We start from the raw sequence: 53628 nt of genomic DNA on the forward strand, positions 1-53628 counted from the left end.
ATGATCGAAGACGTATCGCTGCGGGTGACGGGGGATTCCGGCGCGCCGCTGCCGGTGCCGGCCTGGCGCATCGACGGCGGCCGGCCGGGGCCGCGGGTGCACCTGCAGGCCGGGGTGCACGCCGACGAGATCGCCGGCATGCTGGTACTGCACCAGCTGCTGCCGCGGCTGCGCCAGGCGGTGGAGCAGGGCCGGCTCAACGGCAGCGTGACCCTGGTGCCCCAGGCCAACCCCTTCGGCAGCGGCCAGTTCCGCCAGGGGCGCATCCTCGGCCGCCATCACGAAGCGACGGCGCGCAACTTCAACCGCGGCTTCCCGGCCTCGGCGAAAGCCACGGGCACTGTGGATAACCTCACCGACTGGCAACGCCAGCTGGCCGCCCTGGCGGCGCCGGCGGACATAGTGCTGGACCTGCACACCGACGACGAGGCGCTGCAGTACCTCTACGTCCACGAGCGCCTGTGGCCGGCGGCACGGGACCTGGCCGCGGCGCTGCGCGCCGAGCTGGCGATCATCTGGGAAGGCGACAGCGACGGCGCCTTCGAGGAAGTGGTGATCGAACCCTGGCTGGCCGAGGGCCGCCTCGACGGGCGCCTGGTGACCACGGTGGAGCTACGCGGGCAGGGCGACGTCAGCGATGCGCTGGCGCAGCAGGATGCCGATGGGCTGTGGGCCTTCCTCTGTGGGCGTGGGGTGATCGACGACGCGGTGGCGTTGCCGGCCTGGAAGGGCGTTGCAGTGCCCATGGGCTTCATGGAAACGGTGTTCGCCCCGGTGGCCGGGGTACTGGTGTTCGAGCGCGAGCTGGGCGAGGTGGTGCAGGCGGGCGAACGCTTCGCCCGCATCATCGCAAGGCCGGGGGACGCGGAGAGTGAAGTGGTGCTGCGGGCGCCGCAGAGCGGCCTGTTCGTCACCCGCTATCGCGACCGGCTGATCCCGCGCGGGGCGATAGCGGCGAAGTTCACCGGGGCGGCGCCTTCCAGCACCTGGAGTTCTGGTGCGCTGGATCCGTGATGGGGGGCAGGTGGAAAGGGTTGTGCGGTGGTTGATTCCGTCCCCTCTCCCCAGCCCTCTCCCTGAAGGGAGAGGGGGCTGTCCTGAGCGAGTGGGAAGTCAGGTGTCATCCTGCACCCTCGTTCGAATTCGCTTCTACGAAGCCAGTGCAAAAGCAGATGGTGCAGGATGAAACCGGACTATCTGCCTGCACGTACGGCCCCCTCTCCCTTCAGGGAGAGGGCTGGGGAGAGGGAGCGGATTTCATCCAGAACACCGACCCATCCGGGAGCCACCAGCCACCAATAAAAACGCCCGCACGAGGGCGGGCGTTTTCGCAAGGCACCGAACTCAGTGGTGCTCGCGGGTGGCGCGGAAGGTGATGTCCGGCCAGCGCTCTTCCATCAGGCTCAGGTTGACGCGGGTGGGGGCCAGGTAGGTGAGGTGGCCGCCGCCGTCCACGGAGAGGTTCTCGAAGGCCTTGTCCTTGAACTCCTTGAGCTTCTTCTCGTCCTTGCACTCGATCCAGCGGGCCGACCAGACGTTGATGTTCTCGTAGGCGCACTCGACCTTGTATTCCTCCTTCAGGCGGCTGGCGACCACGTCGAACTGCAGCACGCCCACGGCGCCGAGGATGATGTCGTTGTTGCGCTCGGGGAAGAACACCTGGGTGGCGCCTTCCTCGGCCAGTTCCTGCAGGCCCTGGCGCAGCTGCTTGGACTTCAGTGGATCCTTCAGGCGCACGCGGCGGAACAGTTCCGGGGCGAAGTGCGGGATGCCGGTGAAGCCCAGGTTCTCACCCTCGGTGAAGGTGTCGCCGATCTGGATGGTGCCGTGGTTGTGCAGGCCGATGATGTCGCCGGCGAAGGCCTCTTCCAGCTGCTCGCGCTCGCTGGAGAAGAAGGTCAGGGCGTCGGCGATCTTCACGTCCTTGCCCAGGCGCACGTGGCGCATCTTCATGCCCTTCTCGTACTTGCCCGAGCAGATGCGCATGAAGGCGATGCGGTCGCGGTGCTTGGGGTCCATGTTCGCCTGGATCTTGAACACGAAACCGGAGAACTTCTCTTCGGTGGGCCGTACCTCGCGCTCGTGGGTGGCGCGCGGCAGCGGCTGCGGGGCCCAGTCGACGATGCAGTCGAGCACCTGGTCGACGCCGAAGTTGCCCAGCGCGGTACCGAAGAACACCGGGGTCATCTCGCCCTTGAGGAAGGCGTCCTTGTCGAACTCGTGGCAGGCGCCCTGCACCAGTTCCAGTTCCTCGAGGAAGTTCTCGTAGAGGTCGCCCAGGTGCGCGCGGGCCTCGTCGGAGTCCAGCTTGTCGATGACCTGGGTTTCGATGCGCTCGTGGCCGTGGCCGGGGACGTAGACGATGATCTTGTCCTGGGCCAGGTGGTAGACGCCCTTGAAGTCCTTGTAGCAGCCGATCGGCCAGGTGATGGGCGCGGCCTTGATCTTCAGCACCGCCTCGATCTCGTCGAGCAGCTCGATGGGGTCGCGGATGTCGCGGTCGAGCTTGTTGATGAAGCTGACGATGGGCGTGTCGCGCAGGCGGCAGACTTCCATCAGGGCGATGGTCCGCGGTTCCACGCCCTTGCCGCCGTCCAGCACCATCAGCGCCGAGTCCACCGCGGTCAGGGTGCGGTAGGTGTCTTCGGAGAAGTCTTCGTGGCCGGGGGTGTCGAGCAGGTTGATCATGTGCTCGCGGTAGGGGAACTGCATCACCGAGGTGGTGATGGAGATGCCGCGCTGCTTCTCCATTTCCATCCAGTCGGAGGTCGCGTGGCGGTCGGACTTGCGCGACTTCACGGTACCGGCGACGGCGATGGCCTTGCCCATCAGCAGCAGCTTCTCGGTGATGGTGGTCTTGCCTGCGTCGGGGTGGGAGATGATCGCGAAGGTGCGGCGCTTGGCGACTTCGGCGGCCTGGATGGTCATGGGTGCGTGCCTGCTGGATTCGGTGACGGCGGGCACGGACGGCCCGGAAAAGCGCGGGATTATAACCCAAAGCCTTGCGTCGCCAGCACCCGCGGCGACGCAAGGCCGGACTTCAATGCTCGTCCGCCGCCGGGCGTGCCTCGCCACGGTAGATGGCGCGCACCAGCGGGCCGATGGACAGGCCCTGGAGCAGGATGGACACCAGCACCACCACGTAGGTCAGGCTGAGGATCAGGTCGCGCTGCTCGCCCAGCGGCAGCGACAGCGCCAGGGCCACCGAGACGCCGCCGCGCAGGCCGCCCCAGACCAGGATGCGGATGGTCCCGCGCGGCACCTGGCGGCCGCCGGCCTCGGTCTGGCGCAGCACCAGGATGGCCGGGGCCACGGTGAGCAGGCGCGAGACCAGCACCGCGCCGCCGAGGACGAAGGCGGCCACCACGTGCAGCCAGTTGAACGGCAGCAGAAGCAGCTCCAGGCCGATCAGGGCGAACAGCAGGGCGTTGAGGATCTCGTCGATCAGCTCCCAGAACTTGTCGACGTAGCGCCGCGTCTCGTCGGACATGGCGTACTGGCGGACGTGGTTGCCGATGATCAGCCCGGCCACCACCATGGCGATCGGCGCCGACACGTGCAGGCGCGCGGCCAGGGCGGCGCCGCCGATGACCAGGGCGAGGGTCAGCATCACCTCCACCTGGTACTGGTCGATGCCGCGCATCATCAGGAACACCCCGTAGCCCAGGGCCGCGCCGAACAGCACGCCGCCCACGGCCTCCTGCAGGAACAGCCAGGTGGTGGCCGAGACGGTGGGCGCCTCGCCGGCCTGGAGGATGCCGAAGAGGATGGTGAACACCACCACCGCGGTGCCGTCGTTGAACAGCGACTCGCCGACGATGGTGGTGGCCAGCGGCTTGGGCGCGCCGGCCGAGCGCAGGATGCCGAGCACGGCGATGGGGTCGGTGGGCGAGATGAGCGCGCCGAACAGCAGGCAGTAGATGAAGTCCACGTGCCAGCCGAACAGGGCGAAGGTGTAGTAGGCCAGGTAGCCGATCACCGTGGTGGCGATCAGCACGCCGAAGGTGGCCAGCAGGCCGATGGGCCACTTGTAGTTGCGCAGGTCGCCCAGGTTCACGTGCAGGGCGCCGGCGAACAGCAGCGCGGGCAGGAACCAGGTCATCAGCACTTCGGAGAAGTCGATGCGGCGGATGATCTGCTGCATCTCCACCTCCAGCACCGGGTAGCCGGCCATCGACAGGCCCTGGGCGATGAGCGAGAACACCAGCGCCGTGGCCATCACGCCGATGGTCGGCGGCAGCCGCACGAAGCGGTAGTTCACGTAGGTGAGCAGGGTGGTGAGCGTGATGAACGCCGCGGCGAGGTCGAGCATGATGCAGGTACTCCTTGGCAAGGCAAGTGGGCCGGCCCCAGTGACCTATCCCTGGGTCGGGGGCACGCGGAAAAGGAACCGGATGATAACCGGATACGGCGGGCGTGTTGGCGAACGCCGAGGTTTTGTCCGACAGGGGCGGGGAGTATGGGTTCCTCCCATGGTGGGGGTTTCCGAGGCTGGTGCGCGAACTTTCTCCAACGCAAGGTGCGTGGCGACGCTTCGGCTGAACCCCCGCCGTTGTCCCCGGTCTGTCAAAAAGAAGGGGGATGATCGGATCGATCCGAAAGTGCGTCCGATACCCCTGGAAACCCCGTGCTGTGCGGTATTCCGTGCATTTTGTCGAGTATCTAGAACAGTCAACCGGCCAGGCGACAAAGGGATTCGGGAAAGCGGCAATTTCTGGTTGAACTCGCGGACTTCAGGTCCTAAAGTTCGCGCCCGAACGTCCATGCTGGAAACGATCCATCCGGCTCAAGTACTGACGACGAGAGATCGCAGGTCGCGGACCGCGGTCGCGATACTCGGCGACATGCCTTGGGAAGTAGGCGAACCAAAGTGGGGAAACGGATTAGACGTTCAGCTTCACCCCTACGTATCCATGTGTTTTGCCATTGGGAGTCCCAACCATGTCCATCAAGGTCGAGGATTACTTCGCCCCTGAAACCTTCCAGCGCATGAAGGCATTCGCCGACAAGCAGGAAACCCCCTTCGTCGTCATCGACAAGCAGACCATCGCCAACGCCTACGACCAGCTGACCCATTGCTTCCCGTTCGCCAAGGTGTACTACGCGGTCAAGGCCAACCCGGCCACCGAGATCACCGAGTTGCTGCGCGACAAGGGCTCGAACTTCGACATCGCCTCGATCTACGAGCTGGACAAGGTGATGAAGACCGGCGTGGGCCCGGAGCGCATCAGCTACGGCAACACCATCAAGAAAGCCAAGGACATCCGCTACTTCTACGAGAAGGGCGTGCGCCTGTTCGCCACCGACTCCGAGGCCGACCTGCGCAACATCGCCAAGGCCGCGCCGGGCTCCAGGGTCTACGTGCGCATCCTCACCGAGGGTTCGACCACCGCCGACTGGCCGCTGTCGCGCAAGTTCGGCTGCCAGACCGACATGGCCATGGACCTGCTGATCCTCGCCCGCCAGCTGGGCCTGGTGCCCTACGGCATCTCCTTCCACGTCGGCTCGCAGCAGCGCGACATCTCGGTGTGGGACGCGGCCATCGCCAAGGTCAAGGTGATCTTCGAGCGCCTGAAGGAAGAAGACGGCATCGAGCTGAAGATGATCAACATGGGCGGCGGCTTCCCGGCCAACTACATCGCCAAGACCAACGACCTGGAAACCTACGCCGAGGAAATCATCCGCTTCCTCAAGGAAGATTTCGGCGATGACCTGCCGGAGATCATCCTCGAGCCGGGCCGCTCGCTGATCGCCAACGCCGGCATCCTGGTCAGCGAAGTGGTGCTGGTGGCGCGCAAGTCGCGCACCGCGGTGGAGCGCTGGGTGTACGCCGACGTGGGCAAGTTCTCCGGCCTGATCGAAACCATGGACGAGTCGATCAAGTTCCCCATCTGGACCGAGAAGAAGGGCGAGATGGAGGAAGTGGTGATCGCCGGCCCGACCTGCGACAGCGCCGACATCATGTACGAGCACTACAAGTACGGCCTGCCGCTGAACCTGGCCGCCGGCGACCGCCTGTACTGGCTGTCCACCGGTGCCTACACCACCAGCTACAGTGCGGTGGAATTCAACGGCTTCCCGCCGCTGAAGGCCTTCTACATCTAAGCCGTAGCTGGACCGAAGAAACCCCGCCGATGCGGGGTTTTTTCTTTTGTCCCGGCCAATGCCTTCCCGACTGCGCCGAGGGGCTTTTCGTAGGATGGGTTGAGCTTGCGAAACCCATGCGGTGGTGATGATGGGTATCGCTTCGCTCAACCCATCCTACGGGCGTAGTGTTCGCCGGAGGTGTAGGCGCGGCTTTTCGTAGGAGCGAGCTTGCTCGCGAACCGGGCTGGCACGGTGCCGGAGGGTTGGTTCGCGAGCAAGCTCGCTCCTACGAAGAGCACCTCGGCGCAGCCTACAGTTCCAGGAAGGCACGGGCGTAGGACCCTGTCCGCGATAGCCGGACGTATCGGCGTGATTCGTGGATTGCCCCAACACCGTGCCCATGTAGGAGCGCGCCCTGCGCGCGATTCGCGGGCAGGGCCCGCGCGGCCTCAACCCTCGTTGGCCTGGCGCACCTGGGCGGTGGCCGGTGCCTTGCCGACCTTGGCCAACTGCTGGTCGCCCGTGGCGTTCTCCAGCGGCAGCTTGTCGAACTCGTGCAGGCCGTTCTTCGCGTAGGGGTCGCCGATCCAGCGCGGCGCCGCGACGAACTCGGGACTGACCAGGCTCTTGCCCGGCTCGTAGCCGTCGTAGTTCAGGCCGGCCAGGTCGGACAGGGTGTGGATCAGGTGCGAACTGCTGTAGGGCCTTCCGCTCATCGCCTGCAGGTCGCGCGGGTGGGCCTGCTGCCAGCTCGGCGAGGTCCAGAGCAGGAAGGGGATGGTATACATCGGCCGCGTCGGGTCGCCCTCGTTGCGCCCCAGGCGGTCGTGCTTGCCGGAGCTGAAGACCTCCTCGCCATGGTCGGAGAGGTACACCAGGAAGCCGTTCGCTTCGCTGGCGGCGTAGCGCTTGATCAGGTTGGCGACCACGAAGTCGTTGTGCAGCACCGCGTTGTCGTAGGCGTTGTAGGTGTCCGCCTGGTCGTCGGAGAGCCCGGCCGGCACGCCCTGGCGGTCCTTGAAGCGGGCCGAGGCCTCGGGATAGCGGTAGCGGTAGTCCATGTGCGTGCCCAGCAGGTGCACCACGATGAGCTTCTTCGGCGCCGGGTCCCTGAGCACCTGCTCGAAGGGCGTGAAGACCACGTCGTCGTACTGGCGGGCGTTCTGGTTGCGCTGGTTGTTCAGGTAGAACTGCTCGTCCGTCTGCTGCGAGAAGGTGGTGAGCATGGTGTTGCGCTTGGTCATGGTCTGCTGGTTGGTGATCCAGAACGTCTTGTAGCCGGCCTGTTTCATCAGGTTGATCAGCGACGGGTCGGTGAGGAAGCGGTCCGGGTGCTGCTCGTCGCCGAAGGTGAGGATCTGCTGCATCACCTCGATGGTGTAGGGGCGCGGCGAGACCACGTCCCTGAACACCGTGAGGTTGCGGTCGGCGGCGGCCAGGGCGTCGAGGTTCGGCGTAGTCGGCCGGTCGTAGCCGTACAGGTGCATGTGTTCGCGGGTGGTGGATTCGCCCAGCACCAGCACCAGGGTGCGCGGCGCCTCGCCGCTGCCGTCCCGCAGGTTCTTCAGCGGCGGCAGGGCGGCGTTGCGGTCGAGCAGCTTCTGCATGTTGTCCAGCTGCTGGCGGTACTGCGCATAGCCCACGGCCAATTGCCAGGGCACCGCCGGCTCCATGCGCTGCTGCACCTTCTCCAGGGCCTCGGCGAAGCTGCGGTCCTGGGTGACCATCTGCTTGTAGAAGGGGTACGCCAGGTTCGCCGCCACCAGCAGCATGGCCAGGGCCACCCGGGCCGGCGCCGGCATGCGCAGCGGGCGCACGCGTCGCCACAGCAGCACCGCCACCGCCGTGTAGAGCAGCAGGGCCAGGCACAGCCAGGTGCTGAAGTACTGGCTGAAGTACTCGCTGGCCTCGGCCGTGTTCGATTCGAACATGACGAAGATGACGCTCTGCGAGAACTCCTGGTGGTAGATGCCGAAGTAGCTCAGGCCGACCAGCGAGGCCGCCCACAGCACCAGGCCGATCAGCGCCGCCAGGCCACGGGTGAAGCGCGGCAGCAGCAGGGCCGGGGCCAGCCACAGGCTGCTGAGGAAGAAGGCGTCGCGGAAGCCGGCGAAGCCGGTGGTGCCGCTGAACAGGATCAGCGCCTGGGTGACGCCGGAGAAGTACCAGAAGAACAGCAGCAGCCAGCCCAGGCCGGCCCAGTCCACCTTGCGGGGGGAGGGGTTGGTTGCAGTCGACACGCTTGCCTCGTCTTGCAGAAGCCGCCCGTCCGGGGCGGTCAGTTGGGCAGCGAGCCTAGCGGGATGCGTGTGAAGAGCAGGGCAAGGGTGTGTGAAGAAAACGTCAAGAGAGCGCTCACAGGCGCTTGAGGGCCGCAGCGAAGAGGTCGGCGTCGGCCGTCTCGCCGATTTCCGCGGCGCGTCGGTAGTAGGCCAGGGCCAGGCTGCGCAGCTCCGGCTGCGGCGCCCGCTCCAGCTGCTCGCGGGCCACCCGCAGGAAGTTCAGGTTGCCGCCTTCCAGGGCGCGCAGCAGCCAGTAGCGCGCGTCTTCCACCTCGCCTTGCTCGGCCTGCGCCGCGGCGTGGCTGAACTGGCCGCGGAAGTCGCCGGCGACGGCCGAGCGACGGTACCACTCGCGGGCCAGCTCGGGGTTGCGCGGCACGCACAGGCCTTCCTCGTGATGGCGGCCGACCAGGTTCATCGACTTGGCGTGGCCGAGGTCGGCGGCGCGCCGGTACAGCGCCAGGGCATGGGCCGCATCGCGCGGCACGCCGCGGCCGGTGGCCAGCAGGTTGGCCAGGTTGTACAGGCCCCAGTCGAGATCCACGGCCGCCGCGCGGGCATAGTGTTCGGCCGCTTCGGCGGGGTCGGCGGGCACGCCCCAGCCGTGCTCCAGGCAGCGCCCGAGCATGTTGCGGGCCATGGCGTGGCCGCGTTCGGCGGCGATGCGGAACCAGGTCACCGCCAGCGCCGGGTCGCGCTCGATGCCCTGGCCGTCGAGGAGGATCTGCCCGAGCAGCGCCTGGGCCTCGACATCGTCCTGGCGCGCGGCTTCGAGGATGGCCGCCGCGGCCTGGCGCGGGTCGCTGGCCAGGCGGGCGCGCAGCTGCTCCACCGAGAGCTCTTCGCGCCGGCGCAGGAGGAACGCCATGTCAGACCTCGACCCAGCGCCGCAGCAGGTTGTGGTAGGTGCCGGTCAGCTCGACCAGGGCCGGGTGCTCCGGCACGTCGCGGGTGAGCTTCTGGATCGCCTGGTCCATCTGGAACAGCAGGGCGCGCTGGCTGTCCTCGCGCACCAGGCTCTGGGTCCAGAAGAACGAGGCCAGGCGCGCGCCGCGGGTCACCGGCTCGACCTTGTGCAGGCTGGTGCCGGGGTACAGCACCAGGTCGCCGGCCGGCAGCTTCACGCGCTGCTCGCCGTAGGTGTCCTGGATCACCAGCTCGCCGCCGTCGTAGTCCTCGGGGTCGCTGAAGAACAGCGTGGAGGAGACGTCGGTACGCACCCGCTCGCGGCCGTTGTGCACGTCGCGCACGGCGTTGTCGATGTGGAAGTCGAAGCTGCCGCCGCCGGTGTAGCAGTTGAACAGCGGCGGGAACACCTTGTGCGGCAGGGCGGCGGACATGAACAGCGGGTTCTGCCACAGGCGCTGGAGCATGGCCTCGGCGATCTCGCGGGCCAGCGGGTGGTTCTGGGCCAGCTGCAGGTTGTGCTTGGCCCTGGCCGACTGGTAGCCGGCGGTGACCTTGCCGTCGCCCCACTCGGCCTGTTCCAGGGCGGTACGGATGCGTGTCACCTCGTCGCGGGTGAACAGGCCGGGAATGTGCAGCAGCATGGCGGGGCTCGGTCAAATGAAAATCCGACGCCGATGATAGACATTTGCATTTGCAGCGTATAGCGGAGGTGGCGAACGGTCGCACGGGGCAAATGTAAATGTTGTAAATAAAGTGCGTCTGATAATATTTACTAATTGATACAGATTCTCGTTTTGCACTAGATTTCGCGGCCTTCAGCAAGTCCCTGGGGAGGGAACTTTCGATGTCGCGTCAAACTGTCGAAGCCACCAGCGCTCCGCGCCTGCTGGTCTCCGCCGTCGGTGTGGCCATCACCGCCATGTCCGGCAGCCACTTCGCCCAGGCGGCGGAATCCACCGAGAAGAAGCCCGCGCAGGATGTGCTGTCGCTGGATGCCGACACCGTCGTCGGCCAGCCGGGCGAGGAAACCTACAACGTCCAGCAATCGGCCTCGCAGAAGTACACCGCGCCGCTGCTCGAGACGCCCAAGACCGTCACCGTGATCCCGCAGCAGGTGATCAAGGACACCGGCGCCCTGACCCTGGTGGATGCCCTGCGCACCACCCCCGGCATCACCTTCGGCGCCGGCGAGGGCGGCAACCCGGCGGGCGACCGTCCGTTCATCCGTGGCTTCAACGCCGAGAGCGACACCTTCCTGGACGGCATGCGCGACGTCGCCTCGCAGACCCGCGAGGTGTTCAACATCGAGCAGATCGAGGTCAGCAAGGGCCCGGGCTCGGCCTACACCGGCGCCGGCTCCACCGGCGGCAGCCTGAACCTGGTCAGCAAGACCGCCAAGCTGCAGGACTTCAACGACGCCAGCTTCACCTACGGTTCCGACCAGACCCACCGCACCACCCTGGACGTCAACCACACCCTGGGCGACAACGCGGCCTTCCGCCTGAACCTGATGAAGCACGAGGCCAACGTCGCCGGCCGCGACGACGTCAGCGTCAGCCGCTGGGGCGTGGCGCCGACCGTCACCTTCGGCTTCAACACCCCGACCCGCGCGACCCTCTCGTACTACCACCTGGATACCGACGACATCCCGGACTACGGCCTGCCGCTGACCAACGTCGACCGCAGCAAGCACAACCCGAGCAAGCCGGCATCGGTCGACCGCGACAACTTCTACGGCCTGACCCACCGCGACTACCGCCAGAGCACCACCGACAGCGGCACCTTCCGCATCGAGCACGACCTCAACGACGACCTGACGCTGTCCAACAGCTTCCGCATGGTCCGCACCACCCTCGACTACGTGGTCAGCAACCCCGACGACAGCCGCGGCAACGTCGCCAACGGCTACGTCTATCGCTCGTCGAAGAACCGCAACTCCACCTCCAAGGGCTGGGTCAACCAGACCGACCTGAAGGCCAGCTTCGACACCGGCTTCATCAAGCACAGCCTGGTGACCGGCCTGGAGTTCAGCTACGAGGACGTGCACAACCGCCCCTACGTGGTGAACCCGGGGGCGCCGGGCAACACCTGCAACGCCGCCCTGCTGGCCAGCGGCGACTGCACCAGCCTGGCCAACCCGACGCCCAAGGACCCCTGGACCGGCAGCATCGTCGACAGCCAGGCCTATACCGACACCGATACCAAGACCTCGGCCGCCTACGTGTTCGACACCCTCAAGCTCAACGAGCAGTGGGACCTGAACCTGGGCCTGCGCTACGACGACTTCGACACCGAGTCCAGCGGCTACAGCACCGGCGGCCGTGGCGCGGCGCCGGGCAACTTCAAGCGCGAGAGCAACACCCACTTCTGGAACTACCAGACCGGCCTGGTCTACAAGCCGCTGCCCAACGGCAGCATCTACCTGGCCTGGTCCACCTCCAGCAACCCCAGCGGCGAGACCGCAGGCGAAGGCGGCCAGGAAGTCAGCGCGGCCAACACCAGCCTGGACCCGGAACGCAACCGCAACCTGGAACTGGGCACCAAGTGGGACTTCTTCGACGAGGCGCTGTCGCTGAACGCCGCGGTGTTCCGCACCGACAAGACCAACGCCCGCGTCGCCGACCCGGACAACAGCTCCTTCCAGGTGCTCGACGGTGAACAGCGCGTGCAGGGCGTGGAGCTGGGCTTCAGCGGCCAACTGATGCCCAAGTGGAAGGTCTTCGGCGGCTACACCTACCTGGACAGCGAGATCCGCAAGTCGAGCACCAAGTCCGACGAAGGCAACCGCATGCCGCAGGTGGCTCCGAACAACTTCACCCTGTGGACCACCTACGAGCTGCTCCAGGACCTGACCATCGGCGGCGGCACCACCTACGTGGACAAGCAGTTCGGCAACACTGCCAACTCGACCTACATCCCGTCCTACTGGCGCTACGACGCCATGGCCAGCTACAAGCTGAGCAAGAACGTCGACCTGCAGCTGAACGTGCAGAACCTGACCGACAAGCGTTACTTCGACCAGGTCTACAGCACCCACATGGCCCACGTGGCCCCGGGCCGCACCGCGCTGCTGGGGGTGAACCTGCACTTCTGATCGCACGGCCTTCCGTGCACCCCGCCCGTTGCTCCTTCGGGCGGGGTTTTCTATGTTTGGCGCCCCGCGCCTGAGGTGAGAGCAAGGTGTTGAAGAAAGTCTGGTTCCAGCTGCATTGGTTCTTCGGCATAAGCGCCGGCCTGGTGTTGGCCCTGATGGGCGTGACCGGGGCGACCCTGTCGTTCCAGGACGAACTGCTGCGCGCCTTCAACCCTGCCAGCCTGACCGTGCAGAAGCAGCCCGGCGGCACCCTGGCGCTGGACGAGCTGGTGCAGCGGGTGGAAGCCGCCGAACCGGGCAAGAAGGTCTCCTTCGTCTGGGTCACGGTGGACGGCGACGAGGCCGGCCGTATCTTCTACACCCCGCCGCCGGGCCAGCGCCGCGGCGAGTCGCGCTACGTCGACCCCTACACCGCAGCCTTCCTGCCGGCGCCGTCCGGGGAAGGCTTCTTCATGTTCGTCATGCAGCTGCACCGCTTCCTGGCCCTGGGCGAGTTCGGCAAGCAGGTGACCGCGGCCTGCACCCTGATCCTCATCTATTTCTGCCTCTCCGGCCTGTACCTGCGCTGGCCGCGCAAGCTGCTCAGCTGGCGCGCCTGGCTGGCCCTGGACTGGCGCAAGAAGGGCCGCGCCTTCAACTGGGACCTGCACGCGGTGGCCGGCACCTGGTGCCTGGCCTTCTACCTGCTGGCCTCGCTGACCGGCCTGTACTGGTCCTACGACTGGTACCGCGGCGCGCTGTTCAAGCTGCTCGACGACGCCCCGGCCGGCCAGCAGCGCCAGGGCGGCCGCGGTGGCCGTGGCGGCGAAGCGCCCAAGGGGCCGCCGCTGGAAGTGGACTACAGCGCCCTCTGGAACACCCTGCGCAGCACCGCCGGCCCCGGCCTTGCGGCCTACAACCTGCGCCTGCCGCCGGTGGGCGGGCAGCCGGCCATGGTGTTCTACCGCCTGGACGACGCCGCCCACGAACGCGCCTTCAACGAAATGCGCATCGAGCCGAAGAGCGGCCGCCTGCTGGGCGACAGCCGCTATGCCGACAGCAGCTTCGGCAAGCAGCTGCTGACCAGCGTCTATGCCCTGCACGTGGGCAGCTACTTCGGCATGCCCGGGCGCATCCTGATGATGCTGGCGAGCCTGGCCATGCCGCTGTTCTTCGTCACCGGCTGGCTGCTCTACCTCGACCGCCGGCGCAAGAAGAAGGCCGCCCAGGCCGCCCGCGCCGGGCTGGGTGACGCCAGTGGCGGCGACGCCTGGCTGGTGGGCTACGCCAGCCAGAGCGGCTTCGCCGAACAACTGGCCTGGCAGAGCGCCGGGCAGCTGCAGGCCGCGGGCCTGGCGGTGCGCGTGGAACCCCTGGCGCGCCTGGACCGCCAGCAACTGGAACAGACGCGCAATGCGCTCTTCGTGGTCAGCACCTTCGGCGACGGCGAGGCCCCGGACAGCGCCCGCGGCTTCGAGCGCAAGCTGCTCGGCGAAGCCGCCGGCCTCGGCCAGCTGCGCTTCGCCATGCTCGCCCTGGGCGACCGCCAGTACCAGGCCTTCTGCGGCTTCGCCCGGCGCTTGCAGGGCTGGCTGCAAGGGCAGGGCGCGCAGCCGCTGTTCGACGGCGTGGAAGTGGACAACGGCGACGCCGCGGCCCTGCGCGACTGGCAACAGCGCCTGGCGCAACTGACCGGCACGGCCGCGCCGGCGCCCTTCGCCGCTGCGCAGTTCGAGCTGTGGAGCCTGGCCGCCCGCGAGCACCTGAACCCCGGCAGCCAGGGCCAGTCCACCTGGCTGCTGCGCCTGCAACCGCCGGCCGGCAGCGCCGCCGACTGGCGCGCCGGCGACCTGGTGGAAATCCTCCCGCAGCATCCCCGCGAGCGCGTGCTGGCTTGGCTGGCGCGCCTGGGCCTGGACGGCCAGGCCCGCGTCGAGGTCGAGGGCGGCAGCGTGGCCCTGGCCGATGCCCTGGCCGGGCGCGAACTGCCGGTTTCCCACGGCCATCTGGTCGGCCTGCACCCGCAAGCCGTGCTGGATGCCTTGGTGCCGCTGGCAGCGCGGGAATACTCCATCGCCTCGCTGCCCAGCGACGGCGCCCTGGAGCTGATCGTGCGCCAGGAACGCCACCCCGACGGCAGCCTGGGCGTGGGCTCCGGCTGGCTCACCGAATACCTGCAGCCGGGCGCCGGCCTGGCCCTGCGCCTGCGCCGCAACGCCGGCTTCCACCTGCCGGAGGACGACCGCCCGCTGCTGCTGATAGGCAACGGCACTGGCCTGGCCGGCCTGCGTTCGCTACTGCGCGCCAGCATCGGCGCCGGCCGCCGGCGCAACTGGCTGCTGTTCGGCGAACGCAACCGCGAGCACGACTTCTACTGCCGCGAAGAGCTGGAGGACTACCTGCTCAGCGGCGAACTGCAGCGCCTGGACGTGGCCTTCTCCCGCGACCAGGCGGAAAAGGTCTACGTGCAGGACGTGCTGCGCGAACGCACCGTGGAATTGACGCAGTGGCTGGAAGAGGGCGCCGCCATCTACGTATGCGGCAGCCTGGAAGGCATGGCCGGCGGCGTGGACGCGGTGCTGCGCGAAGCGCTGGGCGACCTGGCGGTGGAGGCGTTGCTGGAGGAGGGGCGCTATCGGCGGGATGTTTATTAGGGCGGCAGGCTGCAGGATGTAGGGGGATAACGCCTCAGGTGTTATTCGCCGCCTCGGCGCCAAGCGATAACGGCGGATAACCGCGAACGGTTATTCCCCTACGTCTCTACGGCCATGCGTGTTCCACAACCTGTAGGAGCGGGCCCTGCCCGCGATTTCGCGCGCAGGGCGCGCTCCTACAAGGGAATGGCGTGGTGGGGCAGCGTAGGAGCGGATTCATCCGCGAATCGCGCCGATATGCCCGGTCATCGCGGACAAGGTCCGCTCCTACGGGGAGAATGCCGTGTTTCCCAGCTACCTGTAGGAGCGGGCCCTGCCCGCGATTTCGCGCGCAGGGCGCGCTCCTACAGGGGAATGGCATGGGTGGGGTAGCGTAGGAGCGGATCTCATCCGCGAATCGCGCCGATATGCCCGGTTATCACCTGTAGGAGCGAGCTTGCTCGCGAACCAATCCCGGCTCCGTGCCTGCCCGGTTCGCGAGCAAGCTCGCTCCTACGAAGAGCACCGCACCTTCAGATCCAGAGAATGAACGCCAGGATCGCCCCGAAGAACGTCCACTTCTGCAGGTAGTACAGCTTGCGGTTGCGCTTCTTCAGTGCCTTGCCCTGCAGGCGGATCTTGTACAGCGTGCCGAAGGCGCGGTTGATGCCGCCGGTCTTGTCGCCGTCGTCGTTGGGCGAGGCCGCGGCGGCCATCACGTTGCGGCTGAACCAGCGGTTGAAGGCCTGCGCCCAGCGGTATTTCAACGGCCGCTCGACGTCGCAGAAGAGGATCACCCGGTCGTGCCCGGTGGTGTTCTCGGCGTAGTGGATGTAGGTCTCGTCGAACACCACGGCCTCGCCGTCCTTCCACGAATAGCGCTGGCCATCGACCTCGATGAAGCAACCCTCGTCGTTCGGGGTGAACAGCCCCAGGTGGTAGCGCAGCGAGCCGGCGTAGGGGTCGCGGTGGCGCACCAGGCGCGAGCCCGGCGGCAGCTCGGCGAACATCGCCGCCTTCACCGAGGGGATCTCCCGCAGCAGCGCGGTGGTCTGCGGGCAGACCACGTCGGCCGAGGGGTGGGCGTCGTCGTACCACTTCAGGTAGAAGCGCTTCCAGCCGGTCTTGAAGAAGGAGTTGAAGCCGACGTCGTTGTACTGCTCGGAGCGCTTGATGCTGCCGGCCTCGCGCAGGCGCAGGGCCTCGGCGCGGATGACTTCCCAGTTGTCGGTGAGCTTCTGCATCTCCGGGAAGGCGTTGGGCGTCAGGTAGGGGGTGTTGGGCACCTTGGAGAACAGGTACATGAAGCAGTTCAGCGGGGCGAGGAAGCTGGAGTGGTCGCTCAGCTGCCGGGACAGCTTGTGACGGACCTTGCCACGCACGTGCACATAGGCGATGCAGGCCGCGTAGGCCGCCAGGATCAGGGCTTTCATCTTCGATTCGATGGCTTTCGGCGGGAGGAAGCGGAGGATATTACTCCCCTGAATCGTTACTGAATATTCCTAAGACTAAATGATGGCCCTCTGGTTTACCCTAGGGATGTTTCCGGAACTCGCCGGCGAAGTCGAGGCAGTATCATGACCGATCAGTCAACCCGCATCCTGCTCAACTGCGACATGGGGGAAAGCTACGGCGCCTGGCGCATGGGCGACGACGTCCACGCCATGCCGCTGATCGACCAGGCCAACCTGGCCTGCGGCTTCCATGCCGGCGACCCGCTGACCCTCCAGCGCACCGTGCGCCTGGCGGTGGAACAGGGCGTGAGCATAGGCGCGCACCCGTCCTACCCCGACCTGGCCGGCTTCGGCCGCCGCCACATGAGCTGCTCGCCGGAAGAGGTGCAGGCCCTGGTGCTGTACCAGGTGGGCGCGCTGGACGCCTTCTGCCGCGCCGCCGGCACCCGCGTCGACTACGTGAAGCCCCACGGCGCGCTGTACAACGACCTGGTCCGCGACGACGCCCTGCTGGCCGCGGTGCTCGACGCCTGCGCGGCCTACCGCAAGGGCCTGCCGCTGATGGTCCTGGCCCTGGCCGACAACCGCCGCGAACTGGCCCTGGCCGATGCCGCCGACGTGCCGCTGATGTTCGAGGCCTTCGCCGACCGCGCCTACCTGCCCGACGGCCAGCTGGCCCCGCGGCGCCTGGCCGGCGCGGTGCACCACGAGCCGCAGCGCATCCTCGACCAGGCCCTGGCCATCGCCCGCGGCGAGCCCTTCCCGGACATCGACGGCAACCCCCTGCGGCTGCGCGCCGACAGCCTCTGCGTGCATGGCGACAACCCCGAATCCCTGGCGGTGCTGCGGCGCCTGCGTGGCCTGCTGGACGCCGCATGATCCGCGTCGAGCCCTTCGGCGCCGAAGCCCTGCTGCTGACCCTGGCCGAACGCCCGGACGCGCACCTGCCGCTGCGCATCGCCGCCCTGGCCGGACGCCTGCGCGCGGCCCTGGGCGAGCTGCTGACCGACCTGGTGCCGGGCTGGACCACCCTGCTGCTGCACTACGACCTGCGTCGCACCGACGCCCTCGACCTGCAGCGCCGCCTGGCGCCCCTGCTGGCGGGCTGGCCCGGCCCCGAGCCGGACGACGCCGCCGGCCGCCTGCACGAAATCCCGGTGTGGTACGCCGGCGAGGACCTGGCGGAAGTGGCGCGGGCCTGCGGCCTGGGCACCGGGCAGGTGATCGAGCTGCACTGCGCCCGCGAGTACCGCGTGGGTGCCATCGGTTTCGCCCCGGGCTTCGCCTACCTGGGCGAGCTGGACGAGCGCCTGGCCCTGCCGCGCCGGGCCCGGCCGCGCACCCGCGTGGCGGCCGGCAGCCTGGCCATCGCCGAGCGGCAGACCGCGGTCTATCCACAGGCCTCGCCGGGCGGCTGGCACCTGCTGGGGCTCACCGCGCAACGCCTGTTCGATCCACGACGCGAGCCACCCTGCCCGCTGGCAGTCGGCGACCGGGTGCGCTTCCTGCCCATCGACGAAGCCGCCTTCCGCCGCGCCGGAGGACGCCCATGAGCGGCCTGCGGGTGCTCAGGGCCGGGCCGCTGAGCCTGTTGCAGGACGCCGGCCGCCATGGCTGGCAGCACCTCGGGGTATCGCCGGGCGGGGCTGTGGATATCGATTCCGCGGCCTGGGCCAACCATCTGCTGGGCAATGCCTGGGGCACGCCGCTGCTGGAAGTGGCCCTGGGCGGCCTGCGCCTGCGGGCCGAGGTGGACTGCTGGCTGGCGCTGTGCGGTGCGCAGTTACCGGTTCGGGTGGATGGCGAAGCGCGTCCCGGCTGGTCGCGCTTCATTGTGCATGCCGGGCAGGAACTGGAACTGGGCTTCGCCGCCAGCGGCCAGCGCGCCTACCTGGCGGTGGCGGGCGGCTTCCATGTCGAACCGGTGCTGGGCAGCATCGCCACCCAGCGCCGCGAGGGCCTGGGCGGCCTGCACGGCGACGGCCGGGCGCTGGCGGAGGGCGACCTGCTGCCCTGCGCGGCCAGCGGCGAAGCCTTCGCGCGCGGCGCCAGCGTGCCCTGGCCCTACGTGCCGGACTACCGCGAGACGCCCGTGCTGCGCGTGCTGCACGGTGGCGATGCGGACGCCTTCGAGCCCGGGCAGCGCGCGGCTTTCTTCCGCCGCGCCTGGCAGCTCAGCCCGCAGTCCGACCGCATGGGCGCGCGCCTGCAGGGCGAGCCGCTGTGCGCGCCGCGCCGGCAGTGGTCGCTGGGCATGGTCCGCGGCGCCATCCAGGTGCCGCCGGACGGCCAGCCCATCGTCCTGCTGGCCGACCACCAGAGCATGGGCGGCTACCCGCTGCTCGGCTTCGTCCACCCCCTGGACCTGGGCCGTCTGGCGCAGTGCCCGGCCCACGCCGAGGTGCGCTTCGCCGAGACGACCCTGGAAGCGGCCCAGGACGAACTGCGGCGGTTCTACCGTTTCTTCCGCGGCTAGCGGGGCAGGTGCTGCAGGGGCAGCGGCGCCGATTCCTTGAGGGTGCTGATGGCGAAGTTGCTGCGGATGTCGCTCACCCCGGGCAGCTTCAGCAGGGTGCCGGTGAGGAAGCGCTCGTAGGCGCGCAGGTCCGGCACCACCACTTGCAGCAGGAAGTCCGACTCGCCGGAGACCAGGTGCACCGAGATCACCTCGGGCAGGTCGATCACCGCCTGGCGGAAGGCCTCGGCCTGTTCCTCGTGGTGGCGCTCCACCTTGATCCCGACGAACACCGTCAGGCCCAGGCCGACCTGGTCGCGGTCCAGGTCGGCGCCGTAGCGGCGGATCACCCCGGCCTCCTCCAGCAGGCGCACGCGGCGCAGGCAGGGGGAGGGCGACAGGCCGATGGCCTCGGCCAGCTGCACGTTGCTCAGGCGGCCGTCGCGCTGCAGCGCGGCGAGGATGCGGTGGTCGTAGGCGTCCAGTTTGTGGTTTGGCATATCTGGCCAGCTTTCAGGATTTGGATTGGCAGATCATGCCAAAACTACCTGAGCTGGCAAGCCGAATACGCAAGCACCTGCCCTGGCCGTCGGGCATAGAATCCTTGACCGGAATCCCTTCCTGCGGAGTGCGAACCATGGATTTCGGCGTCTTCCTGCTAGCCCTGGCGATGGTCTACCTGTTGCCCGGGCCGGACATGCTCCTGCTGCTGCACACCGGCGCCAGCCGCGGCGGCCGCGCGGCCCTGGTCACCGCCCTGGGCCTGGCCACGGCGCGGGCCTGCCACGTGGCGCTGGCCGGTGCCGGGCTGGCCCTGCTGTTCCGCAGCGTGCCCTGGACCTTCGATGCGGTGCGCCTGGCCGGCGCGGCCTACCTGGCGTGGCTGGGGCTGCGCATGTTGCTGGGGCGGCCGTCGTTGGCGGGTATCGAGCTTGTGGCCGAGGTCCAGGCGCGGAGTTGGCGGCGGGCTTTTGGCAATGGGTTGTTGACCAACCTGCTCAATCCCAAGGCGTTGCTCTTCTGTTCGGTGCTGTTGCCGCAGTTCGTGCGGCCGGATGCGGGGCCGTTGGCGTTGCAGTTTGGCGCGCTGGGGGCTGTGCTGGTGTTGGTGGGGTTGGTGTTCGATAGTTTCTATGCGTTGAGCGGGGCGCGGTTGGGGCGTTGGTTGGAGCGGCATGCCTTGGCGCAGCGGGTGCAGCAGTGGGCCTTTGCTTCCCTGCTGATCGGGTTCGGGGCTCGGTTGGCTTTGTTGAGGGAGCTGTAGGCGCGAGCTTGCTCGCGAATGGTTTTCGCCGGTGGTTGTGGGGGTGGGCGGGTTCGCGAGCAAGCTCGCTCCTACAAGAGGAGATGGGTGTGTGGAGGCGTTGTGGATTACAGGGATGCTCCGTTCCCCTCACCCCCGCCCTCTCCCTGGGGGAGAGGGGGCTTGTCCGTGCCGGTTGGAGGTGTGGTTTCAGTCGGACGGCACGGAGAGATATCCGGCTAACTGCAGAACATCCGCTTCTGCCCAACGGTCCCCTCTCCCTTTGGGAGAGGGTTAGGGTGAGGGAGCGAGGTCGAGCATAGGCACCATCGTCTCCGGCAGCGCCTCTACCCGTCCTTCACCCCAGAAACTGCTCCGCATGGTGACAAGCCACTTGCCGCTCATCCAGCGGCCGCAGCGCCGGCACCTCCACCTTGCAACGCTCCGTCGCATAGGGGCAGCGCTTGTGGAAGGCGCAGCCGCTGGGCGGGTTGAGCGGGTTGGGCAGCTCGCCCTGGATCTTGATCTTCGGCTTGCCCGGGTCCGGGTGGATCGCCGGGGTGGCCGAGAGCAGGGCGCGGGTGTAGGGATGCAGCGGGCGTTCGTAGAGCTTGTCCGCCGGGCCCATTTCCGCCGGGCGGCCGAGGTACATCACCAGCACGTCGTCGGCCACGTGGCGCACCACCGCCAGGTTGTGGGAGATGAACACGTAGGCGGTGCCGAACTCTTCCTGCAGGTCCATGAACAGGTTGAGCACCTGGGCCTGGATCGACACGTCCAGCGCCGAGGTCGGCTCGTCGGCCACCAGCACCTTGGGCTGCAGCATCATGGCGCGGGCCAGGGCGATGCGCTGGCGCTGGCCGCCGGAGAACATGTGCGGGTAGCGCTGGTAGTGCTCCGGGCGCAGGCCCACCTGCTGCATCATCGCCTGCACCCGCTCGCGGCGTTCGCCGCGCGACAGGCTGGTGTTGATCAGCAGCGGTTCGCCGAGCTGGTCGCCGATCTTCTGCCGCGGGTTGAGCGAGGCGTAGGGGTTCTGGAACACCATCTGCACGTCGCGGCGCAATTGCCTGCGCTGCTCGTGGCTGGCGCCCTTCACCTCGTGCCCGGCGATGCGCAGGGAGCCGGAGGTGGGTTCCTCGATCAGCGTCAGGGCGCGGGCCAGGGTGGACTTGCCGCAGCCGGATTCGCCGACCACCGCCAGGGTCTTGCCGGCCTGCAGTTCGAAGGACACGCCGTTGAGGGCGCGGACCAGGGCGTGGGGCTTGAACAGGCCCTGGGCGATGTCGTAGTGGCGGGTCAGGTCGCGGGCGGTCAGTACGGCTTCCATCAGACCACCTCCTTGAGGTTCAGCGGGTAGTAGCAGCGCACCGCGCCGCGGACGTGGGGTTCCAGGGCCGGGCGAGTGGCGCGGCAGTCGTCGTGCACGTAGGGGCAGCGCGGCGACAGCAGGCAGCCCTGCGGGCGGTCGTAGCGGCCGGGGACGATGCCGGGCAGGGTGGCCAGGCGCTCCAGGCCTGCGCTGTGCTCGGGAATCGCCTTGAGCAGCGCCTCGGTGTAGGGGTGGGTGGGCAGGTCGAACAGCGCCGGCACCTGGCCGATCTCCACCGCCTGGCCCGCATACATCACGCAGACGCGCTGGGCGGTCTCGGCGACCACGGCGAGGTCGTGGGTGATCAGGATCAGCGCCATGCCCTCGTCGCGCTGCAGGTTCAGCAGCAGTTCCATGATCTGCGCCTGGATGGTCACGTCCAGTGCCGTGGTGGGCTCGTCGGCGATCAGCAGCTTGGGCTCGCCGGCGATGGCCATGGCGATGGCCACGCGCTGGCTCATACCGCCGGAGAGCTGGTGCGGGTAGGCGTCCAGGCGCTGGGCGGCGCCGGGGATCTCGACCTTCTCCAGCAGCTCCAGGGCGCGCTGGCGCGCGGCCTTGCCGCGCAGGCCGAGGTGCAGCCTGAGCACTTCCTCGATCTGGAAGCCCACGGTGTAGCTGGGGTTGAGGGCGGTCATCGGGTCCTGGAAGACCATGGCGATGTCCTTGCCGACGATGCGCCGGCGCTCGCGGCCCTTGAGCCTGAGCATGTCGCTGCCGTCGAAGCGCAGGGTGTCGGCGGTGATGCGCCCGGGGGCGTCGATCAGGCCCATCAGCGCCATCATGGTCACCGACTTGCCGGAGCCGGACTCGCCGACGATGGCCAGCACCTCGCCCTTGTCGACGTTCAGGTCGAGGCCGTCGACCACGGGTACGGCGTCGGCGCCGCCGAAGCGCACCGAGAGGTTGCGGATTTCCAGGAGGCTCATACGGCGGTCTCCAGCGTGTTGCTCTTGTAGGAGCGAGCTTGCTCGCGAACGGCGGCAGGGAGGAAAGGCAGGTTCGCGAGCAAGCTCGCTCCTACGAAAAGCGCAGTCTTCATCGGGGTCATCCTCACGCCGCGCTCTTGAGTTTCGGGTCCAGCGCGTCGCGCAGGCCGTCGCCCACCAGGTTGATCGCCAGCACGCTGAGCAGGATGGCCAGGCCCGGCAGGCTCACCACCCACCAGGCGCGCTCGATGTAGTCGCGCGCCGAGGCCAGCATGGTGCCCCACTCCGGGGTCGGCGGCTGCACGCCGAGGCCGAGGAAGCCCAGGGCGGCGGCGTCGAGGATGGCCGAGGAGAAGCTCAGGGTGGCCTGGACGATCAGCGGCGCCATGCAGTTGGGCAGCACGGTGACGAACATCAGCCGCCAGATGCCGGCGCCGGCCAGGCGCGAGGCGGTGACGTAGTCGCGGTTGACCTCGCCGAGCACCGCCGCGCGGGTCAGGCGCACGTAGGAGGGCAGCGAGACCACGGCGATGGCGATCACGGTGTTGAACAGCCCTGGGCCGAGCACCGCGACTATGGCCACCGCCAGCAGCAGCGAGGGCAACGCCAGCATGATGTCCATCAGGCGCATGATCACCGGGCCCAGGCGGGTCGGCGAGAAGCCGGCGACCAGGCCCAGCACCAGCCCCGGCAGCAGCGAGATGACCACCGAGCTCAGGGCGATCAGCAGCGACAGGCGGGCGCCGAAGATCAGCCGCGAGAGCATGTCGCGGCCCACTTCGTCGGTGCCCAGCAGGAACTGCCCGCTGCCGCCCTCCAGCCACACCGGCGGGGTGAGCAGGAAGTCGCGGAACTGCTCGCTGGGGTCGTGGGGCGCCACCCAGGGCGCGAACAGCGCGCAGAAGACGATCAGCACCATGAACGCCAGGCCGCCGACCGCACCCTTGTTGTGCGCGAAGGCTTGCCAGAACTCTTTCAGGGGCGAGGGGTAGACCAGGCTCGGGTCGCCGGCGGGAGCGTTTTGCATGGAATTCATCGCGGGCTCCTCAGCGTTGGTGGCGAATGCGCGGGTTGACCAGGCCGTAGAGGATGTCCACGGTGAAGTTGACCAGGATCACCAGGGTGGCGACCAGCAGGATGCCGTTCTGCACCACCGGGTAGTCGCGGCGGCTGATGGCGTCGATCAGCCACTTGCCGATGCCCGGCCAGGAGAAGATGGTCTCGGTCAGCACGGCGCCGGCCAGCAGCGCGCCGACCTGCAGGCCGAACACGGTGAGCACCGGGATCATGGCGTTGCGCAGGGCGTGCACGAACACCACCCGGGCCGGCGACAGGCCCTTGGCGCGGGCGGTGCGCACGTAGTCCTCGCGCAGCACCTCGAGCATGGCCGAGCGGGTCATGCGGGCGATCACCGCCAGCGGGATGGTGCCCAGCACGATGGCCGGCAGCACCAGGTGGTGCAGGGCGTCGAGGAAGGCGCCCTGCTCGTCGGAGAGCAGGGTGTCGATGAGCATGAAGCCGGTCACCGGCGGAATGTCGTAGAGCAGGTCCAGGCGCCCGGACACCGGCGTCCAGCCGAGGGTCACGGAGAACAGCATGATGAGGATCAGGCCCCACCAGAAGATCGGCATCGAGTAGCCGGCCAGGGAGATGGTCATCACCCCGTGGTCGAAGATCGAGCCGCGCTTGAGCGCCGCGATCACCCCGGCCAGCAGGCCGAAGGTGCCGGCGAACAGCATGGCCGCGATGGCCAGCTCCAGGGTCGCCGGGAACAGCGTGAGGAACTCGTGCCAGACGCTGTCGCGGGTGACCAGGGATTCGCCGAGGTTGCCCTGGGCGAGGTTGCCGATGTAGTCCAGGTACTGCTGGTACAGCGGCTTGTCCAGGCCCAGGCGGTGCATGGCCTCGGCGTGCATCTGCGGGTCGACGCGGCGCTCGCCCATCATCACCTCGACCGGGTCGCCGGGGATCATGCGGATCAGCGCGAAGGTCAGCAGCGTGACGCCGAAGAAGGTGGGGATGAGCAGGCCGAAGCGGCGTGCGATGAAACTCAGCATGGTGGTGGAGCACTCCTCATCGCGCGGCTGCCCGCAGGGGTAGGGCGGGCGCCGCTTTTTCTTGTCACTTCACCCGGGTTTCGGCGAAGTTGTTGTTGCTCAGCGGGCTGATGGTGTAGCCCTCGATGTTGCTGCGGCGCACATTGAACAGCTTAGGATGCGCCAGGGGAATCCAGGGGGCCTGTTCGTGGAATATCTTTGTCGCCTTTTCATAAAGTTCCTGCCGTTTCGACCGCTCGTCGGTGCGCCGGGCCTGCTGGATCAGTGATTCGAAGGCCGCATCGCACCAGCGCGCCTGGTTTTCCCCGGACTTCGCCGCCGCGCAGCTGAGGTTCGGGCTGAGGAAGTTGTCCGGGTCGCCGTTGTCGCCGGCCCAGCCGAGCAGCGAGAGGTCGTGCTCGCCGGCCTTGGAGCGCTTGAGCAGCTCGCCCCATTCCAGCGAACGGATCTGCAAGGCGATGCCGACCTTGGCCAGGTCCGCCTGCATCATCTGTGCCGCCAGCGCCGGGTTGGGGATGGTCGGCGAGCTGCCGTTGCGGATGAACAGCGTCAGCTTCAGGCCGTCCACCCCGGCTTCCTCGAGCAGGGCGCGGGCGCGCTCGGGGTCGTGCGGCCAGTCCTGCAAGGCCTCGTTGTAGCCCAGCAGGGTGGACGGGTAGGGGTTGATCGCCGGCGTCGCCGCGCCGGGGCCGAACACCGCGTCGAGCAGGGCCGGCTTGTCGATGGCCAGGTTGATGGCCTGGCGCACGCGCACGTCGTCCAGCGGCTTGTGCTGGGTGTTGAGGGCCACGTAGGTGGTCAGCAGGGCGTCGGTGCTGTCCACCGCCAGGCCCGCCTCCTTCTGCAGCTGCGGCACGTCGGCGGGCTTGGGGTAGAGCGCCACCTGGCACTCGCCGCGGCGCAGCTTCTGCATGCGCACGTTGGGGTCCAGGGTGATGGCGAACACCAGGCTGTCGATCGCCGGCTTGCCGCCGAAGTAGTCCGGGTTGGCCTTGTAGCGCACCTGGGCGTCGCGGGCGTAGCGGCTGAAGACGAAGGGCCCGGTGCCGATGGGCTGGGTGTTGAGCTGCTCCGGCTTGCCGGCCTTGAGCAACTGGTCGCCGTATTCGGCCGAGTAGATGGAGGCGAAGCCCATGGCCATGTCGGCGAGGAAGGGCGCCTCCGGGTGGTTGAGGGTGATACGCACGGTCAGGTCGTCGAGCTTGTCCACCGACTTGATCAGCTCGCCCATGCCCATGGCTTCGAAGTAGGGGTAGCCGCGCGGCGCCGAGGCATGCCAGGGGTGTTGCGGGTCCAGGGCGCGCCGGAAGCTCCAGAGCACGTCGTCGGCGTTGAGGGTGCGGCTGGGCTTGAAGTACTCGGTGCTGTGGAACTTCACCCCCGGGCGCAGGTGGAAGCTGTAGGTCAGCCCGTCGGGGCTGACCTCCCAGCTTTGCGCCAGTGCCGGCACTACCTCGGTGGTGCCCGGGCGGAACGCCACCAGGCGGCTGAACACCGTCTCGGCGGCAGCGTCGGCGGTGACCGCGCCGGTGTACTGGACGATGTCGAAGCCTTCCGGGCTGGCCTCGGTGCAGACCACCAGGTTCTGCGCCAGCGCGGGGCCGGCGCCGAGGGCCAGGAGCAGGGGCAGGTAGCGCGGGACGGGCATGCAGGTTCTCCTACAGCAGGTCGAAGGGGAAGGTGCTGACCAGGCGGACTTCGTCGACGCTGCCGTCGACCTGGTTCTGGCTGGCCAGGTGCTTCATGTACATCAGGCGGAACCTGCTGCGCTTGAGCGGGCCGTCCTGGATCACGTAGGTCCCCATCAGGCCCAGCTCGTGGTGCTTCTCGCCGTCCTGGCCACGGACTTCAGCGTAGTTGCCGTAGGCGCCGTTGCGGTCCCCGTCGTAGTGGGTGCCGTCGATGTCCCAGCCCTTGGCGTACCACACCGCGGTGCTCAGGCCGGGCACGCCGTAGGGCGCGAAGTCGGTGCCGTAGCGCAGCTGCACGGATTTCTCGTTGGGCCCGTTGTAGTCCGACAGCAGCGAGTTGGCCAGGTAGATGGCCGAGGTTTCGTGCACGTAGTCGAAGTACTCGTTGCCGTCGACCTGCTGCCAGCCGAGCATCAGCGAGTGGGCGCCGCGGCTGAGGGTGAAGGCCAGGCTCCAGGTGTCGTTGTCGATGTAGCCGGCCTCGCGGTTGCCGGTGTCGCGGGTGCTGTAGAGGTTGAAGCTGGTGTTCAGGGCCAGGCTCTGGGCATCGCCCAGGTCGTGGGAGAAGCCGAGGTAGTACTGGTTCCAGACATCCTCGAAGTGCCCGCCGTAGGCCGTCACCGAGAGGTTGTCGGCGACCTTGTAGGTGCCGCCGAAGTAGCTGTAGCGGTCGCCCTTGACCTGGCGCGTGCCGTACTCGGTGGTGAGGTCCTCGTCGCCCGCCCCGGTGCGCGGGCTGGCGCGGGTGAAGCTGCCGGCCTGCAGCGAGAGGCCGGCCAGCTCCTCGCTGACCAGCCCCACGCCGTTGAAGCTCGACGGCAGGGCGCGGTTGTCGATGCTGTTGAACACCGGCGTCTCGACCTGGAAGCGCCCGGCCTTGAGCTCGGTGTCGGAGACCCGCAGGCGCAGGTTGGCGACGCCCATCTTCGACCACTCGTCCACCGCCTCGCCGTCGCCGTGGGTCAGGGTGCGGTTGCCGCCGCCGCCGATCACGCCCTTGCCGCGCTCCAGGTTGATGGCGTTGAAGCCGGCCAGGTCCAGGCCGAAGCCGACGGTGCCTTGGGTGTAGCCGGAGCTGTACTGGAGGATGGTGCCCTGGACCCAGGTGCGGCGGCTGTGGGTGAACTCCGAACCGCTCTCCTTGGGGATGCGGAAGCCGAAGCTGTCGTGCATCTGCTCGCGGGAGAAGAAGTTGCGTGTGCTCAGGGTCAGCTTCTGGCCTTCGACGAAGCCGCTGGCGCCGGCCTGGCCCTTGTCCGAATCGTCTTCGGCGGCCCAGGCCTGGCCGAGCAGCCCGGCGCCGATCGCCAGGCCCAGTACGGTGGGTTTGATGTAGGGACACTGCATGGGGTTGCTCCTTCTTTCTTCTTCGTTGTTGTTCGAGACGGCAAACGCATCCCGCCGCGCCTGCCGGGGCTGGCACGCTGGGAGTGAGGCAGTGGCGAAACGAAGGGCCGCCCGGTCTGTGCCGGGCTGGCCTGCCCGCGGTGGGACCGCGGGCTGCGGCTAGGGCTGGTTGCTCACGCCGTAGAACGAGTTGCGCCCGAAGGGGCTGATGAGGAAGCCCTGCACCGATTTGCGCATGGGCTGGTACACGGTGGAGTGGGCGATGGGGCTGATCGGCAACTGCTGCGCCAGCAGTTGCTGGGCCTGCTGGTAGAGGGCGACGCGCTGGGCGTGGTCGGTGGTGGCCTTGGCCTGCTTCACCAGCTTGTCGTAGGCCGGGTCGCACCACTTGGAGACGTTGTTGCCGTTGACCGCGTCGCAGCCGTAGAGGGTGCCCAGCCAGTTGTCCGGGTCGCCGTTGTCGCCGGTCCAGCCGAACAGGGCCACGTCGTGCTCGCCGGCGTGGGCGCGCTTGATGTACTCGCCCCACTCGTAGCTGACGATCCTGGCCTTGATGCCGACCTTGGCCCAGTCGGCCTGGATCATCTCGGCCATCAGCCTGGCGTTGGGGTTGTAGGGGCGCTGCACCGGCATGGCCCAGAGGGTGATCTCGGTGCCCTCGGCGATGCCGGCCTGCTTCAGCAGTTCCCTGGCTTTTTCCGGGTCGTAGGCCTGGCCCTTGATCGACTCGTCGTAGGACCACTGGGTCGGCGGCATGGCGTTCACCGCCAGTTGGCCGGCGCCCTGGTAGATGGCGTCGATGATGGCCTGCTTGTTCACCGCCATGTCCAGCGCCTGGCGCACCTCGACGCGGTCCAGCGGCTTGTGGGTGACGTTGTAGGCCAGGTAGCCGAGGTTGAAGCCCGGCTGCGAGGGCATGTTCAGGTTCGGGTCGCGCTTCAGCGACTCGAGGTCCGCCGGGCGCGGGTTGAGGCTGATCTGGCATTCGCCGGCCTTGAGCTTCTGCATGCGCACCGAGGCGTCGGTGTTGATGGCGAAGATCAGGTTGTCCAGGCGCACGTCCTCGGGCTTCCAGTAGTCCTTGTTGCCCCTGAAGCGGATCAGCGCGTCCTTCTGGTAGCGGCTGAGCACGAAGGGCCCGGTGCCGATGGGCTTCTGGTTGATGTCGCTGGCCCTGTTCTGCCTGAGCAGCTGGTCGGCGTACTCGGCGGACTGGATGGCCGCGAAGTTCATCGCCAGGTTCTGGATGAAGGCGGCGTCGACCTCGTTGAGGGTGAACCGGACGCTGTGCTCGTCGAGCTTCTCCACCCTGGCGATGTTGCGGTCCAGGCCCATGTCGGTGAAGTAGGGGAACTCGGTGGGGTAGGCCTTGCGGAACGGGTGGTTCCTGTCGAGCATGCGCTGGAAGGTGAAGACCACGTCGTCGGCGTTGAACGCGCGGCTGGGCTTGAAGTAGTCGGTGCTGTGGAACTTCACGCCGGGGCGCAGGTGGAAGGTCCAGGCCTTGCCGTCGGCGCTGGTCTCCCAGCTTTCGGCCAGGGCCGGCACGGCCTCGGTGCCGCCGCGCTCGAACTGCACCAGGCGGTTGAACAGGGTTTCCGACGTGGCGTCGTAGTCGGTGCCGGTGGTGTACTGGCCCGGGTCGAAGCCGGCCGGGCTGCCTTCGGAGCAGTACACCAGGGTGTTGCCGGCGAAGCTCGCCGAGCTGGCCAGCAGCAGGCCGCCGGCAACCAGTGAATGCATGGAGTTACGACGCTTCATACGCATGCCTAACCTCGTTGTTCTTTTTCTGAGGGAGCCGTGCGCTGGGCGTTGTGGGCCTGCGCCGGCTCGGGCGCCATCGCTCCCCCGGAGGCGATGGCCGGATGCCGCCGGGGGTGGCCGGCGAACGTCGAACGCGAAGTTAAGTCAGGCTGAAATTAAGGTCAACTTAAATTCAGTGCCACTGCAAAAATCAGACGGATCCTGATGGCGGGGGAAGGACTCAGGTGCCCGGGTGCTCGCCGAACAGCGGCATGGTGGTGACGGTCAGCACCTCGGCGGTTTCCTCGCCGGCATTGCGCAGGCAGTGGGGTTTGCCGGCATCGAAATGCACCGAGTCGCCGGGGCCGAGGGGGTAATTGCGGCCGTCGATGGTGTAGACGATGTTGCCACTGAGCACGTAGGCGAATTCCGCGCCTTCGTGGGAAATCAGCTCGGACTGGTAGCCGACCGGCATGTTCATCTTCACCGCGTTGAGCTGGTTGCCGGGGAAGGTGCTGGACAGGCGCTCGTAGCCCAGCGGCTGGCCTTCGATGGCGTAGCGCACGCGCTCGCCCTGGTGGGTGTCCGGCTGCGCTTGCCGCGGCTGGTCGAACAGTTCGTTGAGCGGCACCCCCAGGGACCTGGCGATGCTGGCCAGGGAGGAGATGGAAACGCCGGTGAGGTTGCGCTCGGCCTGGGACAGGAAGCTGGCGGTGAGGCCGGATTCGCTGGCCACCTGGTTGAGGGTCTTCTTCGCGGCGCGCCGATAACGGCGCAGGCGCTCTCCGATTCGATCGACGGTCATTGGCTGGGCTCTTGGAGGATGCCGGCAGTATACCGGTGAAGAATCGCGGCGGAAGAGTGTCGGCAAGGTTGACAGGGGGTAGGCGCTTTCTTCGTGGTTTTAATTGTGGCTTAAAATTTGTTTGGCACGGATTTTAAGTAATGCTTAAATCCAGCCGGCATTTTTCACCACGGGAGCTGGGCGATGGCATTGGGCGTTGGGGGCCGCACCCCCGAGCAGGCACTGGCGGGGCTGCATGACATGAGCGGCGGCGTCGAGCCGATCGGGCTGGACGAATACCGGGCCCGCGTGGCCGGCCTGCAGGCGCGCCTGCGCGAGCAGGGTATGGCTGCGGCCTTCGTCGATGCCGGCAGCTACCTGCGCTATTTCAGCGGGGTGAAGTGGAACCCCAGCGAGCGCCTGGTCGGCCTGCTGGTGCCCGCCGACGGCGAGCCGCTGTACCTCGCCCCGGCCTTCGAGGAGGGCACGGTGCGCGACTTCCAGGTGCTGCCGGGGGCGATCCACACCTGGCAGGAGCACCAGAGCCCCTACCGCCTGCTGCTGGACATGCTGGTGGAGCTGGGCGTGCCGGCCAACGCCCGCCTCGGCCTGTGCCCGAGCCTGCCGTTCGGCATGGTCGAGCGCCTGCGCGAGGTCGCCGGCGCCCTGCGCCTGGTGGACGCCGGCGCCGCCGTGGATCACGGCCGGCAGCGCAAGTCGGCCGCCGAGCTGGCGCTGCTGCAACGCGCCAAGGACATGACCCTGGAGGTGCACAAGGCTGCCGCCGGCATCCTCCGCGAAGGCATCACCGTCACCGAGGTGGTACGCTTCATCGAGGCGGCGCACCGCCGCGTCGGCGCGCGCGGCTCGACCTTCTGCATCGTGCTGTTCGGCGAGGACAGCGCATTCCCCCACGGCGTGCGCGAGCCGCGCCCGCTGCGCGAGGGCGACATGGTGCTGATCGACACCGGCTGCCAGTTGCACGGCTACAACTCGGACATCACCCGCAGCTACGTCTTCGGTACCCCCAGCGACCGCCAGCGCGCCTTCTGGAACCTGGAGAAGGCCGCCCAGCAGGCCGCCTTCGACGCCGCCCTGCCGGGCGCCCCCTGCCAGGCGGTGGACGCCGCCGCAAGGCGCTGCCTGGAAGCCGGTGGCCTGGGCCCGGACTACGCGCTGCCCGGCCTGCCGCACCGCACCGGCCACGGCATCGGCCTGGACATCCATGAAGGCCCCTACCTGGTACGCGGCGACGAAACCCCGCTGGAGGCCGGCATGTGCTTCAGCAACGAGCCGATGATCTGCGTGCCCGGCGAGTTCGGCATCCGCCTGGAAGACCACTTCTACATGAGCGCCGAGGGCCCGCGCTGGTTCACCCGGCCGAGCCATTCCATCGACGATCCGTTCGGCCTGGGGGCATAGCCGGCTGCGTGGGGTTGCCATGTAGGAGCGCGCCCTGCGCGCGAAATCGCGGACGGAGTCCGCTCCTACAGGTCACCGGGTGGCACGGGATTTCTCGTCTTCGTAGGAGCGGAACTTTTCCGCGATAGCCGGAGGTTCCGGCGCGATTCGCGGATGAGATCCGCTCCTACGCTACCCCACCCACACCATTCCCCTGTAGGGCCCTGCGCGCGAAATCGCGGGCAGGGCCCGCTCCTACGGGTTGTCGGGTGGCACGGCATTTCTCGTCCTCGTAGGAGCGGAACTTTTCCGCGATAACCGGAGGTTTCGGCGCGATTCGCGGATGAGATCCGCTCCTACGCTGCCCCACCCACACCATTCCCCTGTAGGAGCGCGCCCTGCGCGCGAAATCGCGGGCAGGGCCCGCTGCCGGGTGGCACGGCATTCCTTCCACCGTAGGAGCGGACTTCGTCCGCGATTCGCCCTACGGAACGCGCCTCACGGCCCCAGCTCGACGTGGGTGAAATTGTTCGAACCCAGCGGGCTCAGGGTGAAGCCTTTCACCCGTGGGCTCAGCGCCACGAACTGCTTGGGGTAGGCCAGGGCTATCCAGGGCGCCTCGCGCTGGAAGATCGCCAGGGCCTGGCGGTACAGCGCGGCGCGGGCGTCCTGGTCGGTGGTGGCGCGGGCCTGGCGCAGCAGGTCGTCGAACTGGGCGTTGCACCAGCCGGCCATGTTCTCGCCGCTCTGCGCCGCCGCGCAGGACAGGTTGGGGGTGAGGAAGTTGTCCGGGTCGCCGTTGTCGCCCACCCAGCCCATGAACACCAGGTCGTGCTCGCCGTGCTTGGCGCGGCGGATCAGTTCGCCCCATTCGTAGACGCGGATGTCGGCGCGGATGCCCAGCCTGCCCAGGTCGTTCTGCAGCATCTGCGCGCCTATGCCGGGGTTGGGGTTGGTCGGGCCGCCGCCGGGGCGGGTCCAGATGCTGAGTTTCTGCCCGGGTTGCACGCCGGCCTCGGCCAGCAGCTGGCGGGCCCGTTCGAGGTCGCGCGGCCAGCCCTTCAGGTCCGGGTCCGAACCCCACAGCGTCGGCGGGTAGGGCGCCACCGCGGGGCTGGCGCCGCCCTCGCCGAACTGCGCCTTGCGGTAGGCGTCGCGGTCGAAGGCGAGGTTGATGGCCTGGCGCACGCGCACGTCGTCCAGCGGCTTGTGCCGGGTGTTGATGGCGACGTAGGCGACCAGCAGCGAGTCCAGTTCCTCCACCTTCAGCCGTGGGTCCCTGCGCAGCTCGGGGATGTCCGTGGGCCGCGGGTACACGGCCACCTGGCAGTCGCCGGCGCGCAGCTTCTGGATGCGCACGCTGGGGTCGGGGGTGATCGCCAGCAGCAGGCGCTCGATCTTCGGCGTGCCGCCCCAGTAGTCGGGGTTGGCGGCGAAGCGCACCTGGGCGTCCTTCTGGTAGCGCTGGAAGACGAAGGGCCCGGTGCCCAGGGGCAGGTTGTTCAGTTGCTCGGGCTTGCCGGCCGCCAGCAGCAGGTCGGCGTACTCGGCCGAGTAGATGGAGGCGAAGCCCATGGCCAGGTCGGCGAGGAAGGGCGCCTCGGGGTGGCGCAGGGTGAAGCGCACGGTCAGCGCGTCGAGCTTGTCGATGCGCTCGATCAGCCCCGGCAGGCCCATCGACTGGGCATAGGGGAAGCCGCGCGGGGCCAGCTTGTTCCACGGGTGCGCCGGGTCGAGCTGGCGCTGGAAGCTCCAGAGCACGTCGTCGGCGTTGAAGGTGCGGCTGGGGGTGAAGTAGTCGGTGCGCTGGAACTTCACGCCCGGGCGCAGGTGGAAGGTGTAGGCCAGGCCGTCGGCACTGATGTCCCAGCTCTGTGCCAGCGCAGGGATTACCTTCGTGCTGCCGGGGGCGAACTGCACCAGGCGTTCGTACACCGTCTCGGCCGTGGCGTCGGCGGTGGTGGCGGCGGTGTACTGGGTGATGTCGAAGCCTTCCGGGCTGCCCTCGGTGCACACCACCAGGGGCCGGGCCGGCGCCGGCGCGGCGGCGAGCAGCAACGCCAGGGCCGCCCACGTGGGGCGCCCCGGTCGTCGCTCAGGGTGCGGCTGTAGCCAGCGCAGCATGGCGTAGCGGCCGCCTCGCGGCGGCCACCTGCCTTACTTGCCGACGCCCACGCCGTAGAAGGAGTTGAGCGCGAAGGGGCTGATCTTGAAGTCCTCGACCGTCTTGCGCATCGGCTGGTACACGGTGGAGTGGGCGATCGGGGTGATCGGCACCTGTTCCTTGAGGATGTGCTGGGCCTGCTTGTACAGCTCGGTGCGCTTGGCCTGGTCGGGGGTGCGCTTGGCTTCCTTGATCAGCTTGTCGTAGGGCTGGTCGCACCATTTGGAGAAGTTGTTGCCGTTGACCGCGTCGCAGCTGTACAGGGTGCCCAGCCAGTTGTCCGGGTCACCGTTGTCGCCGCTCCAGCCGATCAGCATGGCGTCGTGCTCGCCGGCCTTGGCGCGCTTGATGTATTCGCCCCACTCGTAGGTGACGATCTTCGCCTTGATGCCGACCTTGGCCCAGTCGGCCTGGAGCATCTCGGCCATCAGCTTGGCGTTGGGGTTGTAGGGGCGCTGCACCGGCATGGCCCACAGGGTGATCTCGGTGCCTTCGGGCACGCCGGCCTTCTTCAGCAGTTCCTTGGCCTTTTCCGGGTTGTAGCCGGCGTCCTTGATGCTGTCGTCGTAGGACCACTGGGTCGGCGGCATGCCGTTCACGGCGAGCTGGCCGGCGCCCTGGTAGACGGCGTCGATGATGGCCTTCTTGTTCACCGCCATGTCCAGCGCCTCGCGCACTTCCAGCTTGTCCAGCGGCTTGTGCAGCACGTTGTAGGCGATGTAGCCGAGGTTGAAGCCCGGCTGCGAGGGCATGTTCAGGTTGGCGTCCTTCTTCAGCGACTCCAGGTCCGCCGGGCGCGGGAACAGGGTGATCTGGCACTCGTTGGCCTTGAGCTTCTGCATGCGCACCGAGGCGTCGGTGTTGATGGCGAAGATCAGGTTGTCGATCTTCACCTCGCCGGGCACCCAGTAGTCCTTGTTGGCCTTGAAGCGGATCATCGCGTCCTTCTGGTAGCGGCTGAACACGAAGGGCCCGGTGCCGATCGGCTTCTGGTTGATGTCGCTGGCCCTGTTCCGCTTGAGCAACTGGTCGGCGTACTCGGCGGACTGGATGGAGGCGAAGCTCATGGCCAGGTTCTGGATGAAGGCGGCGTCGACCTCGTTGAGGCTGAACTTCACGGTGTAGTCGTCGACCTTCTCCACCTTGGCGATGTTGGCGTCCATGCCCATGTCGGTGAAGTAGGGGAACTCGGTGGGGTAGGCCTTGCGGAACGGATGGTTCTTGTCGAGCATGCGGTTGAAGGTGAACAGCACGTCGTCGGCGTTGAACTCGCGGCTGGGCTTGAAGTAGTCGGTGGTGTGGAACTTCACGCCGTGGCGCAGGTGGAAGGTGTAGGTCTTGCCGTCATCGGATACGTCCCACTTCTCGGCCAGGCCGGGGATCACCTGGGTGCCGCCGCGCTCGAACTGGGTCAGGCGGTTGAACACGGTCTCGGCGGCGGCGTCGAAATCGGTGCCGGTGGTGTACTGGCCGGGGTCGAAGCCCGCCGGGCTGCCCTCGGAGCAGAACACCAGGTTGCCGGCGGCGTGGGCGAAGGGAGCGCTGGCGATCAACCCAGCGGCGATCATGGAGCGGATGACGGCATTCTTGCGCATGCTGACCTCAGTTTGTTGTGGTTGTCATCGAGGCACGCCCTTGTGGGGCGTGTCGCCTGAAACTATGCAGGGCACATGCCGGGCGCAAGGGCCACACCCGCCACAGTGTAGAAGCTGTGATGAAGTCGTAAGGGAATGTCGCAATATCGCAAGAAGCCTGCCGCCATGCCGGGGGATGGGCGAGGCGGCGGGCCAGCGGCTCAGGGCATCTGCACTTCGATGGTGCCGTCGGCGGTCACCGTGACCTGGCTGGTGCCGGCCTCGATCTCCGGCGCCGCGCCGTAGCCGGCGTCGGCTTTCATCGCCGCCATGCGCATCACCGGCATCGGCCGCGGCGCGCCGGCGCTGTTCAGGTTCAGGTTGACCAGGCGGTAGCCCTTGCCGCCGAGGGAGTCGGTCAGCAGCTGGGCGCGGGCCTTGAACGCGGCCACGGCGTTCTTCATCAGGCTGTCCTCGTTCTGCTGGCGGGTGGCGTCGGCGATGCTGAAGCTCATGTTGCCCATCTTCAGCTTGCCCAGCAGGCTGGCGGTGAGCTGCGACAGCGCGGCGAAGTCCGGGCTTTCCAGGCGCAGCTCGGCGCGTTCGCGCCAGGCGGTGATCTTCTGCCCCTTGTCGTCGTACACCGGGTAGCTGTTGCGGCTGCCCAGGCTCACGGTCACCCCCTTGACCTTGCGCGCCTCGGTCACCGCGGCGTTGAGCGCGTCGGTGGTCTCGGCGGCGAGCCTGGCCGGGTCGCTGGCCTGGGCCTCGTTGAAGAGGGTCACGTGCATCTGGTCGTGGGCCACTTCCTGGCTGGCCTCGGCGTGCAGCGACACCAGGTTGTAGCGCGGCTCGTCGGCGTGGGCGGCGAAGCTGGTGGCGGCCAGGGCGACGGACGTGGCCAGGGCGGCGAGGCTTTTCTTAAATGCGGACATGATCGACTCCTTGGTCCTGAATGAGTCCCGGGTGCAGGGTAGACGAACCCGCACATGGACCGTCAGACCTTTTGACGCAGGTCGGCGTTCAAAGGGGTTGAATCGCGATAGCCTTTATCTCGTATGCTGTGTCGCTATGACGCACCGAGAGGGGAAGGGGCTTGGCTATACTCGCGCAAATTCCGGAATTCACCATGCGCACACCGGTTTTCCAGTTATCCGCCAGCCGGCAGAACCTGCTGCACCTGACGCTCATCCGTATTCTCGTATTGGCCGCACAGGCCGGTTCGGTGGGCATCGCCTACAAGGCCCAGTTGCTCGCGCTGCCCTGGGCGGCCCTGGGGGTGACCCTCGGCGTGTCCCTGGTGCTGTGCCTGGCCACCGCCCTGCGCCTGCGCGGGCCCTGGCCGGTGACCGAGCTGGAGTACTCGGTGCAGCTGGGCTGCGACCTGATCATCCACAGCGCCCTGCTGTACTTCTCCGGCGGTTCGTCCAACCCCTTCGTCTCCTATTACCTGGTGCCGCTGACCATCGCCGCGGCGACCCTGCCGTGGCTCTACACCATCGTCCTCGCCGGCCTGGCCCTGGCCGCCTACACGGTGCTGCTGGTGTGGTTCCACCCGCTGAACATGGCCCCGGTGCAGCGCGACTACCTGCTGATCTACGGCATGTGGCTGAGCTTCGCCCTGGCCGCCGGGCTGATCACCTTCTTCGTCGCGCGCATGTCCCAGGCGCTGCGCCGCCAGGAGCAGATAGTCGCGCAGCGCCGCGAGGAGAGCATGCGCGACCAGCAGCTGCTGGCCGTGGCCACCCAGGCCGCCGGCGCCGCCCATGAGCTGGGCACGCCGCTGGCGACCATGAGCGTGCTGCTCAAGGAACTGCGCCAGGCGCACCCGAAGGACCCGCTGCTGCAGGAAGACCTGGCGCTGCTGCAGGAGCAGGTCAAGCTGTGCAAGGACACCCTGCAGCAACTGGTGCGCGCCGCCGAGGCCGACCGCCGCCAGGCCATCCAGGAACAGGGCGCCAACGAATGGCTGGAGGCGGTGCTGCGCCGCTGGCACCTGATGCGCCCGGAAGCCACCTACCGCTACCTGAACCTGGGCCCCGGCAGCGCCCCGCGGCTGACGCCGCCCACCGACCTCACCCAGGCCCTGCTGAACCTGCTGAACAACGCCGCCGACGCCTGCCCGGACGACCTCGAGATCAGCGTCGACTGGGACGCCTCCACTATCTGCCTGAGCATCCGCGACCACGGCCCCGGCGTGCCCCTGGCGATCGCCGAGCAACTCGGCAAACCCTTCTTCACCACCAAGGGCAAGGGCTTCGGTCTCGGCCTGTTCCTCAGCCAGGCCAGCGTCACCCGCGCCGGCGGCACGGTGAAGTTGTACAACCACGAAGACGGCGGCACGCTTACCGAGCTGCGCCTGCCGCGCAGTTACGGTGTGGTGTGAACCCACGCGCGAGGAAGTACCCATGAGCGAAGAGAACCTGTTCGAAGGCGAAGAGCAACCCCACCTGCTGCTGGTGGACGACGACGCCACCTTCACCCGCGTGATGGCGCGCGCCATGAGCCGCCGCGGCCTGCGCGTATCGGTCGCCGGCTCCGCCGAGGAAGGCCTGGCGCTGGCCAAGGAGGACCTGCCCGACTACGCCGTGCTGGACCTGAAGATGGACGGCGACTCCGGCCTGGTGCTGCTGCCCAAGCTGCTGGAGCTGGACGCGGAGATGCGCGTGGTGATCCTCACCGGCTACTCCAGCATCGCCACCGCGGTGGAGGCCATCAAGCGCGGCGCCACCAACTACCTGTGCAAGCCGGCCGACGCCGACGATGTGCTGACCGCGCTGCTCTCGCAGCACGCCGACCTGGACAGCCTGGTGCCGGAAAACCCCATGTCGGTGGACCGCCTGCAGTGGGAGCACATCCAGCGCGTGCTGGCCGAGCACGACGGCAATATTTCCGCCACCGCCCGCGCCCTGGGGATGCATCGGCGGACGTTGCAGCGTAAGCTGCAGAAGCGCCCGGTGAGGCGTTAAGGAATTCATAAGACAGGGAGCGCCAACTGGGCGCTCCTTTTTTTTGTGCCGCCCGTGCTGAGCCCGACCCGATGACTGAAAGCGCCGAGTACCGTGCCGTGAACGATGCCGTTCGCGAGCGATTCTTCTCCCAGGTGTGGAAACTGACGGCGCCGTACTGGCGCAGCGAAGAGAAGGGCATGGCCTGGCTGCTGCTGGTCGTGGTGATTGCGCTGTCGCTGGTCGGCGTCGGTGTCTCGGTGTGGGTCAACACCTGGTACCGCGACTTCTACAACGCCCTGCAGAACAAGGACCTGGACGCCTTCGTCCGCCTGATCCTGTACTTCTGCGGCATCGCCGCGGTGGCCATCCTGGTCGCCGTGTACCGGCTGTACCTGACGCAGATGCTGACCATCCGCTGGCGCCGCTGGCTCACCGAGAAGCACTTCGCCGCCTGGCTTTCCGACAAGAACTACTACCGCCTGGAACAGCGCGGCTACACCGACAACCCCGACCAGCGCCTGTCCGAGGACCTCAACAGCTTCACCGACACCACCCTGAGCCTGGGCCTGGGGCTGATCCGCAACCTGGTCAGCCTGGTGTCCTTCTCGGTGATCCTCTGGGGCGTGTCCGGCAGCATCGAGCTGTTCGGCGTCTCCATCCCCGGCTACATGTTCTGGGCCGCGCTGCTCTACGCCCTGGTCGGCAGCTGGCTGACGCACCTGATCGCCCGCCGCCTGATCGGCCTGAACAACCAGCAGCAGCGCTACGAGGCCGACCTGCGCTTCGGCCTGGTGCGCATCCGCGAGAACGCCGAGAGCATCGCCCTGTACAACGGCGAAGGCAGCGAGAACGAACGCCTGATGACGCGCTTCCGCAACGTCTGGGGCAACTTCTGGGAACTGATGAAGGTGCAGAAGCGCCTGACCTTCTTCAGCTCCGGCTACGCCCAGATCGCCATCATCTTCCCCATCGTGGTGGCCGCGCCGCGCTACTTCGCCGGCAAGATCCAGCTCGGCGAGCTCATGCAGATCAACTCCGCCTTCGGCAACGTCCAGGACGGCCTGAGCTGGTTCATCGACGCCTACGCCAGCCTGGCCACCTGGCGCGCCACCTGCGACCGTCTGCTGAGCTTCCGCAATGCCATGGACGAGGTGGCCGGCGAGCACGAGGGCATCGCGGTGCGGGCCGCCGGCGACAACCTGCAGCTCGACCACCTGAGCCTGCGCCTGGCCGACGGCAGCGTGCTGCTGGAGCCCACCAGCCTCAGCCTGCGGGCTGGCGAACACGTTCTCGTCAGCGGTCCCTCGGGCGCCGGCAAGAGCACCCTGCTGCGGGCCATGAGCGGGCTCTGGCGCTTCGGCGCCGGGCAGGTGCTGATGCCGGCGGCGCGCACGCTGTTCCTGCCACAGAAGCCCTACCTGCCGATCGGCAGCCTGGCCGAGGCCCTGAGCTACCCCGAGGCGCCCGGCCGGCACGCCCCCGAGCGCCTGCGCGAGGTGCTGCGGCAATGCCGCCTGGAACACCTGGGCGAACGCCTGGACGAAGCCCAGCACTGGCAGCGCCTGCTCTCGCCGGGCGAGCAGCAGCGCCTGGCCATCGCCCGCGCGCTGCTCTACGCGCCGGCCTGGCTGTTCCTCGACGAAGCCACCTCGGCGCTGGACGACAACGACGAGGCCGCGCTCTACCAGACCCTGCTGGAGCAACTGCCCGGCGTGACCCTAGTCAGCGTCGGCCACCGCGCCGACCTCAAGCGCTTCCACGACCGCCAGCTGCGCCTGGAGGATCGCCACCTGCGCGAGGTCGAGGCGGTGCTGCCGGCCTGAGGCCTGCCCCGCCCGGGGCGCCGTGGTGAAACATCTTGCCAACGGCTTGCACGGGCGGGGTAGGAAAATTCATAAACAGTTGGCAGATTCGCTCATCAGGCCAGCCTAACGGGCCTGCTACCCGGTACCCTCGGCGACTTTCCTCTAAAAGGTTCTCCTGTTTCGTCGCCTGGGTACCCCAATGCACGTTCTCTTGCCTTCCTGGCAGGCGCTGACCCGCGAGCCGCTGCGCCTGGTCAACCTGCGTCGCTGGCTGCTGGCCGCCGCCGGCCTCGCCCTGCTGCTCGGCGCCCTGGCCTTCGCCGCCGGCCTCTGGTTCGGCCGCGCGATGGCGCCCGCCGCCGCCGTGGCCGAGGCCGCCCCGGGCGAAACCCCGGAACAGCGCTTCGCCGTGGCGCGCCTGGGCGAGCTGGCCGGGCGCCTGCAGGTGCTGGAGAAGGACGCCGCCTACCTGCTCAAGGTGGTCGATGGCCACGAGGAAATCGCCCGCAAGCTGGCGCGCATCGACCCCGCCCTGGTGCCCGGCGACGCCGCGGCGCCGCATGAGGACGGGGAGGGCGGCCTGCTGCTGCCGCCGCGGCCGTGCCAGGCCGCGCCGCTGCTCGACGTGCAGCAGGGCACCGCGGCCGCCCGCTGCCTGCGCCGCCAGCTCGACCTGCTGCTGGACGCGGTGTCGCGGCGCAACGCCGACTTCCTCGCCATCCCCACCCATCGCCCGGTGGACAAGGCGCGCCTGGGCTCGGCCTTCGGCAACCGGGTGGACCCGTTCAACCGCCGCCTGGCCTTCCACTCCGGGCTCGACTTCGCCGCGCCCAGCGGCACCGAGATCCAGGCCGCCGCCGGCGGCCGAGTTGTCGCGGCCGGGCCTTTCAGCTCCTACGGCATCCGCGTGGAGATCGACCATGGCAACGGCCTGCTCACCCGCTACGCGCACCTGTCGAAACTCCACGTGCGCGTCGGCGAGGTGGTGATGCCCGGCCAGCGCATCGCCGCCATGGGTTCCACGGGCCGTTCCACCGGCTCGCACCTGCATTTCGAAGTGCTCTACCGCGGCGACTTCGTCGACCCGCAGCACTTCCTCTCCCTGGGCGACATGGAGAAGGCCCTCGATGCGCTGGCCCAGGACTAGGCCCTCGACCACCCGCGAGCTGCTGCGCGCCGAGCACCAGCCGCGGGCGCAGGTGGCGCGCAGCTACCGGCCGCTGCTCTGGGCCGCGCTGGCGCTGGCCGTGGCCTTCGCCGCGCTGCATTTCTGGCGCGGCGCGCAGCAGGACGGGGTGCAGCAGCGCATCGATGAGCTGCAGGCCGGCAATGCCGCGCTGGCCGCCGACCTGCAGCGCCAGCGCCTGCTGGCCGCCGAGGCGCAGGCCACGCGCGAGCAGCTGGAGCGGCGCATCGAGCAGATGTCCGGGGAACTCAAGAAGCTCAAGACCGACCTGGCGTTCTACCGCCAGCAGAAACCCGCCAAGTGATCCGCAGGAGGACGAACATGTTCAACAGCAAGAAGAAGGGGCCGCAGGTGGCGGTGGACAGGTTTTCCAGCCTGCTGTCGGGCAACCTGGCGCTGGTGGGCGACCTGGAGTTCGAGGAGGGCCTGAAGGTCCAGGGCCGCATCCAGGGCAACGTGCGCCACAAGCCGGGCACCCAGAGCCTGCTGGCCCTGGGCGCGGAAGGGCGGATCGAGGGCTGCGTGAGCAGCTACGACGCGCTCATCGACGGCACCATCGTCGGCGACCTGTACGTCGAGCACCTGCTGGAGCTGCATTCCAACGCCCGCGTCATCGGCAACATCCACTACCGCCAGCTGAGCATGGAGAACGGCGCCAGCGTCGACGGCAAGCTCACCCGCCTGGACGAGCAGCGCCCGCTGGAGCTGCCGGCGCCCGAGCGCCCGCGGGCGCGCGCCGAGGAAGCGGAGCCCGCCTGAGGCAAATCGTTAGCACGCGAAGCAGTGCTCCTTGCTATGATCGCCGCAGTTTTTCCTCCGGCGCTTCCCCTCCATGCTCGCACTGCTGTTCCAGACCCTCGGCATCACCGCGCCGGTGTTCTCCATGCTGTTCATCGGCGTGTTGCTCCGGCGCGTCGGCTGGATCGACCAGGGCTTCATCCAGACCGCCTCGGCCCTGGTGTTCAACGCCACCATGCCGGTGATGCTGTTCCTCGGCATCTACCATTCCGACCTGCACCGCGCGGCCAGCCCGGCGGTGCTGACGTTCTTCTGCCTGGCGACCCTCGGCGGCTTCCTCCTCGCCTGGGGCTGGGCGCTCTGGCGGGTGCCGCGCGAGGAACGCGGCGTCTACGTGCAAGGCGCCTTCCGCGGCAACAACGGCATCGTCGGCCTGGCCCTGGCCACCAGCCTCTACGGCGAGCACGGCCTGGCCCTGGGCTCGGTGCTCGCGGCCCTGGTGATCCTCTGCTACAACACGCTGGCCACCGTGGTCCTGGCGATTTACAGCCCGGTACTGAAGTCCGACCCGCTGAGCATCGCCCGCCAGGTGCTGCTCAACCCGCTGATCCTCGGCGTGCTGGCGGCCTTCCCGTTCGCCTGGTGGGGCATTCGGCTGCCGGCCTGGGTGCTCACCTCCGGCGACTACTTCGCGCAGATGACCCTGCCCCTGGCGCTGGTCTGCATCGGCGGCACCCTGTCGCTGCCGGCCCTGCGCAGCAGCGGCAGCCTGGCCCTGAGCGCCAGCCTGATGAAAATGGTCTGGCTGCCCGCGCTGTGCACCGTCGCCGCCTGGCTGTGCGGCTTCCGCGGCGCCGAACTGGGCGTGCTGTTCCTCTACTTCGCCAGCCCCACGGCGGCGGCCAGCTACGTGATGGCCCGCGCCGCCCAGGGCAACGCCGAACTGGCGGCCTCGATCATTGTCATCACCACCTTGGCGGCGGCGCTGACCACCAACCTTGGGCTGTTCATCCTGCAGTGGGGTGGGTGGATCTGAGCTGCTCAACCCCCGAATCGCAGCGTCAGCCGGCAAGTTCGTAGGGCGTATAACCGTTCGCGGTTATCCGCCGTTACACCGAGCTTATGCCCGGTGTCGCAGTCGAACTCGGAGTGCCCGGAAAGAGGCGCTCCGTGACCGAGCTCGAAGCGCGCCTGGGATCGAGGTCAAACGGCGGATAACGCCGTAGGCGTTATGCGCCCTACGTCCTGGATAACCGCCGCCTGTTGGGGAACGGTCTAAGCAGATTCTGAATTCGCAGACGGCATCACTTACTCTGCCCGAAGGCCATTTCAAGCTGTTTTACAGGCGGTTACACTTACCCCTCCAACGCGCGACAAAGGATTGCTCATGCGTTTCCAGGATTCCGCCCGCAGCCTCGCGCTGCTGCTCGGCCTGCTGTGGCTGGCGTCGTCGTACGCCGGGCCGGGCGCCGAATTGTCCAGCCCGGCCGGCGGCTGGCGCTACTCGGGGTTGCTCGACGACCTCGACAGCCCGCGTGTGGCCTATCCCACCCCGCCCATCGACCGCGGCGGCCAGCGTGGCCGCAGCCTGATCGAGGGCGACCTGAAGCAGCTCGCCGGCACCGACCGCGCCCAGCGCCTGGTGGTCAACGGCAACCCGCTGCCCCTGTATACCGATGCCCAGGGGCACTTCGTCCGGCCCTATGCCTTCGGCGCGGGCTCCAACAGCGTCGAGGTGGCCAGCGCCGACGGCCAGTCGCTCAAGCGCGTGCAGTTCTACGAGGCCAACGCCGGGCGCATTCCGCCACGGGTGCGTGTGGCCCTGGGCTGGGACGACCCCAAGGCCGAGCTGGACCTGCACATCGTCACCCCCGACGGCCAGCACGCCTTCTGGGCCCGGCCGCGGCTGAACAACGGCGGCGGCCTGGACCCGGACGGCGTCGACGGCCCCGGCCCGGAAATGTTCAGCATGGTCGCGCCGCTGCACGGCACCTACCTGGTCTACGTGAACTACTGGGGCAATTTCGGTGCCCAGGGCTATAACTTCCAGGCCGGCGCCAACCAGCAGGAGGTCATCACCGCCCAGGTCAACCTGGTGTTCAACGAGAACAGCGTCGACGAGAAGCGCGAGACCTTCGTGGTGCCGCTGCGCACCATCGGCGACCTGGTCCTGGTCAAGACCTTCACCTATTGAGAGCCGTCCCCTGCCAGGGATGCAACAGGATCGAGCACGCATGAGCGACAACACCACCCCCAGTCCCTCCACTCCCGCCGCCGACAGCCCCGGCGTGAAGCGCTGGCCGCTGATCATCGGCGGCCTGGCGCTGGTGCTGCTGGTCCTCGGCGGCCTGCTGCTGCGCTACGTCGTCACCGCGCCGCCCAGCGGCCCGCTGCCGGGGCTGGAGGCGCCGCCGGCCAACGCCCAGGGCCGCGACATCAGGCACCCCGACGCGCTGATCGAAAGCGCCTCGCTCGCCCGCCTGCCCAAGGAGCTGCTGGAGGTGCCGCTGCTGCGCGACACCCTCACCGAGGACTTCGTCTTCTACTACGAGAACGACGGCGACCGCCTCGGCCTGGCCGGCAGCCTGCGGCGCATCGTCTACGAACACGACCTGACGCTGAAGGACAACCTGGTCGAGGAGTTGCTCGACCAGCCGGCCCAGGTCGCTCTGTGGCGCGGCGCCGACGGCCGCCTGCGCGACTTCCTGGTGGTGATGAAGCGCGGTGGCCTGGCCAGGCTGCTGGAGCCCCTGGCGCACCTCGCCGCCGACGACAGCCAGCTGCGCAAGGTCGGCGAGCTGAAGGGCGGCGCCGGCGTCTACCGCCTGCGCTACAACGGCCAGAAGACCCTGCTGTTCGCCTCCAGCGGCGACTACCTGGTGCTGCTGTCCAACCCGAAGATGCTCTTCCCCCAGGCCGCCGACGATGAAATGGGCGAGGCCGACGCCCAGGTCGGCGCCGACCTGGCCGCGCTGCTGGGCGGCGACGACGAGGCCTTCCCCCGCGCCTTCGGCCTGGGCCCGCGCGGCGAGCTGAGCCAGCGCGTCAGCCTCGGCGCCGGTGCCCTGGCCATGGGCTACCAGCGCTTCATCCCGGCCTTCGCCGGGGTGCGCTTCGACAAGGACGCCAAGGGCTGGAACAGCTACCTGGCGCTGAACCCGGTGGAGCGCCAGCCGGACCTGGACTTCACCCCCGTGTGGCAGGCCATGCCCATGGGCGCCAGCGCCTGCGTGGCCTTGCCGCTGACCCCGGGCCTGTACGACAGCCTGCTGGTGCGCCTGGGCGCCGAGCAGAAGATGGCCGCGGCCTTCTCCGAGCACCTGTCCGGCGCCGCCGGGCTGTGCTGGTACGCCGACTCGCGGCTGTACACGCCGCTGCTGGTGGCCACGCTCAGCGCGCCGCCCGGCCCGGAACTGGACGCTGACCTGGGCAGGCTGTTCGCCAGCCTGGTGGGCGCCTACGAGGCCAACGCCGAGGGCGGCAACTTCCCGGTGGACGAGCAGAACCAGGGCGATACCCACAAGTGGCTGCGCCAGGTCAGCTCCAATTTCGGCCAGTACGCCGCCGCCGATGCGGCCGACCCGGACGCCGTCAGCGGCCGCGGCTTCTTCCGTGTCGGCCTGGCGCGGCAGGGCAGCACCCTGCTGTTCTCCCTCGACGACCAGTTGCTGGACAAGGCCCTGGGCACCCTCGACAAGCGCTTCCCGCCGCTGGCCGACGTGCTGCCCAGGGATGCCCTGGTGCCGGCCTACCTGGCGCCGCAGTCGCTGTCCACGCTGCTGCAGCGCGAGACCCTGGACAGCCTGCCGCAGGACATGGAGCCGGTGTTCCGCAACGCCGCCGACAGCCTGCTGCTGCCGCGCCTGAAGGCCCTGGCCGGGCATGGCGGCTATGCCCTCGGGCTGCCCGCCGGCAGCCACGCCGAACAACCCTGGCAATGGCTGCCGCTGCAGTGGCGCGCGCTGTGAGGCCACGGGCGCTGCTGCTGGCGCTCGGCCTGTGGGCCGCCCAGGCGGCCCAGGCCGGCAGCGCCGCGCTCGACCCCGAGCAGTCCCAGGTGTTCCGCGCCTGGTTCGTGCGCATCGCCGAGGAACAGCTGCGCCAGGGCCCCAGCCCGCGCTGGCACCAGCAGGACTGCGCGGGCCTGGTGCGCTTCGCCGCCAACGAGGCGCTCAAGCCCCACGACGCCAGGTGGCTGCGCGCCAACGGCTTGTCCAACCGCTACCTGCCGCCGGAGCTGGCGCTCACCGACGCGCAGCGCACACTGGCGCAGAACTGGCGGCAGGGCGGCGGCCAGGTCGGCCCCTACGTCAATGCCATCAAGCTTATCCAGTACAACAGCACCCTCGTCGGCCGCGACCTCAACCAGGCGCGGCCGGGCGACCTGATCTTCTTCGACCAGGGCGACGACCAGCACCTGATGATCTGGATGGGCCGCAACATCGCCTACCACACCGGCAGCAGCACGCCGACCGACAACGGCATGCGCTCGGTCAGCCTGCAACAACTCATGACATGGAAGGACACCCGATGGATACCCGACCCCGCCAACCCCAACTTCGTCGGCGTGTACCGCTTGTCGTTCCTCGCCCGATGAAGCTGCTCGCGGTGTGCGCCGGCCTGGCCCTGGGCGGCCTGCTGCTGGGCGCGCCGCAGGCGCTGCGGGCCGACGACGAGGTGCCGGCGAGCAACTACGCGCCGGTCAGCGGCGAGTCCTTCTTCCTGCTCGCCGACAGCAGCTTCGCCACCGACGAGGAGGCCCGCGTGCGCCTGGAGGCGCCGGGCCGCGACTACCGCCGCTACCGCATGGAGGCCTACGGCGGGGTGGACATGCGCGTCTACCGCATCGACCAGCCGCTGGACTTCCTCAAGCGCCAGAAGAACCTGCACCGGGTGCTGGCCGAGGGGCAGTTCAAGGGCGAGGGCCTGGCCAACACCCTGGCCTACCTGTGGGACAACTGGTACCGCAAGTCGCGGCGGGTGATGCAGCGCGCCTTCTCCTACGAGTCGCGCAAGCAGGTCACCGAGGTGGTGCCGGAGCTGAAGATGGGCCAGGCCATGAGCGCGCCCACGCCCTACGACGCGCAGCCGCAGTACGCGCCGATTCCCGGGCTGCCGATGGTCGAGCAGTTCCGCTACCCGCTGTGGGACGCCAAGCCCATAGAGCCGCCGAAGGACGTGCAGCTGGCCGGCTCTTCCAGCGAGTTCATCAACGTCTCGCCGGGCAACGTCTACATCCCCCTGGGCAAGCTCAAGCCCGGCCTGTACCTGGTCGAGGCGCTGGTGGGCAAGTACCGCGCCACCACCGTGGTGTTCGTCTCCAACACGGTGGCGGTGAGCAAGATCGCCGGCAACGAACTGCTGGTGTGGTCGGCGCGCAAGCACGAAGGCACCCCGGTGCCCGACACCCAGGTACTCTGGACCGACGGCCTGGGCGTGATGAGCAGCGGCCGCACCGACGCCGAGGGCCTGCTGCGCCTGCAGCACGCCAGCCCGGAGCGCTCCTTCGTGATAGGCGAAGACAAGGAGGGCGGCGTCTTCGTCTCGGAAAACTTCTACTACGACAGCGAGATCTACGACACCAAGCTCTACGCCTTCACCGACCGCCCGCTGTACCGCCCGGGCGACTGGGTGGCGCTGAAGATCTACGGCCGCGAGTTCAAGAGCGCCCGCGACTCCGCCGCGCCCCAGGCGGCGCCGGTGAAGCTGAGCGTGATCGACGCCGCCGGCACCACCCTGCAGACCCTCGACCTGCAGCTGGACCCGAAAGCCGGCAGCAACGGCCGCTTCCAGCTGCCGGACAACGCCGTGGCCGGCGGCTACGAGCTGCGCTTCGACTACCGCGGGCAGACCTACAGCAGCGCCTTCCGCGTGGCCGAGTACATCAAGCCGCACTTCGAGATCTCCCTCGACCTGGCCAAGCCGGACTTCCGCACTGGCGAGGCGGTCAAGGGCAACCTGGTGCTGCTCTACCCGGACGGCAAGCCGGTGGCCAACGCCAAGCTGCAGCTGAGCCTGCGCGCCCAGCAGTTGTCCATGGTGGACAACGAACTGCAGTACCTCGGCCAGTTCCCGGTGGAGCTGACCAGCACCGAGCTTGCCACCGACGCCCAGGGCCGCGCCGCCATCGAGCTGCCGGCGGCGGACAAGCCCAGCCGCTACCTGCTGACGGTGTTCGCCAGCGACGGCGCCGCCTACCGGGTGAAGACCAGCAAGGAAATCCTCATCGAGCGCGGCGCCGCGCGCTACCGCCTGGCCGCGCCGCAGCGCTTCAGCGCGGTGGGCGACCAGGTCGAGTTCAGCTACGCGCCGGAACAGCCCACCGAACTCAAGCCCAAGAGCTACCGCTGGGTGCGCCTGGAAGACCGCTCCACGGGTGACGGCGAGGCCGGCGACGGCAAGTTCGCCATCGCCTTCGCCAAGCCCGGCACCTACAGCATCGAGTTGCGTGACGCCCAGGGCCAACTGCTCGGCGGCACCGGCCACTCGGTGAGCGGAGAGGGCGTCAAGGCGGTGCCCGGCACCGTGGAAATCGTCCTCGACAAGGCCGAGTACCAGGCCGGTGACGAAGCCCTGGCGCTGATCACCTTCCCCGAGCCGGTGGACGACGCGCTGCTGTCGCTGGAGCGCGACAAGGTCGAGGCCACCGCGCTGCTGTCCAGGGGCGGCGACTGGCTGAAGCTGGAGAAGCTCAACCCCACCCAGTACCGCGCGCGCATCCCGGTGAAGCCGGACTTCTCGCCGAACCTGACCTTCTCGGTGCTCTACACCCGCGGCGGCGACTACAGCTTCCAGAACGCCGGCATCAAGGTGACGGTGCCGCAGGTGGAGATCGCCATCGCCACCGACAAGGAACGCTACGAGCCGGGCGAGACCGTGACCGTGGACCTGGCCACCAGCTACGCCGGCAAGCCGGTGTCCAGCCAGGTGGCGGTGGGCGTGGTGGACGAGATGATCTACGCCCTGCAGCCGGAGATCGCCCCGGGCATCGACCAGTTCTTCTACCACCCGCGGCGCAACAACGTGCGCACCAGCGCCAGCCTGGCCTTCATCAGCTACGACGTGGCCCTGCCGGGCAACGCCAGCGCGCCGGGGCGCAGCAACCGCAGCGAGCGCGGGGTGAAGGTGCTGGAGCGGCCGCGCCGCGAGGACGTCGACACCGCCGCCTGGGAGCCGAAGCTGGTCACCGACGCCCAGGGCAAGGCGCGCTTCAGCTTCCGCATGCCCGATTCGCTGACGCGCTGGCGCATCACCGCGCGGGCCATGGACGGCGACGGCCAGGTCGGCCAGAAGAAGCAGTTCATCCGCTCGGAGAAGCCGCTGTACCTGAAATGGAGCGGCCCGAAGCGCTTCCGCGCCGGCGACCGGCCGGACCTCGGCCTGTTCGTCTTCAACCAGGGCGAGCAGGCGGTCAAGGCCGAGCTGCTGGTGCGCTACGCCGGCCAGGAACAGACCCAGGCGCTGGAGCTGGCCAGGGGCGTGAACTACGTGCGCCTGCCGGCCCAGGCGCTGAGCGATGGCGAATGGAGCGCCGAGCTGCGCCAGGACGGCCAGTTGCGCGACAGCCTGGGCGTGCGCTTCGCCCTGGCCGCCGACGGCTGGCAGGTGCTGCAAGCGCGCAGCCTGCAACTGGCCGGGCAGAACAGCCCGCTGCAACTGCCGGCGGACGCCCGTGACATCCGCCTGCGCCTGGACGACAGCGCCAGCGCGCTGTTCCGCGGCAGCCTCGACGACCTGCTGGCCTACCCCTACGGCTGCGTCGAGCAGACCGCCAGCCGCCTGCTGCCGCTGAGCGTGGCCTACCCGCTGCTGGCCGGCGGCGAGCCGCGGGTGCGCGACCGCCTGCGCCTGATCATGCAGAACAGCCGCCTGCGCCTGGTGCAGATGGCCGGGCCCAACGCCTACTTCACCTGGTGGGGCGACAACACCGACAGCGACGCTTTCCTCACCGCCTACGCCTACTACGCCGACTGGCACGCCAGCCGCGCGCTGCAGATCAGCCTGCCGGCGGAACACTGGCAGCGGGTGCTCGACCTCTACGCCAAGCTGGCCGAGCAGACGCCGCTGCTGCAGCGCGCGCTGATCCTCGGCTTCGCCCGAGACATGCAACTGCCGGTGCAGACCCTGGTCGGCGGCCTGCTCGACGACCTGGCCAAGGCCGGGGAGGGCGAGGACGCCAAGCTGCCGGCGGACGCCGACGTCAGCCTGGTGATGGCCGAGCCGGACTCCAGCCTCGGCCTGGCGGTGGCGCGGGTACTGGCCGCGAACCTGGCGCAGCAGGCCAAGGTGCCGCTGCCGGCGGCCTTCGCCAAGCAGCTGGATGGGGCGCGCTTCAAGGTCAACAACAGCGACCAGCCGTTCGCCCAGGCCGTGCAGCTGTCGCTGGCGGCAGCGGACGTCAACCGCGCCCGCGCCCTGCTGGCGCGCCTGGGCCCGCAGCAGTCGACCCTGGAACGCGCCCTGGCGCTGACCTGGCTGCAGCGCGCCCTGGCCCAGGCGCCGGCTGCCGAAACGCTGAAGCCGGGCAAGGATTGGCTCGAGCAGCAAGGCCCTAGCGGCGAGCGTTACTGGCAGTGGCAGGGCCAGGGCGTGCCCGCCGAACTGACCCTGCAGAGCCCGCCGTCGCGCCCGCTCAACGCCGCGCTCAGCTTCCGCAGCGCCGAGGCCCCGGCCAGCCAGTTGCCGGTGAGCATCAGCCGCCGCCTGCTGCGCCTGGTGCCGGGCGACAAGGCCTTCGCGTTCAAGGTCGAGGAGCTGGGCGACAAGCCGCTGTCCAGCGACGAGCTGTACCTGGACGAAGTGACGCTGAAGACCGAGCAGCCCACCGCCCTGCGCTACGGCATGCTGGAAGTGCCGTTGCCGCCGGGCGCCGACGTCGAGCGCACCACCTGGGGCATCCAGGTCAGCGGCCTGGGCGGCACCGAGGCGATGAGCCTGGAGCGCGCGCGCAACGAGCCGGGCGACCTGCACTACGGCATCCCGGTGGACAGCCTCGCCGGCGAGCTGCGCTTCCGCCACCTGGTGCGCTTCTCGCAGAAGGGCGAGTTCGCCCTGCCGCCGGCGCGCTATGTGCGCATGTACGCGCCCGCCGAGCAGGCCCTGGAGCAGAACCCGGCGCTGGCCAGGGTCAAGGTGCAGTAGATGGGACAGCGCCTGGCCTGGCTGCTGCTCCTGCTGCCGCTGTGCGCGGCGGCGGAGCCGCCCGTGCAGTTCGCCTGGCGTACCGCCCAGGGCGACCAGCTGCTGCGCCTGGACCGCCAGCAGGTGCTGGCCCGCGAGCCGCTGCCGGCGGACCTGCGCACGCCCCTGGGCAGCCTGTGGAAGCTGTTCGTCTTCGCCTGGCTGGTGGACAACCAGCGCCAGGAGCCGGCCTATGCCTGCAAGGGCCAGTCCCGCGAGGAGGTCTACTGCTGCTCGGCGGGGCAGAGCATCGGCCGCGACCAGGCGCTGGTGAAATCCTGCGGGCTGTACTTCCAGCCGGCGCGCCTGGGCCTGGACGCCGCGGCCTGGCGCCAGTACTGGCGGGAACGCCGGGCGCCGGCCTGGCTGCAGGACCTCGAGCGCCTGCAGCCGCAGACCGAGGTGCCGGTCCGCGAACTGCTGGACGTGCTGACGCGCCTGCCGGCCCAGGACGAGGCGCGCCGCGTGCTGCTCGACGTGGTGGTGAACGCCGACGACGGCCGCGCCCTGGCCAGTCTTGGCGGGCGCCTGCGGGTGAAGACCTGGAGCTGGCTCGACGAGCGCGACCCGCAGGCGCGCCGTGGCGGCTTCGCCGGCTGGCTGGTGGACGGCACGCCGGTCTGGGTGTCCGGCCCCGGCACCAGCAAGACGCTGCTGGCGCAGTATGCCGAGGCGCTGGGGGCGCTGCTGCCGGCGCCCTGGCCGCGGGAGGCCGGGCGCTGCGTGGCGGTGCCGCTGTTCAGCCGCTACCCGTTGCACGAGGTGCTCGACGTCCAGGGCCGCCCGGCTACGCCCGGCAGCCTGAACGGCAGCTACCGGGTGAGCTTCGAGAACGGCAACGACCTGGATATCCACAGCGACGGCGAACTCTTCCTCCTGCGCGACGGCAAGCCCCGGCTGGTGGCCCGGCTGGAGCGCGAGGAATACGTCGCCCGCGTGTTGCAGCGCGAAGCCGCGGCCACCCCGGTGGAAGCCGCCCGCGCCCTGGCGGTGGCCATCCGCAGCTACCTGCTGCAGAACGGCGCGCAGCACGGCGACTGCCTGGACATCGACGACAGTAGCCAGCGCCAGCGCGTCGCCCCGCGCCCGGCCACGGCGCCGATGCGCGCCGTGGCGGCCTTCACCGACGGCCTGGTGCTGGCCGGCAGCCCGGTCACCTACCACGCCGACCAGGCCGGCCCGGCGAAACTCTCCTGGCAGGAGGCCAAGGCCCAGGCGGCCAGCGGCCTGCGCTTCGACGCCATCCTCGCCCGCGCCTTCCCGCGCGCCAGCCTGAGCGCCTGGAGCAACCCGCTGGCGGCCTGCCAGCCGCTGCCCGCCGCCGAGGACTGGCTGCGCAAGCAGCGCCGTGGCTGGCGCCCGCGCCTGGAAGGCGAGCCGGGCTACGAGGAATTGCAGAGCTTCGCTGTCTGCCAGCTGGCCTCGGGCCGCCCCTACGTCGACCGCGAGCGCCAGCGCATCTACGTGCGCGGCCTGTATTCGCTGCAGGACCGCCTCGACCTCACCCACGAATACCTGCACCTGGCCTTCCAGGCGCACCCCAACGGCCAGGACGAGGACTTCGTCGAAAGCCTCGCCCGCCGCCTGATACTGGAATGACCGCCATGACGCTGCGTCCCTACCTGCTCCTTTCCCTGCTCGCCGCCGGCCTGGCCCAGGCCACCGAGCCGGGCATCCGCCTGGACGCCCCGCTGGGCGGCTGGCGCCCCGGCAACGGCGAGGGCGCCAACTTCCGGCAGACGGTGAACTACCCGGCGGCCTCGGTGAATACCCCGGCCGACCAGGCGCTGAGCGCGCGGATCAGGGGCGAGATCGCCAACGCGCCCAAGGAGCGGCCGGCGACCCTGGTGGTCAATGGCGTGTCCATGCCGTTGAAGATCGGCGAGGACGGCGGCTTCGACCGCCCCTACGCGTTCCCGGCCGGCAGCAACAGCGTCGAGGTGATCAGCCCGGACGGCCAGCGCCACGAGCGCGTGCAGTTCTACCACGGCGGTGGCGGCGGCGAGGTGCCGGCCAAGCTGCGCGTGCTGCTGTCCTGGGACAGCGACAACACCGACCTCGACCTGCACCTGGTGACCCCCGACGGCGGCCACGTCTGGTACGGCAACCGCAGCCTGCCCAACGGCGCCGCCCAGGACGTCGACGTGACCACCGGCTACGGCCCGGAAATCATCGCCACGCCGACGCCGCTGAAGGGGGCGTACCTGGTCTACGTGAACTACTTCGGCGGCGGCTACAGCCAGGACGAGGAGAGCGGCAACGTCGAGGCCGCCCAGCCGCTGACCACGGCCAGGGTGACGATAGTGACGGAGGAGGGCACGCCGGACGAGAAGCAGGAGAGCTTCCTGGTGCCGATGCGGCAGCCGGGGGAGCTGACTTTGGTGAAGCGGTTTAGTTATCCGTAAGAGCGGCTGCAAGCGGCAAGCTACAAGCTGCAAGCAAGAGCAGTCGCGGGCAGGGCGGACTTCGCCGATGTGCCGGTGCCTGGCCTGAACTCCGCTCCCCCTCCCTAACCCTCCCCCGCAAGCGGGAGAGGGGACCGTTCGGTGTGAGGCGGGGCCGCAAAGCTC

At 68.7% G+C, this 53628-nt stretch carries 40 protein-coding genes; 22 read left to right on the top strand and 18 right to left on the bottom strand.

Features of this window, described 5'->3' with window-relative positions:
- A partial coding sequence (locus tag DK254_RS05430; RefSeq protein ID WP_109932822.1) for a succinylglutamate desuccinylase/aspartoacylase family protein occupies nucleotides 1-1014 on the top strand: 1014 nt, incomplete at its 5' end.
- Between the two features lie 330 nt (nucleotides 1015-1344).
- Here the strand turns inward: DK254_RS05430 and DK254_RS05435 are convergent.
- Together DK254_RS05435 and DK254_RS05440 are read right to left on the bottom strand one after the other, a co-directional pair.
- Nucleotides 1345-2928 carry a peptide chain release factor 3 gene (locus DK254_RS05435; RefSeq protein ID WP_109932824.1) on the bottom strand — a complete coding sequence of 528 codons (1584 nt, stop codon included), beginning with the start codon at nucleotides 2926-2928 and terminating at the stop codon, nucleotides 1345-1347.
- A gap of 112 nt (nucleotides 2929-3040) precedes the next feature.
- Nucleotides 3041-4312, bottom strand: coding sequence for a sodium:proton antiporter (locus DK254_RS05440; RefSeq protein WP_109932826.1), 1272 nt, complete (start codon nucleotides 4310-4312; stop codon nucleotides 3041-3043).
- Between the two features lie 629 nt (nucleotides 4313-4941).
- On the opposite strand from DK254_RS05440, the gene DK254_RS05445 reads away from it, so the two are divergent.
- Nucleotides 4942-6105, top strand: coding sequence for a type III PLP-dependent enzyme (locus DK254_RS05445; RefSeq protein ID WP_109932828.1), 1164 nt, complete (start codon nucleotides 4942-4944; stop codon nucleotides 6103-6105).
- 431 nt (nucleotides 6106-6536) lie between these two features.
- Here DK254_RS05445 and DK254_RS05450 read toward each other — a convergent pair whose 3' ends face one another.
- The 3 genes from DK254_RS05450 to DK254_RS05460 form a co-directional block, all read right to left on the bottom strand.
- Nucleotides 6537-8327, bottom strand: a complete 1791-nt coding sequence (locus tag DK254_RS05450; RefSeq protein ID WP_109932830.1) for a phosphoethanolamine transferase CptA — start codon at nucleotides 8325-8327, stop codon at nucleotides 6537-6539.
- Nucleotides 8328-8442: 115 nt separating this feature from the next.
- Entirely contained in the window at nucleotides 8443-9237 is a 795-nt protein-coding gene (locus tag DK254_RS05455) for a tetratricopeptide repeat protein (protein ID WP_109932832.1), read from the bottom strand.
- Nucleotide 9238: 1 nt separating this feature from the next.
- Nucleotides 9239-9919: a Fe2+-dependent dioxygenase gene (locus DK254_RS05460; RefSeq protein WP_109932834.1), complete on the bottom strand. Its 681-nt coding sequence runs from the start codon at nucleotides 9917-9919 to the stop codon at nucleotides 9239-9241.
- A 203-nt stretch (nucleotides 9920-10122) separates the two neighbouring features.
- On the opposite strand from DK254_RS05460, the gene DK254_RS05465 reads away from it, so the two are divergent.
- On the top strand, nucleotides 10123-12372 hold the full coding sequence (locus DK254_RS05465; protein ID WP_109932836.1) for a TonB-dependent siderophore receptor: 2250 nt from the start codon (nucleotides 10123-10125) through the stop codon (nucleotides 12370-12372).
- An 89-nt stretch (nucleotides 12373-12461) separates the two neighbouring features.
- On the top strand, nucleotides 12462-15005 hold the full coding sequence (locus DK254_RS05470) for a sulfite reductase flavoprotein subunit alpha (protein WP_256595813.1): 2544 nt from the start codon (nucleotides 12462-12464) through the stop codon (nucleotides 15003-15005).
- Between the two features lie 512 nt (nucleotides 15006-15517).
- Here the strand turns inward: DK254_RS05470 and lpxO are convergent.
- Nucleotides 15518-16417 (bottom strand): lipid A hydroxylase LpxO, encoded by a 900-nt coding sequence (gene lpxO / locus DK254_RS05475; RefSeq protein ID WP_109932840.1) that lies wholly within the window; start codon nucleotides 16415-16417, stop codon nucleotides 15518-15520.
- A gap of 144 nt (nucleotides 16418-16561) precedes the next feature.
- On the opposite strand from lpxO, the gene DK254_RS05480 reads away from it, so the two are divergent.
- Genes DK254_RS05480 through DK254_RS05490 form a run of 3 tightly spaced genes read left to right on the top strand, consistent with a single transcriptional unit; the run spans nucleotide 16562 to nucleotide 18914 of the window.
- The gene (locus DK254_RS05480) at nucleotides 16562-17317 is read left to right on the top strand and encodes a 5-oxoprolinase subunit PxpA (protein ID WP_058071449.1); all 756 of its coding nucleotides are present in this window, start codon (nucleotides 16562-16564) and stop codon (nucleotides 17315-17317) included.
- Complete coding sequence (gene pxpB, locus DK254_RS05485) at nucleotides 17314-17991, top strand: 5-oxoprolinase subunit PxpB (RefSeq protein ID WP_109932842.1); 678 nt, start codon at nucleotides 17314-17316, stop codon at nucleotides 17989-17991. The genes DK254_RS05480 and pxpB overlap by 4 nt, the downstream gene beginning before the upstream one ends.
- Nucleotides 17988-18914, top strand: a complete 927-nt coding sequence (locus DK254_RS05490) for a biotin-dependent carboxyltransferase family protein (protein ID WP_109932844.1) — start codon at nucleotides 17988-17990, stop codon at nucleotides 18912-18914. Before pxpB ends, DK254_RS05490 begins: the two co-directional genes overlap by 4 nt.
- On the opposite strand, the gene DK254_RS05495 is transcribed toward DK254_RS05490, so the two are convergent.
- The gene (locus DK254_RS05495; RefSeq protein ID WP_109932846.1) at nucleotides 18911-19393 is read right to left on the bottom strand and encodes an Lrp/AsnC family transcriptional regulator; all 483 of its coding nucleotides are present in this window, start codon (nucleotides 19391-19393) and stop codon (nucleotides 18911-18913) included. The two genes, DK254_RS05490 and DK254_RS05495, sit on opposite strands and share 4 nt — an antisense overlap.
- A gap of 137 nt (nucleotides 19394-19530) precedes the next feature.
- On the opposite strand from DK254_RS05495, the gene DK254_RS05500 reads away from it, so the two are divergent.
- The gene (locus tag DK254_RS05500; RefSeq protein WP_109932848.1) at nucleotides 19531-20157 is read left to right on the top strand and encodes a LysE family translocator; all 627 of its coding nucleotides are present in this window, start codon (nucleotides 19531-19533) and stop codon (nucleotides 20155-20157) included.
- A gap of 337 nt (nucleotides 20158-20494) precedes the next feature.
- Here the strand turns inward: DK254_RS05500 and DK254_RS05505 are convergent, their stop codons facing one another.
- The 8 genes from DK254_RS05505 to DK254_RS05540 form a co-directional block, all read right to left on the bottom strand.
- Nucleotides 20495-21466 (bottom strand): peptide ABC transporter ATP-binding protein, encoded by a 972-nt coding sequence (locus DK254_RS05505; RefSeq protein WP_109932850.1) that lies wholly within the window; start codon nucleotides 21464-21466, stop codon nucleotides 20495-20497.
- On the bottom strand, nucleotides 21466-22437 hold the full coding sequence (locus tag DK254_RS05510) for an ABC transporter ATP-binding protein (protein WP_109932852.1): 972 nt from the start codon (nucleotides 22435-22437) through the stop codon (nucleotides 21466-21468). Before DK254_RS05510 ends, DK254_RS05505 begins: the two co-directional genes overlap by 1 nt.
- Before the next feature lie 124 nt (nucleotides 22438-22561).
- On the bottom strand, nucleotides 22562-23473 hold the full coding sequence (locus DK254_RS05515; RefSeq protein ID WP_089390571.1) for an ABC transporter permease subunit: 912 nt from the start codon (nucleotides 23471-23473) through the stop codon (nucleotides 22562-22564).
- Between the two features lie 10 nt (nucleotides 23474-23483).
- Nucleotides 23484-24494 (bottom strand): ABC transporter permease subunit, encoded by a 1011-nt coding sequence (locus DK254_RS05520; RefSeq protein ID WP_109932854.1) that lies wholly within the window; start codon nucleotides 24492-24494, stop codon nucleotides 23484-23486.
- Nucleotides 24495-24558: 64 nt separating this feature from the next.
- Nucleotides 24559-26142, bottom strand: a complete 1584-nt coding sequence (locus DK254_RS05525) for an ABC transporter substrate-binding protein (RefSeq protein WP_109932856.1) — start codon at nucleotides 26140-26142, stop codon at nucleotides 24559-24561.
- Nucleotides 26143-26152: 10 nt separating this feature from the next.
- The gene (locus DK254_RS05530; RefSeq protein WP_109932858.1) at nucleotides 26153-27532 is read right to left on the bottom strand and encodes an OprD family porin; all 1380 of its coding nucleotides are present in this window, start codon (nucleotides 27530-27532) and stop codon (nucleotides 26153-26155) included.
- A 159-nt stretch (nucleotides 27533-27691) separates the two neighbouring features.
- On the bottom strand, nucleotides 27692-29293 hold the full coding sequence (locus tag DK254_RS05535; protein ID WP_109933012.1) for an ABC transporter substrate-binding protein: 1602 nt from the start codon (nucleotides 29291-29293) through the stop codon (nucleotides 27692-27694).
- A gap of 223 nt (nucleotides 29294-29516) precedes the next feature.
- A complete protein-coding gene (locus DK254_RS05540; RefSeq protein WP_109932860.1) occupies nucleotides 29517-30080 on the bottom strand; it encodes a helix-turn-helix domain-containing protein in 564 nt (187 codons plus the stop codon).
- 183 nt (nucleotides 30081-30263) lie between these two features.
- On the opposite strand from DK254_RS05540, the gene DK254_RS05545 reads away from it, so the two are divergent.
- Nucleotides 30264-31481 carry a Xaa-Pro peptidase family protein gene (locus DK254_RS05545; RefSeq protein WP_109932862.1) on the top strand — a complete coding sequence of 406 codons (1218 nt, stop codon included), beginning with the start codon at nucleotides 30264-30266 and terminating at the stop codon, nucleotides 31479-31481.
- 477 nt (nucleotides 31482-31958) lie between these two features.
- On the opposite strand, the gene DK254_RS05550 is transcribed toward DK254_RS05545, so the two are convergent.
- The 3 genes from DK254_RS05550 to DK254_RS05560 form a co-directional block, all read right to left on the bottom strand.
- Nucleotides 31959-33584 carry an ABC transporter substrate-binding protein gene (locus DK254_RS05550; RefSeq protein ID WP_109932864.1) on the bottom strand — a complete coding sequence of 542 codons (1626 nt, stop codon included), beginning with the start codon at nucleotides 33582-33584 and terminating at the stop codon, nucleotides 31959-31961.
- A 33-nt stretch (nucleotides 33585-33617) separates the two neighbouring features.
- On the bottom strand, nucleotides 33618-35219 hold the full coding sequence (locus tag DK254_RS05555) for an ABC transporter substrate-binding protein (protein WP_109932867.1): 1602 nt from the start codon (nucleotides 35217-35219) through the stop codon (nucleotides 33618-33620).
- A gap of 200 nt (nucleotides 35220-35419) precedes the next feature.
- On the bottom strand, nucleotides 35420-36133 hold the full coding sequence (locus DK254_RS05560) for an SIMPL domain-containing protein (protein ID WP_109932869.1): 714 nt from the start codon (nucleotides 36131-36133) through the stop codon (nucleotides 35420-35422).
- Nucleotides 36134-36327: 194 nt separating this feature from the next.
- Between DK254_RS05560 and DK254_RS05565 the strand changes: the two genes are divergently transcribed.
- From DK254_RS05565 to DK254_RS05625, 13 genes are all read left to right on the top strand, one after another.
- Nucleotides 36328-37584, top strand: coding sequence for an ATP-binding protein (locus DK254_RS05565; protein WP_109932871.1), 1257 nt, complete (start codon nucleotides 36328-36330; stop codon nucleotides 37582-37584).
- A gap of 22 nt (nucleotides 37585-37606) precedes the next feature.
- Complete coding sequence (locus DK254_RS05570) at nucleotides 37607-38167, top strand: response regulator transcription factor (protein ID WP_009617747.1); 561 nt, start codon at nucleotides 37607-37609, stop codon at nucleotides 38165-38167.
- A 71-nt stretch (nucleotides 38168-38238) separates the two neighbouring features.
- The gene (locus DK254_RS05575; RefSeq protein WP_109932873.1) at nucleotides 38239-39972 is read left to right on the top strand and encodes an ABC transporter ATP-binding protein/permease; all 1734 of its coding nucleotides are present in this window, start codon (nucleotides 38239-38241) and stop codon (nucleotides 39970-39972) included.
- 181 nt (nucleotides 39973-40153) lie between these two features.
- Nucleotides 40154-41101 carry a M23 family metallopeptidase gene (locus tag DK254_RS05580; RefSeq protein ID WP_109932875.1) on the top strand — a complete coding sequence of 316 codons (948 nt, stop codon included), beginning with the start codon at nucleotides 40154-40156 and terminating at the stop codon, nucleotides 41099-41101.
- Complete coding sequence (locus DK254_RS05585; protein ID WP_109932877.1) at nucleotides 41082-41444, top strand: hypothetical protein; 363 nt, start codon at nucleotides 41082-41084, stop codon at nucleotides 41442-41444. The genes DK254_RS05580 and DK254_RS05585 overlap by 20 nt, the downstream gene beginning before the upstream one ends.
- Before the next feature lie 17 nt (nucleotides 41445-41461).
- Entirely contained in the window at nucleotides 41462-41899 is a 438-nt protein-coding gene (locus DK254_RS05590; protein WP_109932878.1) for a polymer-forming cytoskeletal protein, read from the top strand.
- Nucleotides 41900-41972: 73 nt separating this feature from the next.
- Nucleotides 41973-42914 carry an AEC family transporter gene (locus DK254_RS05595; RefSeq protein ID WP_109932880.1) on the top strand — a complete coding sequence of 314 codons (942 nt, stop codon included), beginning with the start codon at nucleotides 41973-41975 and terminating at the stop codon, nucleotides 42912-42914.
- Between the two features lie 351 nt (nucleotides 42915-43265).
- Nucleotides 43266-44072 (top strand): YfaP family protein, encoded by an 807-nt coding sequence (locus DK254_RS05600; RefSeq protein ID WP_109932882.1) that lies wholly within the window; start codon nucleotides 43266-43268, stop codon nucleotides 44070-44072.
- Nucleotides 44073-44112: 40 nt separating this feature from the next.
- A complete protein-coding gene (locus DK254_RS05605; protein ID WP_109932884.1) occupies nucleotides 44113-45846 on the top strand; it encodes a DUF2138 domain-containing protein in 1734 nt (577 codons plus the stop codon).
- A complete protein-coding gene (locus tag DK254_RS05610) occupies nucleotides 45816-46475 on the top strand; it encodes a DUF1175 domain-containing protein (protein WP_109932886.1) in 660 nt (219 codons plus the stop codon). The genes DK254_RS05605 and DK254_RS05610 overlap by 31 nt, the downstream gene beginning before the upstream one ends.
- Nucleotides 46472-51019 (top strand): alpha-2-macroglobulin, encoded by a 4548-nt coding sequence (locus tag DK254_RS05615; protein WP_109932888.1) that lies wholly within the window; start codon nucleotides 46472-46474, stop codon nucleotides 51017-51019. The genes DK254_RS05610 and DK254_RS05615 overlap by 4 nt, the downstream gene beginning before the upstream one ends.
- Nucleotides 51020-52657, top strand: a complete 1638-nt coding sequence (locus DK254_RS05620; RefSeq protein ID WP_109932890.1) for a DUF2300 domain-containing protein — start codon at nucleotides 51020-51022, stop codon at nucleotides 52655-52657.
- Nucleotides 52658-52662: 5 nt separating this feature from the next.
- Nucleotides 52663-53463: a YfaP family protein gene (locus DK254_RS05625; protein WP_371921100.1), complete on the top strand. Its 801-nt coding sequence runs from the start codon at nucleotides 52663-52665 to the stop codon at nucleotides 53461-53463.
- Nucleotides 53464-53628 lie beyond the last annotated feature (165 nt).

Source organism: Pseudomonas sp. RW407 (assembly GCF_003176655.1).
Taxonomy (GTDB): Bacteria; Pseudomonadota; Gammaproteobacteria; order Pseudomonadales; family Pseudomonadaceae; genus Pseudomonas; species Pseudomonas delhiensis.

Excerpts from the sequence above, each read along its gene's own strand:
- DK254_RS05570 (WP_009617747.1), top strand. The coding sequence starts at position 37,607 with ATGAGCGAAGAGAACCTGTTCGAAGGCGAAGAGCAACCCCACCTGCTG.
- DK254_RS05525 (WP_109932856.1), bottom strand. The coding sequence starts at position 26,142 with ATGCCCGTCCCGCGCTACCTGCCCCTGCTCCTGGCCCTCGGCGCCGGC.
- DK254_RS05455 (WP_109932832.1), bottom strand. The coding sequence starts at position 9,237 with ATGGCGTTCCTCCTGCGCCGGCGCGAAGAGCTCTCGGTGGAGCAGCTG.
- DK254_RS05465 (WP_109932836.1), top strand. The coding sequence starts at position 10,123 with ATGTCGCGTCAAACTGTCGAAGCCACCAGCGCTCCGCGCCTGCTGGTC.
- DK254_RS05615 (WP_109932888.1), top strand. The coding sequence starts at position 46,472 with ATGAAGCTGCTCGCGGTGTGCGCCGGCCTGGCCCTGGGCGGCCTGCTG.
- DK254_RS05610 (WP_109932886.1), top strand. The coding sequence starts at position 45,816 with ATGGCTGCCGCTGCAGTGGCGCGCGCTGTGAGGCCACGGGCGCTGCTG.
- DK254_RS05550 (WP_109932864.1), bottom strand. The coding sequence starts at position 33,584 with ATGCTGCGCTGGCTACAGCCGCACCCTGAGCGACGACCGGGGCGCCCC.
- DK254_RS05535 (WP_109933012.1), bottom strand. The coding sequence starts at position 29,293 with ATGAAGCGTCGTAACTCCATGCATTCACTGGTTGCCGGCGGCCTGCTG.
- DK254_RS05590 (WP_109932878.1), top strand. The coding sequence starts at position 41,462 with ATGTTCAACAGCAAGAAGAAGGGGCCGCAGGTGGCGGTGGACAGGTTT.
- DK254_RS05600 (WP_109932882.1), top strand. The coding sequence starts at position 43,266 with ATGCGTTTCCAGGATTCCGCCCGCAGCCTCGCGCTGCTGCTCGGCCTG.
- DK254_RS05565 (WP_109932871.1), top strand. The coding sequence starts at position 36,328 with ATGCGCACACCGGTTTTCCAGTTATCCGCCAGCCGGCAGAACCTGCTG.
- DK254_RS05620 (WP_109932890.1), top strand. The coding sequence starts at position 51,020 with ATGGGACAGCGCCTGGCCTGGCTGCTGCTCCTGCTGCCGCTGTGCGCG.
- DK254_RS05545 (WP_109932862.1), top strand. The coding sequence starts at position 30,264 with ATGGCATTGGGCGTTGGGGGCCGCACCCCCGAGCAGGCACTGGCGGGG.
- DK254_RS05530 (WP_109932858.1), bottom strand. The coding sequence starts at position 27,532 with ATGCAGTGTCCCTACATCAAACCCACCGTACTGGGCCTGGCGATCGGC.
- DK254_RS05435 (WP_109932824.1), bottom strand. The coding sequence starts at position 2,928 with ATGACCATCCAGGCCGCCGAAGTCGCCAAGCGCCGCACCTTCGCGATC.
- DK254_RS05540 (WP_109932860.1), bottom strand. The coding sequence starts at position 30,080 with ATGACCGTCGATCGAATCGGAGAGCGCCTGCGCCGTTATCGGCGCGCC.
- DK254_RS05625 (WP_371921100.1), top strand. The coding sequence starts at position 52,663 with ATGACGCTGCGTCCCTACCTGCTCCTTTCCCTGCTCGCCGCCGGCCTG.
- DK254_RS05595 (WP_109932880.1), top strand. The coding sequence starts at position 41,973 with ATGCTCGCACTGCTGTTCCAGACCCTCGGCATCACCGCGCCGGTGTTC.
- DK254_RS05480 (WP_058071449.1), top strand. The coding sequence starts at position 16,562 with ATGACCGATCAGTCAACCCGCATCCTGCTCAACTGCGACATGGGGGAA.
- DK254_RS05500 (WP_109932848.1), top strand. The coding sequence starts at position 19,531 with ATGGATTTCGGCGTCTTCCTGCTAGCCCTGGCGATGGTCTACCTGTTG.
- pxpB (WP_109932842.1), top strand. The coding sequence starts at position 17,314 with ATGATCCGCGTCGAGCCCTTCGGCGCCGAAGCCCTGCTGCTGACCCTG.
- DK254_RS05520 (WP_109932854.1), bottom strand. The coding sequence starts at position 24,494 with ATGCTGAGTTTCATCGCACGCCGCTTCGGCCTGCTCATCCCCACCTTC.
- DK254_RS05440 (WP_109932826.1), bottom strand. The coding sequence starts at position 4,312 with ATGCTCGACCTCGCCGCGGCGTTCATCACGCTCACCACCCTGCTCACC.
- lpxO (WP_109932840.1), bottom strand. The coding sequence starts at position 16,417 with ATGAAAGCCCTGATCCTGGCGGCCTACGCGGCCTGCATCGCCTATGTG.
- DK254_RS05575 (WP_109932873.1), top strand. The coding sequence starts at position 38,239 with ATGACTGAAAGCGCCGAGTACCGTGCCGTGAACGATGCCGTTCGCGAG.
- DK254_RS05580 (WP_109932875.1), top strand. The coding sequence starts at position 40,154 with ATGCACGTTCTCTTGCCTTCCTGGCAGGCGCTGACCCGCGAGCCGCTG.
- DK254_RS05445 (WP_109932828.1), top strand. The coding sequence starts at position 4,942 with ATGTCCATCAAGGTCGAGGATTACTTCGCCCCTGAAACCTTCCAGCGC.
- DK254_RS05495 (WP_109932846.1), bottom strand. The coding sequence starts at position 19,393 with ATGCCAAACCACAAACTGGACGCCTACGACCACCGCATCCTCGCCGCG.
- DK254_RS05585 (WP_109932877.1), top strand. The coding sequence starts at position 41,082 with ATGCGCTGGCCCAGGACTAGGCCCTCGACCACCCGCGAGCTGCTGCGC.
- DK254_RS05560 (WP_109932869.1), bottom strand. The coding sequence starts at position 36,133 with ATGTCCGCATTTAAGAAAAGCCTCGCCGCCCTGGCCACGTCCGTCGCC.
- DK254_RS05490 (WP_109932844.1), top strand. The coding sequence starts at position 17,988 with ATGAGCGGCCTGCGGGTGCTCAGGGCCGGGCCGCTGAGCCTGTTGCAG.
- DK254_RS05515 (WP_089390571.1), bottom strand. The coding sequence starts at position 23,473 with ATGAATTCCATGCAAAACGCTCCCGCCGGCGACCCGAGCCTGGTCTAC.
- DK254_RS05605 (WP_109932884.1), top strand. The coding sequence starts at position 44,113 with ATGAGCGACAACACCACCCCCAGTCCCTCCACTCCCGCCGCCGACAGC.
- DK254_RS05555 (WP_109932867.1), bottom strand. The coding sequence starts at position 35,219 with ATGCGCAAGAATGCCGTCATCCGCTCCATGATCGCCGCTGGGTTGATC.
- DK254_RS05510 (WP_109932852.1), bottom strand. The coding sequence starts at position 22,437 with ATGAGCCTCCTGGAAATCCGCAACCTCTCGGTGCGCTTCGGCGGCGCC.
- DK254_RS05460 (WP_109932834.1), bottom strand. The coding sequence starts at position 9,919 with ATGCTGCTGCACATTCCCGGCCTGTTCACCCGCGACGAGGTGACACGC.
- DK254_RS05505 (WP_109932850.1), bottom strand. The coding sequence starts at position 21,466 with ATGGAAGCCGTACTGACCGCCCGCGACCTGACCCGCCACTACGACATC.